The following is a 45,289-nucleotide window of genomic DNA, read 5'->3' on the forward strand; positions in this document are numbered from 1 at the left end:
CCCGCCTCGCCCGCGGCTCGTTCTGGGTGCTCTTTTTGCGGCGTGGAATGGATACGCCACAGAAAGGGGCCCCCCCCCCCCCCCCCCGCCGCCCCCCCCCCCCCCCCCCCCCCCCCACGGTCCTGTTATCGCTGTGCGCTGGTGCTTCCGCGCCCGCCCCCGGCGGGATCAAGCCGACTTTCGGCTGTCCCGGGGGTGAACCGCGATGTTCATCGCACCGGAACGCAGAACGGCGAGACGCTCCTCGAGGACCTCTTCGAGCTCCTCTCGGGTGCGCCGCTCCATCAGCATGTCCCAATGCGTACGCGCGGGCTTGGCCTTCTTCTCCTCGGGGCCGTCGCCGTCCACCAGGAGTGCCTGGGCACCGCAGACCTTGCACTCCCACTCGGGCGGGATCTCCGCCTCGACCGAGAAGGGCATCTCGAAGCGGTGCCCCTTCTCGCATGCGTACTCCACGGCCTGGCGCGGGGCCAGGTCGATGCCGCGGTCCGTCTCGTAGCTGGTCACCACGAGGCGCGTGCCGCGAAGAGCTCGCTCACTCATGAATCGTGCCTCCCGGGCTTGTCGCCCACAGGACAGGTGTCGCTGTCGTCGTCATCCGGTCAACGTCCGGTCGGCGGTAAAGATTCCCGTTCCGTGTCCCGTTCCGGGTCCTGCGTCGCCGTCGTAGCCGCAGCCTTGTCAACCATTGCAGTACCCACCGACGCCCGGTTTGTCACATCTGATAGCAGATGTCACACAGCGTTTCGGCATCTTTGACGCGCAGTAACGGTACGCCTGGCAGGCCAAACGCGTACACTACAGCCCTTTCGCGCCCAGTGCTAAATCCGTTCGGGAACCGGGTTGCCCGCGTCGGCGATCGCCCGTCGCACCGGCACCCGCGCGAGCAGTGCGAATCCCAGGACGAAGAAGCACACCAACGAGATGATCGCGTCCCGGTAACTGCCCGTGAGCTGGTAGGTGAGCCCGAACAGCAACGGGCCGAGCCAGCTCATCCCGCGGTCGCTCAACTCGTAGGCCGAGAAGTACTCGGCCTCCTTGCCCGGCGGCACGAGGTGCGAGAAGAGCGAGCGGGACAGTGCCTGACTCCCGCCGAGGACCAGGCCGATGCCGGCGGCCAGCACGAAGAACCACACGGGCGCCCCGGCCGGCAGGAAGTACCCCGCCCCCAGGGTCACCGTCCAGGCCACCAGGGAGCCCAGGATCGTGCGCTTGGCGCCGTACCGCCGGGCCAGCCGGCCCAGCGCCAGCGCGCCCGCCACCGCCAGCACCTGCACCAGCAGCACGGCGACGATCAGCGTCGACTGTCCGAGCCCCAGCTCCTTCGAGCCGTACACCGAAGCCTGTGAGATCACCGTCTGAATGCCGTCGTTGTAGACCAGGTACGCCAGCAGGAAGGCGAGCGTGAGCGGGCGCCGGCGCATGTCGCGGACGGTCGCCGCGAGCTGCCGGAAGCCCGGCAGCGCAGCCTCCCGCGCGGGAGTGCGGCGGTCGCGCAGCCGGCGCAGCGGCACCAGCGCGAAGGCGCCCCACCACAGGCCGGCCGACGCCAGACAGATGCGCACCGCCATGCTCTGGGAGACCCCGAAGCTTTCGTGACCGTTGTAGAGGACGAGGTTCAGGACGAGGACCAGCGCCCCGGCCGCGTAGCCGAAGGCCCACCCGCGCGAGGAGACCGCGTCGCGCTCCTCCGGCGAGGCGATCTGCGGAAGGTAGGAGTTGTAGAGCATCATCGCCACGGACTGCGCCGCGTTCGCCACGACCAGCAGCACACCGCCGAGCAGATACCGCTCGCCGTCGAGGAAGAACATGCCTGCCGTGGCCGCCGCCCCCGTGTAGGCCGCGGCCGCCAGCAGCGGCTTCTTCCGGCCCGTGCGGTCGGCGGCGGCCCCCACCAGCGGCATCACCAGCACGGCGAGGATCACCGACAGGGAGACCGCGTACGCGAAGAAGGATCCCGCGCGCACCGGGATGCCCAGCGGGTGGACGAAGCCCTCCGCGTCCGCCGCCGCCTCGGCGACCGACGTCAGATAGGGGCCGAGGAACACGGTGAGCACGCTCGTGGAGTACACGGAGCACGCCCAGTCGTAGACGTACCAGCCACGCTGTTCGCGTCGCCGACCGGCGACGTCGTCCCCCGCCGGTGACCGCACGGTGTCGGTGTCCACCCGCGCCTCGCTTCCCCGTGAACGCGCCGAGGCGACGGGGCGCGGGGGTCTCAGACCCAGATGCCGCGGTCCTCCATGACCTTGCGCAGTGTGTCGATGTGATCGGTCATGATGCCATCCACTCCCAGGTCCAGGAGCCGGTGCATCCGCTCGGGCTCGTTGACGGTCCAGACATGTACCTGCAGTCCGCGCGCATGGGCCGCCCGCACGAAGCGGTGGTCCACCACCCGCACCCCCGACTGCACCTCGGGCACCTGGGCGGCGACGGCCGACCGGCGCAGCGCGGCCGGCATCCCCCACGACCGCAGCCGGAGGTTCAGCACCCCCCGGGTGCCGTACGACGTGGCCAGCCGCGGCCCGGCCAGCCGCTGTGCCCGCACCACGCGGGCCTCGGAGAACGAGCCGACACAGATCCGGTCCCACGAGTCGGTGCGCTCGATCAGGTCCAGCAGGGGTGCCAGGGCCGGCTCGGCCTTCACGTCGATGTTCCAGCGCGTCTCGGGGAAGGTCTCCAGGAGCTCCTCGAACAGGGGGACCGGTTCCACGCCCGCCACGCGCGCGTGCGCCACGTCGCGCCACAGCAGGTCGGCGATCCGGCCCGCGCCGTCCGTCATCCGGTCGAGCGTCGCGTCGTGGAAGGCGACGAGCCGGCCGTCGCGCGTGGCGTGGACGTCGGTTTCGATGTACCGGTAGCCCGCCCCGACGGCGCACCGGAACTGCCGCACGGTGTTCTCCAGGCCGTCCGCCGCCCCGCCCCGGTGGGCGAAGGCGAGGGGGCCGGGATGGTCGAGATAGGGGTGGCGTATCCGCGGGGTCACGGACGCAGTATCGCGCACCGCGGCCGGCCACCGGCAACGACCTGGGTACCGTCGGATGCCGAGGGGACGGCGAAGACCCGCAGGAACAGCTGGGCGAGCGGGCCGATGGTCACCGCGTACAGCAGTGTGCCGACACCCACGGTGCCCCCGAGGACGAAGCCCGTGACCACCACCGTGATCTCGATGGCCGTACGGACCAGGCGGACCGACACCCCCGTGCGCCGGTTCAGTCCTGTCATCAGGCCGTCGCGTGGGCCGGGGCCGAAGCGCGCCGCGATGTACAGCCCGGTCGCCGCCCCGTTCAGCACGATGCCCGCCGCCATCAGGGACACCCGTACGGCCATGACGTGCGCGTCCGGCACCACGGCCAGCGTCGCGTCCATCGCCGCGCCGATCACCAGGACGTTGGAGACGGTGCCCAGGCCGGGCCGCTGACGCAGCGGGATCCACAGCAGCAGCACGGCCGCACCCGTGAGTGTCAGCACCACACCCATCGACAGCCTGGTCCGCTCGGACAGACCCTGGTGGAGCACGTTCCAGGGTTCGAGTCCGAGCCCCGACCGCACCAGCAGCGCCGAACTCGCGCCGTACAGCGCCAGCCCTGCGTACAGCTGGAACAGCCGGCGTCCGAGATGCCCGTGTTGGGACGAGTACCTGGCCAAAACGTGCCCCCCTGTGGTGGAAGTGGACCGATGCGTGACACCCTGTGGCTTGACTGGTCACGCCATCCATGGCCAATCCGGGGAAGGTGGACTGATTCTCATGGCGCAGTGGACTTCGGCGGTGGGGGCGGCGCAGCTCGCCCGGCTGCTCAACTCCCAGCAGGACCGTCCGGCCGGCCCCGGTACCCGGCGCCCGCCCGCCTACCGCGCGCTCGCCGACGGCATCCGCCTGCTGGTGCTGGAGGGGCGGGTGCCGGTCGCGGCGCGGCTGCCCGCCGAGCGGGAACTGGCGCTCGCGCTGTCCGTCAGCCGCACCACCGTCGCCGCCGCCTATGAGGCGCTGCGCGCCGAGGGCTTCCTGGAGTCACGACGCGGCGCGGGCAGCTGGACCGCGGTCCCGGCGGGCAACCCGGTTCCCGCGCGGGGACTGGAACCACTGCCGCCCGAGGCCCTCGGCTCGATGATCGACCTCGGCTGCGCCGCTCTCCCCGCCCCCGAACCCTGGCTCACCCGCGCCGTCCAGGGCGCCCTCGAGGAGCTCCCGCCGTACGCACACACGCACGGCGACTATCCCGCCGGGCTCCCCGCACTGCGGTCGATGATCGCGGACCGGTACACCGCGCGGGGCATCCCGACCATGCCCGAGCAGATCATGGTGACGACCGGTGCGATGGGCGCGATCGACGCCATCTGCCACCTTTTCGGCGGACGTGGCGAACGCATCGCCGTCGAGTCGCCGTCCTACGCCAACATCCTCCAGCTGATGCGGGAGGCCGGCGCGCGGCTCGTCCCCGTCGCCATGGCCGAGGGCCTGACCGGCTGGGACATGGATCGCTGGCGCCAGGTGCTGCGCGAGGCGGCCCCCCGCATCGCGTACGTCGTCGCCGACTTCCACAACCCGACCGGTGCGCTGGCCGACGAGGACCAGCGGCGCCGACTGGTGGACGCGGCCCGCTCGGCGGGGACGGTGCTGGTCGCCGACGAGACGATGAGCGAGCTGTGGCTCGACCCGGACGTGGAGATGCCGCGCCCGGTGTGCGCCTTCGACCCGGCCGGGTCCACGGTGATCACGGTCGGCTCGGCGAGCAAGGCCTTCTGGGCCGGGATGCGCATCGGCTGGGTCCGCGCGGCACCGGATGTGATCCGCAGCCTCGTCGCCGCCCGCGCGTACGCCGATCTGGGCACGCCCGTCCTGGAACAGCTCGCCGTGAACTGGCTGTTCGGGACGGAGGGCTGGGAGCAGGCGGTGGAGATCCGGCGGGCCCAGGCCCGGCAGAACCGGGACGAACTGGTGAGCGCGGTACGGCGGGAGCTGCCCGACTGGGAGTTCGAGGTGCCGCGGGGCGGCCTCACCCTGTGGGTGCGCACCGGCGGGCTCTCCGGCTCGCGGCTGGCCGAGGCGGGAGAGCGGGTCGGCGTGCGGGTGCCGTCCGGACCCCGCTTCGGAGTCGACGGGGCGTTCGAGGGCTACGTGCGGCTGCCGTTCACCGTGGGCGGCGCCGTGGCCGAGGAAGCGGCCGTACGTCTGGCCGCGGCAGCCCGGGTCGTGGAGTCCGGCGGCACGTCGGGCGCGGAAGCACCACGCACGTTCGTGGCGTAGTCCGAGGCGAGAGGCGCACGGCCGTCCGCCCACGGAGCGAGGCCGGAAGAACCGCCGCTCGACCGGAGCGGTCCCGCCCCGGCCCGGCACCGCAGACGTGCGCGGACCGGCGGCTCCGGCTCGCCCTGTCTGCGTCCGTCACGGCGCGCCCGGGCGCGGGCACCGCTGCCACCCGGTCGGCGCAGCCGTCGACGGGCCCCGGCCGGGCGGGCTCAGGAGGACTCGGCGACCGCCGCTTCGGCGGGCACGGCCTCGCCGGAGACCGGATCGGCGGCACCGACGTCGGACGTCGTGCGCTGAGCGGACCCTCCGGACTCGGCGGGCACCTTCTCCGTCGTCACCTTGTCCAGGCGCACGGACTCCGTGGCCAGGCGCACGGACTCCGTGGGCACCGCCCCCGGTTGCGCCGCCTCCGGCTCCAGGCGCTCCGGCTCCTCGTCCGCCGGTGTCGTCCGGGGTGGCAGCAAATCCATGACCGCCTGGCGGTGGGTGTCGCTCGTCGCGTCGTCGTACGGGTCCGGCGTCGCCGGCACCTGGAGGCGGTGCACCGGCCCCGTACCCAGGCGGGCGTACCCGCGTCCCGGCGGGACCTGGTCGACCGGGGTGGTGTGCGGAGGAGCGCCCAGGACGGCCGTCAGCTGCTCCGCCGTCGCGGGGCCGAGGACGACACGCGCGCGCGTGTGCTGCCGTACCGGATCACTGAGGGCCTCAAGGCTGTCGAACTGTTCCGCGACCACCACGGTGACGTTCGCCGGGCGGCCGTGCCGCAGCGGGACCTGGAGCAGCGACTGGGGATCCTTACGGCCGTCCGCGTCGGCCAGGTGCGTGAACGCGCTCGGCCGGTCCAGCAGCAGCCACAGCGGACGCCTGGTGTCCTCCGGCGGAGGATCGCCGGCCTGATGGGCACGGTTCGCGGCGATCAGCCGGCGCTCCGTCTCGTGCGCGGCCCACTCCAGACTCGTCAGCGCCCCGGCCAACCCGCACTCGACGGCCAGCACGCCGTCCCGGCCGGTGAGGCAGGCGTACTCGCCGGTGCCCCCGCCGTCGACGATCACCACGTCGCCGTGGTGGAGAGCCTGCAGGGCGATGGAGCGCAGCAGCGTGGAGGTGCCGCTGCCCGGCTGGCCGACGGCGAGCAGATGGGGTTCGGTGGAGCGGACGCCGGTGCGCCAGACGACGGGCGGCACGTCGCGCTGCTCCTCGCCGTGCACCCCGTGGGTGAGCGGCAGTGTCCGCTGCACCCGGATGGGGTCGGTGAAGCCGAGGACCGTCTCGCCGGGGGCCGTGACGAAGGGCTGCGCGGCGATGTCCGTGGGCAGGGGGGCGAGGACGCGGACGGTGAGCTGGTTGCCCTCCTCGTCCCACGCGAAGTGGTACTCGCGGCCCCGGCCCGACTTGGCGCCGAGCAGATGCTCGATCCGCGCGCGTGACTCCGGCTCGCCGTCGGTGAAGTAGGCGGGGTACGTGATCACCAGGTGGGTGACGCGGCCGTTGCCGTCGAACTCGTACTCGGAGAAGGCCTTCCCCCAGTCGCCGCCGTGGGCGTAGAGCGGTTCCGGGTCCTCGGCGGTCGAGAAGTACGGGACCAGAGCCTCGTAGAGCGACCTCAGACGCTGGGTCTGCGACGGGTCCGGCCCGTTGGGCGTGGCGGGGGCGCGGTCCCGGCCCTGCCAGGCGGCCGCCGCCATCAGGCCGATGACGGCGAGCAGCGGGCCGTACGGCGCGAGCGCCACGACCAGCACCACCGACGCCGTCAGGAAGAGCAGCGCGCCGCGCCGGTCCTTCGGCGTGTCGGCCCACCTGCGCCGCCCGGCCGAGGCCAGCCGGCGCAGACCGCGCGTGATGGTGATCAGCGGGTGGAGGACATCCGTGGCGCTGTCCGCCGCCGCCTTGGCCAGCTCCCGGCTCCGGGCGAGCTGTGCGCTGCCGTTGCTCAGAATGCGGGGGAGGGGGCGCCGGGCCACTGCTGTCTCCAGAGGGTCGTACGGGCGGGCGGGGCAAGATCGTGGTCGTGTTCGTGGACGGATCAGAATTTGAAGCCGCCCAGGAGGCCGGCCAGACTTTCGCCGCCCGCCTTGATGCTGGGTGCGATGGCCGTGCTGGCCAGATAGAAGCCGAACAGCATCGCCACCAGGGCGTGCGACGCCTTCAGTCCGTCCTTGCGGAAGAAGATGAAGACGACGACGCCGAGCAGCACCACGCATGAGATCGAGATGATCATGTGAGTTCTCCTGGTTCACGGGGACAGTCACCATGAGTACTTCCAGGATCACAGAATGTATCTATACGATAAAAGGTGCAACTGGGTGGATTTTTGTCGATTACCCCCGGACGGGCCTGCCGTGATCTTTACCGCCGGCGCATCAGGTCATGTGCCGCGCGAGCCAGTACGCTGGCGATTCACCCGTACGGCTCTGCACCGCTCGCAGACGTACGTCCTGTCCCCGATGCGTGAAGCACGTGCAGTGAGAGGCGGTCCGGCGATGACTGAAGCCCCCGACCCCGAGGTCGTGGAGCTGGCGACCAAGATCTTCGACCTGGCCCGGCGCGGCCGGACCGAGGAGCTCGTGGCCTACGTCGACGCGGGTGTGCCTGCCGACCTCACCAACGACCGCGGCGACTCGCTCGTGATGCTCGCCGCCTACCACGGCCACGCCGAGGCGGTGCGCGCGCTGCTCGAGCGCGGGGCCGACGCCGACCGCGTCAACGACCGGGGTCAGACACCACTCGCGGGGGCGGTCTTCAAGGGTGAGACCGAGGTGATCCGAGCCCTGCTGACGGGCGGCGCCGATCCGTCCGCCGGCACCCCCTCGGCCGTCGACACGGCCCGGATGTTCGGCCGTACGGAACTGCTCGAGCTGTTCGGCGAGCGCTGAGCGAGCCGCTCCGACCAGCGAAGACACGGAAAACGGGGGAGGCGGTACAGGGCCGCCGAAATTTCGGTCGCGGTAGATGTGACCGCCGGGTCATCATGACGACGTGATTCACGGACGCGATGGCTGGGCAGGTGTTGCCGCACCGCGCGGGCCGTGATGCGGTCCGCATGGGCCACCGACGAGAGGCAGAGAGAGATGGTCTACAGCAAGCAGGAAACGGCGGGCGCACCGACGTGTTGTCACGCGGCCAGGTAAGGCACGTCCCCGGTTGCGTCGACGCTTGATGTGAGGCTGTTTCCCATGTTCGATCCGGTCATAGCGCCCAGCAGTACGCTGCTCGGCCTGCTCCAGCGGGGCCGCGGTGACGGCACGCTGCACGCGCTCACCGCCCCGCGCTCCGAAGCGCTCGCGGCGCTGAACCACTGTGTGCTGCGCGACCCGCGCCACGACTGGCAGGTGGAGAACCGCTCCCTCTACTACGCCCGCCTCTACCTCGATCTGCACGGTGAACTGGACGCGATCGAGTCCCACCTCTTCGATCCCGAGGACATCGTCGACAGCGACGAGTCACGCACCGGACTCGCCCTCGCCGTCCTCGGCCATCTCGCCTCCTACGGCCGGCGCGACGCCCTCGCACTGTTGCGCAGGTACGCGGCCCACGGCACCAACTGGGCCTGGGCCCTCGACGAACTGGCGCTCAGGGACGACGACGCGGGCCTGCGCGCCCTGGCCGCCCCCGTCCTCGCGCGGTTCACCACCGACGCCGAGGGCGAGGCGGAGCTGGCCGCCACCGTCCGCGACGCCTTCGAACCACGGCCCTGGCGGCTATGGGCCGACGATCCGCGCGAATCCATCGCCACGCGCGTGCGTGCCGCCCAGGAGGCCGGCTGTTTCGACCGGTGGCAGCGGCAGATGCGCCCCAGCGGCCCCCGCCCCGGCTGGAGCGTGCAAGCGGTGTTCGAATGGGCTCAGCAGGGCATCGAACGCGGCGCCGCGCTCCATGTCCCGGCCGCCCGGTGTCTCGGCGCCGTGGCGGGCCCCGAGGACCGGCCCGAGATCGTCCGGGCCGCCGAGGACGGCACCGAGGGAGCCCGCTGCACCGCCCTGCGGTACCTGGCCGACACCAACGATCCCGACGCCCTGACGCTGATCGAGCGCGCCGTGGCCACCGGCTCCGCGCCCGTCGTGGAAGCCGCCGTCGACGCCTTCGAACGCATGCGCAGTCTCGCCGCCGTCGACCGCGCGCGCGGCTGGGCCCGCCGGCCCGATCCGCTGGGCGCCGCCGCCGGCCGCGTCCTCGCCTGCCGGGGCGGCCTGCAGGACCGTGACCCGGTCCTCGCCGCGCTCCGGGAGGCGGTGCGGGGCGAGGGGCCCGACGCCCCCACCCTGTGGACACTCGTCGACGGTGCCGGCCGTCTCGGCATCACCTGTGCCGCGCCCGTGCTCCGCCACATCTACCGTGAGACCGCCTCCTCCCACCTGCGCGGCAGGGCCGCCCGCGCCCTCGCCGCGACCGATCCCTCCTTCGGCACCGGCTTCGCCGTCGAGTGCCTGTGGGACTGCGAGGAGACCACCCGCGAGATCGCCGCCCGGCACGCCGAGACCGGTGACACCCGGGTCGTCGACCGTCTGCGCCGCCTCGCCGCCGACCCGGCCGAGGAGGCCGAGGTGCAGACCGCCGTACGGAGCCGCATCGGCCCCGAGGAAACCGCCGTGTAACCCCCGCGCACGCGATGGCCCACCCTGGGCGCCCGAGCCTGCCCCGCGCGGGGGCGTACCCGCCGGACGTGCCCTTGAGACCCGTGCAGGATGTCTTCCCGGCGCACGCTCCGGGCGTTCCCGTCGTCGCGTCCGCCCCGTCCGGGCGTGGTGGCCGGCGAGGCGGCCGTCCCGCCGGTGCGTCCGCGGCGCCGCGACGTCCCTCGCCCGAGCCGGCCCTGCGCGGGGGCGCACTTGCCGGTGCTGCCCTGGGGTACGTGCTGGACGGGCGCACGCGTGGTCCTGTCTCCAGGACACGTGCAGCGCCTCCGCTCTGACCCCGCCCCCGTCGTCGCGTCCGCCCCGTCCGGGCGTGGTGGCCGGCGAGGCGGCCCTCCCGCCGGCGCGTCCGCGGCCCCTCCCGCACCCGCCTGCCCCGGCCGCCGACGAAACGCCCCTCACCGCGCGGGGCACGAGCACCGGCTGCCCTGCGCGCCTGCGCGCTGCAGACTCAGCGGCGGCGTACGGCGAGGAAGCGGATCGGGGTGCCGGGGCGTGCCTGGGCGGCGGCCGGGAGGTCGGCGGGGCGGACGACGGCGATCACCGGGTAGCCCCCCGTCGTCGGATGGTCGGCCAGGAAGACCACCGGTGTGCCGTCCGGCGGTACCTGGACGGCGCCCAGCACCATGCCCTCGCTGGGAAGTTCGTCCTCCCTGGCCCGTTCCAGGGCCGGTCCGGCCGTACGCAGTCCGATGCGGTTGCTCGCGGGCGACGCGTGGTACGTGCGGGACGTCAGGAAATGCACGGCATCTGAGGTGAACCAGTCGTCGCGCGGACCTGGGGTCACGCGCAGCACGAGCTCCGCCGGGGGCGCCGGCTGCGGGGCGACGTCCACGCGCGTGTGGCCCTCGCGCGGCGTCCCGAGGGGGAGCACGGCACCGTCCGTGAGGGGGGCCGGGCCGAGACCCGAGAGCAGGTCGGTGGAGCGGCTGCCGAGCACCGGTTCGACGGCGATCCCGCCGGAGACGGCCACATAGGAACGCACCCCGCGGACCGCCGCCCCGACGTCCAGCACGGACCCCGCACGCACCCGTACGGGCGCGCCCCAGGCGACCGGACGGCCGTCCACGGCGACGGGGCATGGTGCCCCGGTGACCGCCACCGTGACCGTCGAACGGGGGCGGACGGAGCAGCCGTTGAGGGTCGTCTCCAGGACGGCCGTGTCCGGTGCGTTGCCCGCCAGCCGGTTGGCGAGCGCCGCGGCGGGCCCGTCCAGAGCCCCGGAGCGGGACACCCCGAGGTGGGCATGGCCGGGGCGGCCCCGGTCCTGCACGGTGGTCAGGGCCCCCGCGCGGACGACGGCGAGTGCACGGTCCGTCATGCCGTCGGCTCCTGAGACGCCACGGGGACGAAGCGCACACGCGTGCCGGGGGACAGCAGAGCCGCCGGCACGCGCGCGTGGTCCCACAGCACGAGGTCGGTGGTGCCGATCAGCTGCCAGCCGCCCGGTGAGGAACGCGGGTACACGCCCGTGTAGGGCCCGGCGAGGGCCACCGATCCGGCGGGGACAGCGGTGCGCGGAGTCGGCCGGCGCGGCACGTCGTAGCGCGACGGCAGGCCGGTGAGGTACCCGAAGCCGGGCGCGAATCCGCAGAACGCGACGCGGAACTCGACGCCCGCGTGGACACGGGCCACCTCCCGCGCGGGAACGCCCCAGTGCGCGGCGACATCGGCGAGGTCCGGGCCGTCGTACCGCACCGGGATCTCGACCGTCTCCGTGGCGCGCGGGGGTAGCGGCGGCAGTTCGAGGGCGGTCAGTTCGGCGGCCAGCCGGGCGGGCTCCGGCAGGCCGTCGAGCAGCACGGTGCGTGCCGCCGGGACCACCTCGCGGGCCGGCAACGAGCCCTCCGCGCGGCGCCGCAGCAGTTCCGCGTGGAGCGCCTGTGCCTCGTCCCCCGAGGAGACCTCGACGAGCAGGGCGTCCTCGCCGACGGGCAGCACCCTCATGCGAAGGCCTCCACCCTGACCCCGGACGTCTCCAGCGCGGCACGCACCCGTCGCGCCAGATCCACCGCGCCGGGCGTGTCGCCGTGCAGGCACAGCGAGCGCGCCCGCACCTCGACGCGTCGCCCCGACAGCGCGTCCACCTCCCCGTGCCGGGCCAGTCCCACCGAACGGGCCACGACGGACTCCGCGTCGGTGACCACCGCGCCCTCCTGATGACGGGGCACCAGCGTGCCCTCGTCCGTGTACGCCCGGTCGGCGAACGCCTCGGACACCATCGGAAGACCCGCCTTCCCGGCCAGCTCCAGCAGACGGGAGCCGGGCAGTCCGAGCAGGGGCAGCGTGGGATCCGCGAGGACCACCCCGTCGACGACCGCGCGAGCCTGCTCCTCGTCCCCCACCACCCGGTTGTACAGCGCCCCGTGCGGTTTGACGTAGGCCACACGGGCACCCGCGGCGCGCGCGAACACCTCCAGGGCGCCGATCTGATAGGCCACCTCGGCCGCCAGCTCGGCGGACGGCACGTCCATCGCGCGCCGTCCGAAGCCCGCCAGGTCCCGGTAGGAGACCTGGGCGCCGATCCGCACCCCCCGCTCGGCGGCGAGCTCGCAGACCCGGCGCATGGTGGCCGCGTCCCCGGCGTGGAAGCCGCAGGCCACATTGGCGCTGGTGACGACGGACAGCAGCCGCTCGTCGTCGGTGAGCCGCCAACGGCCGAAGCCCTCGCCGAGGTCGGCGTTCAGATCGATCGAGGTCATGAGTGCGTCGTTTCTCCTGATTCGTGCGCACGGTTGCGTCATGCCACGCGGAACTGTTCGTCCCGGGCGTCGCTGAGGAACATCTGTCCCGGTGCGTGTGTGATGGCGAACGGCGGGCGGGAGGCCATGACCGCGGCCTGCGGGGTCACTCCGCAGGCCCAGAACACCGGAATGTCGTCCGGCTCGAAGCCCACCGGGTCGCCGAAGTCCGGGCGGCCGAGGTCGTCGATGCCCAGCCCGAAGGGGTCGCCGCAGTGCACGGGCCCGCCGTGCACCGCCGGGAGCAGGCTGCTCTCCCGGATCGCCGCGGAGAGCAGCCCGGGCGGCACCGGCCGCATGGACACCACCATCGGCCCGCTCAGCCGCCCCGCCGGACGGCACTGCCAACTCGTCACGTACATGGGAACGTTGCGGCCCTGCTCGACGTGCCGGGCGGGAACTCCCGCCGCCGACAGCGCCCACTCGAAGGTGAAGCTGCAGCCGATCAGGAACGACACCAGATCGGCGCGCCAGTGCGCCCGGACGTCCGTCGGCTCGTCCACCAGCTCCCCGTGTTCCCACACCCGGTAGCGCGGCAGGTCGGTGCGCAGGTCGGCGCCGTCGGCAAGGATGGTGGTCACGGCTCCGGCGTCGGTGACGTCCAGGACCGGGCAGGGCTTGGGGTTGCGCTGGCAGAACAGCAGCATCTCGTACGCCCAGTCGGCGGGGACCGAGATCAGGTTGGCCTGCGTGTGTCCCGCGGCGACCCCGGCCGTGGGACCCGCCAGGCCCTCACGGAAGCGGGCGCGCGCCGCGCGGGGGCTCCACGCGTGAGCGTGCTCGTCGGTCAGGGTCACCGGTCGGTCGTCCATGGAGGTCGGCGTGGCGTCTTCGCTGTGGTTCACTCCAGCTCCTTCCCGCGCGTCTCCGGCAGCCCCAGCAGCGCCAGCGCCGCGAGGCCGTAGCCGATCGCCCCGAAGACCAGCGCCCCGCCCACGCCCCAGCTGTCGGCCAGGAAGCCGACCGTCGTGGGGAAGACGGCGCCCACGGCGCGCCCGGTGTTGTACGTGAAGCCCTGTCCCGTGCCGCGCACCGCTGTCGGGTACAGCTCGCTCAGGTAGGAGCCGAAGCCGCTGAAGATGGCCGACATGCAGAACCCGAGCGGGAAACCGAGCACCAGAACAAGGGTGTTGGCGCCGCTGGGGATGTTGGTGTACGCCAGGACGCACACCGCCGAGAGCAGGGCGAACAGCCAGATGTTGCGCCGGCGGCCCAGCCGGTCGGTGAGGTAGCCGCCGGTCAGGTAGCCGATGAAGGCACCCGAGATCAGGAACGTCAGATAGCCGCCGGTGCCCACGACCGACAGGTCGCGCTCCGTCTTCAGATACGTCGGCACCCATGTGGCCAGGGTGTAGTAGCCGCCCTGGACGCCGGTGGACAGCAGCACGGCGAACACCGTGGTGCGCAGCAGCCCGGTCGATCCGGGCCGGTCCGGCTGGAAGATCGCCGAGAACGAGCCCCTCCGGGCGCTCTTCTCCCGCGCCGCGGCCGCCTCGGGCGCGTCCTGCACACTGCGCCGTATCCACACCACGAGCAGCGCGGGCAGCGCACCGGTCCAGAACAGCACGCGCCAGGCCAGGTCGTCGTCCACCAGGGAGAAGACCATCGTGTACACGATCACGGCCAGCGCCCAGCCCACGGCCCAGGAGCTCTGGACCGCCCCGAGGGTACGGCCGCGGTGCCGGGCGCTCGCGTACTCGGCGACCAGGATCGCGCCGACCGCCCACTCACCGCCGAAGCCGAGTCCCTGAAGCGCCCGGAACACCAGCAGTGTCTCGTAGTTGGGCGCGAAGCCGCAGGCCACGGTGAACACCGCGTAGGTGATCACGGTCAGCAGCAGCGCCTTCACCCGGCCGATGCGGTCCGCCAGCACACCCGCGAGGGCGCCGCCGACCGCCGAGACCACCAGGGTGACGGTCGTCAGCAGGCCGGTCTGGCCGCTGTTCAGACCGAAGTACGCCGACAGCGCGACCATGGTCAGCGGCAGCGTGAAGTAGTCGTACGAATCCAGGGCATAGCCGCCGAAAGCGCCGCCGAAAGCGCGCCGGCCGCGCGGCCCCAGTGCGCGCAGCCAGCCCAACGCCCCGTCGTCTGCGGTGCTTTCGGGCGATACGGGGCGTGGTTTGTCGGTCAGGGCCTTGGGTGGAGGGGTCGCGCTCATGGGCACCTCGCAGAGGGAGGACGGAGGGCGCGGGAAGAAGTGAGCCGTGCCGTGCGCAGCAAGGTAGAGGATCGTTGAACGATCCTTCAATACCCGTGTTGTCTCGTCCTTCGGTGTGCGATTGAATTCCGGCATGACGGAGCAGTTGAGCGGACTGGCCGACGACCGTGCCCTGTTGGGCCGCACCAGTACCGCCGAGCGGGTCGCGGACATCCTCAGAAGCCGGATCGCCGAGGGGTACTTCCCGCCCGGGACCCGGCTGTCGGAGGACAGCATCGGCGGGGCCCTCGGCGTGTCGCGCAACACACTGCGCGAGGCGTTCCGCCTGCTCACGCACGAGCGGCTGCTCGTCCACGAACTCAACCGCGGTGTGTTCGTCCGGGTGCTGACCGTCGAGGACGTCGAGGACATCTACCGCACCCGGCGGCTCGTCGAATGCGCCGTGGTGCGCGGACTGGGCGACCCGCCCTACGCGCTCGACGCGCTCGCTGCCGTGGTGGCACAAGGACGCCGGGCCGCGCGCGAAGGTGACTGGAAAGCAGTGGGTACGGCCAATATCCACTTCCACCGGGAGCTGATCGCGCTCGCCGGGAGCGAGCGCACGGACGAACTGATGCGCAGCGTCTTCGCCGAACTGCGGCTGGCCTTCCATGTGGTGGACGAGCCCAAGCGGCTGCACGAACCGTACATCGCACGAAATGTCGCTATTCTCGAGGCCCTTCAGGCGGGCCAACGGGAGAAGGCCGAAGAGCTGCTCGCTGCGTACCTCGACGTGTCCCTGGAACGCGTGGTGGAGGTGTACCGGCGCCGGGTGGGGGAGGAGGGGCAGGGCGACTGACCCGTCCGCGGCCGGTGCGTGCGACGACGGTGTGACAACCGTGACGCCGGGGCCCATCTGCCTCGTTTGGGTTGTTGTCAGACCGAGGACCTAGTCTGTGCACCGTGACCTCGCCTTCATCGACGGACAGCGTTCCGCCCCAGCTCAGCGCGGGGCCGCGGCCCGCGCCGGGCCCGGCCGCCGACGAGGGGCTGGCGCGGCGGCTGCGCGCGCTCGCCTGCACCGCGCCGCTGCACGACCTCGACGTGCGCAAGGCCAACCTGGCCGGTGAGTACTCGGTGTACGGCATGGCGGAGATCGCCCTCGCCGCCATCGACCTGGTCACGCTCAACATGGACTTCGACACCGGCGCCGACCACGACCAGATCGTCGCCCGGCTCATCCCGCGCATCGCCGCCCAGGCCCCGCGCCGTCCCGCCGCCGAACACGAGCGGGTGGCCCGCTGGGTCCTGGAGAACCTGATCAACGTCGGCAGCGTCGACCGTGGCTTCCGCGCGGTGTACGGCGTGTTCGGGGCGGACGGCACCTATGTGCGCCGCGACTACGACTTCAAGCTGGTCGAAGAGGTCCCCGGACCCGGCGGCACGGTGTATCTGCGGACCACGGACGAGGCGGTCAACGTCCTCGTCGGTGCCCTGGACACCGACGTCACCAGCGCGCAGATCGCCGCCGAGGTCAAACTGGAGGTGCTGATCAGCCGGGGCCGCCTCGCCGACGCCCAGCTCGCCGCCGAACAGGCCCGCTACCGCACCGTCCAGTACTCCGAGATCCTGCGCCGGGCGTTGGAGGCCACCCGCCGCAATGTCCGCGCGGTGGACTGGCTGAGCGCCGTGCCCGACATGATCGCCGAAGCCCTCGACCACGTGGCGGACCGGTACCGCCACGAGAACGCGATCCTCACCAACATCCGCAAGGCCCGCGACGAGTCCGAGGAACCCGAGCACAAGCGCCGCGCGGCCGAGCTGGTGGACATCGTCAAGGACTGCATCCGGCGCCACACGCAGCTGCAGTCCCGGCTGCTGGAGGCCGGCCCGCTGTTCCGTGCCGAACAGGACCGGCAGGCGTTCGCCACCCCCATGGCCACCTCCGGGACCGATCTCTACGGCCACCTCCTCGCGCCCCTGCTCCCCCTGCCCGTCGAGCGGGCGGCCCGGGTCACCGACGCCTTCTTCGCCCACGGCACCGGACTGCGCACCCCGGTGTCCGTCCGGGTCGCCGACCTCGTCGACATACTGCTGACACCCCCCGTGGAGCGGGAACACCTCGGCGCCGAGATGCCGGAGCCCGATCTGATCGCCACGCCCGACGACAGCCGTTTCAGCGAGGAGCAGCTCGCCGCAGCCACCGAGCTGCTGGACCTGCCGGCCGACGCGCCGCGCCGGCTGTCGGGGCTGCTCGCCGAAGCCCGTCGCCAGGACCCCGAACTGCCCTACCTGGTCGCCCTGCTGGCCATCCACGCCGCCAGCCCCCCGGTCGGGACCGCCTACCGCCAGGGCGAACGCAAGCTGCTGTTCGCCGTGGACGACGGCACCGACCTCGACGACCCCGAGTTCGGCGGCGCCGACCTCATCGTGGGCACGGCCCTGCTGGACGCGGCGGGTATGGCCGCGGACCGGACGGAGGCGGCATGACCGCGCGAGCAGCAACCCGTACCGACGTTTCCCACAGCGAGGAGTCCCGACCGTGACCGAGCACGTCGAGTGGAGCGAGCCGGAGGCCCCGGCCGTACCGGCGAGCGCCGCCGTCACGCCCGCCGACGCCGCCGACGCGGCGCGGCTCGTCGCCTTCGGCCTCCAGCCAAAGCTCCAGCCCGCGCGCGACCAGGAGTACGCCGACCTGCTGCGCCGCTACCGCGAGGACCCGCCGTTCGCGAGGCTCGCCGACGCCGTGGCCACGGGCCTGGGACTGATCGTGCTGGAGGTGTCGCCGCGCGCGGGCATGGCCGTCACCGCCGCCGAGGACTCCGTCTTCGCCGTCCGCATGGGCGACTACGCGCGCCGCACCTCCGCCGACGGCGGCGACCGGTTCCTGCACGGACTCGCCCACCTCGCCGTCGCCGCCATGGCCTTCCCCCGCCCCGAGGACCTCGCCGACGACGGCTACATCGGCCGCGTCACGGTCAACGGCGTGGACGCCTTCGTCCGCCAGGCCTGCCACCGCCTGGAGGAGCGGGCCGCCGAACAGGGTGAGAACACCGACCCGGCCAGCGACGCCCCCGGCCTGGAGGCCGCCTGGCGGATCTGGGCCAGACGCAGCGCGACCGGCGCCACCAAGGACGCGCGCCGTCTCGCGGGCTCCACCACCGGTATCGTCGCCAAGGCCGTCACCTTCCTCACCGACTCCGGCTTCCTGCAGCGCACCGGCGACGACAACGGCGGCACCTACCGCACCACGGCCCGCTACCAGCTCCAGGTCCGGGACCTGGCGGGCAGCGCTGCCCTGGCCGAACTGCTGGAACTGGGCGTCGTCCCGGTCACCGACGGCACGCCCACCCTGCTGCCGCCCCAGGACGCCGACGACCTGGAACTGGTCGCCGACGCCGGCCTGCCGTTCCACTCCGCCTGACCCCCCCCACACGAAGCCTCACGAGAGTCCGCCATGTACGAGCTGTCCCGGGTCCGCCTCTACTCCATCGGGCCGGCCGGCGCGCGTTACGCCGACACGGTGCTCGACCTGCGCGGTGTCGGCGCCGCCGTGCCGGACCCCGCGCCGACGCAGGCGGAGTTCTTCGAGGAGGAGCCCGTCGGACCGCCGCGCCGCCCCGCCCCAGCAGGGGTGCTCTTCCTGGAGAACGGCGGCGGCAAATCCGTCCTGCTGAAACTGATCTTCTCCGTGATGCTCCCGGGCCACCGCAACACGCTCGGCGGTGCCAGCTCCGGAGTGCTGCGCAAGTTCCTGCTCGCCGACGACTGCGGCCACGTGGCGCTCGAGTGGCAGCACGTGCAGACCGGCGAGTGCGTCGTCGTCGGCAAGGTCAGCGAGTGGCGGGGCCGTCAGGTCTCCAACGACCCGAGGAAGTTCGCCGAGGCCTGGTACTCCCTGCGCCCCGGCCCCGGCCTCAGCCTCGACAGCCTCCCCGTCGCCGAGTCCACGGCCGTGCGCGCGCCCGTCGAGGGCCAGTCGGGCGCCCGGGGACGGCGACGCACCATGAAGGGATTCCGGGACGCCCTCACCGAGGCGGGCAAGAACTACCCGCACCTCGAGGTGCACTGGGAGGAGATCCACGAACGCTGGACCGAACACCTCGGCGACCTGGGCCTCGACCCGGAACTCTTCCGCTACCAGCGGGAGATGAACGCCGACGAGGGCGAGGCCGCCGGCCTCTTCGCGGTCAAGAAGGACTCCGACTTCACCGACCTGCTGCTGCGCGCCGTCACCGACACCCGCGACACCGACGGACTCGCCGACCTCGTCAGCGGCTTCGGCAACAAGCTGGGCCGGCGCGCCGAACTGATCGCCGAACGGGACTTCACCGCCGGGTCGGTCGACCTGCTGGGCCGGATCGTGGAGGCCGCCGAGGCCCGTACCCGCGCGCGGGAGATCCACACCGCCGCCGAGCGCCGCACCCGCACCCTGGCCCGCAGGCTCTCCGCGCGCGGCGCCCGGGAACGCGTCCGCGCCGCCGACCTCGCCGGGCGGGTCACCGCCGCCGCGTACGCCGTCACCCACGCCGAGTCGGCGCGCGATCACAGCGCACTCGTCTCCGCCGAACTCGCCTACCGCCACGCCTCCCTGGCGCTCGCCGCCGCCGAGAAGTCCGCCGCCGCCCAGAAGCGCGAACTCGCCGACGCGCGCACGCTGTACGCCGGCTGGCAGGCCGCCGAAGCCGTGCTGCGCCACCGCGCCGCCGCCGACCGCGTGGCCCGCGTCGCCGCCGCGATCCAGGAGGCCGAGCGGGACGCGGCCCCCGCGCTGGCCGCGCGCGCCAAGGCCGCCGTCGACCTGGTGCGCGCCCTGCACACGGCCGCCCAGAACGCCGAGAACCTCGCCAACGAGGAGGAGGAGCGGTCGGCCGCCCTCCAGGACGTCGGCGACGGCGCCCACCGCGACTCCACCGCCGCCGCCACCGAGGCACAGCGGGCCCGCAGCGAGATCGGCCACCTCCGGCAGCGGCTCGCCGAGGTCGAGCAGGAGACCGCCGAGGCCGTACGCGCCGGCTGGCTCGACGACAGCGCGCCCGACGCCGATCCCGCCCGGGCCGCACTCGCGGCCAGCGACGCCGAGAAGACCGCCGTCGCCGCCTGGGACACCGCCCGCGAGGCCTCCCGCCGCACCAGCGAGCAGGCGCGCGAGGCCGCCGCCGCCGAGAGCCGCGCGGAACTCACCGCGGCCCGCGCGGCCGACGCGGCCACGGCCGCCGAACGCGCCCACGAGGCCGAGCGCCGTACCGCCGAGGCCCTCGCCGCCGAGCGGCGGCTCGCAGAGCTGCTCAGCCTCCCCGGAGCCGCGGCAGGACGAGGGGCCGCCGTGCCGGGCCCGCGCACGGACGGGCAGCGCACCACAGGTGCCTCCGCCGCCGTTCCCGCCCCCGGCGAGGGCCTCCTCACCCCCGAGGAACTCGACCGTTTCGCCGACGAACTGCGCGAACTGCTCGACGACGCCGTCTCCTCCGCCGAACGGCAGCTGTTCGACCTGCGCACCGCCGCCGCGGACGACTCCCGGATCCTCGGCGCCCTCGGCGACGGCGGACTGCTGCCGCCCGGCCCGGACGTGCTGGCGACGGTCGAGTTCCTCGGCGAGCACGGCATCCCCGCCCTTCCCGGCTGGCGCTACCTCGCCCAGGCCGTCGACCCGGCCGACCACGCCCGTGTGCTCGCCGCCCGCCCCGAGCTGGTCGACGGCGTCATCATCACCGACCCCGACTCCCACGTCCGCGCCCGCGAGGCGCTGAGCGACGCGGCGCTGCTGCCCCGGTCCGCCGTCGCCGTCGGCACCGCCGCCGCACTGCTCGCCCCCACTCCGGCGCCGGACACCGACACCGGTGACGTCTTCCTCGTACCGCCGAACCCGGCCATGCACGACGAGCACGCCGCCGACGAGGAACGGCAGGCGCTGCGCGCCCGGGCGACCGAACGGGACGAGACGATCCGCGCCCTCGCCGCCCGGCTCGGCAAGGACCGCGAGCTGGCCGCCCGGCTCGCCTCCTGGCGCACCGGCTGCCCGGCCGGACGCCTCGCGGAGCTGGCTGCGACGGCGCACCACGCGCGGCTCTTCGCCGAGGAGGCCGAGGCCGAACTGGCCGAGGCGCGCACCGCACGCGCCGAGGCCGAAGAGGCCGCCGCCGAGGCCGCCCGGGTCCGTGACGAGCGGCAGGAGGCCGCACAGAAGGCCCGGCGGGCGGCCGACGCGCTGGCGGGTCTCGCCTTCCGGCTGCGGGAACGGGCCGGCTGGCAGGTCAAACTGCGCGAACTGGCCGACGACGCGGCCGAGGCGGAGGCACGCGCCCAGACCTGCCTGCAGCGGGCACGCGCCGCCGACGAGGACCGCCGCGCCGCCCAGCGCGCCGCAGACGACGCCCGGCGCACCGCCCGGGCGCTGCGCGCCGAGCGCTCGGAGATCGCCGGCGCCCCCGACGACGTGCCCGAGGACGGCGGCGGCGCGCCACAGGCGTCCCTGCCGGCCCTGCGCGAGGCGTACCGGGCCGCGTCCCAGGTGTACGAGAAGGTCGGCGTCGGCACCGATCTGCGCGCCGAACAGGCCCGCGCCGAGAGCGACGAGAGCGCCGCCCGCGCGGAGCTGGACCGGCTCAGCAACAAGGTCCGCACCCGCGCCGAGCAACTGCTCCAGTCACCCGACGGCTCCGACGGGCCCAGCCGGCAGGCCGCCGCCGCACGCGCCGAGGAGCTGGTGCAGCTCCTGGAGACCAGGATGTCCGGCGCGAGCGAGCAGCTCGGACGGCTGCGCGGCGAGGCCGAGCGGCTCGCGCCCGAGGACGGCGGGGCGCACACCGGACTCCCCGAGGAGCTGGTCCCCGGCGACGCCGAGCACGCACAGGCGCTGCTGCGTACCGCCACCACGGAACTCGCCTCCCGCAACGAGGCGTTGAGCCAGGCCCGGGAGGCGCACGCCGAGCTGCTCGACGCGCACCGCGGCGCCGAGGACGCCGCGGGCGGTTTCGACGAGATCGCCGCCATGCTCCGCGACCTGCTGCGTGAGCACGCCACCGAGGAGGAGCAGGAGGAGACCGAGCCCTACCCGGGCAGTCCGGAAGAGGCCCGCCAGGCCGCCGCCGAGGCCCGCCGCTCGTTGCGCGGCTGCGCCGCCGATCTGTCCGCCGCCGAGTCCGCCGTGCGCGAGGCGAGCGACGTCCTCGTCCGCCATGCCAACTCCACGCGCTACGAGCAGGTCCGCACCCCTGCCCGCCAGCAGATCCGTGAACTGCCCGCCTCCGCGCTGCCCGAGCACGCCCAGAAGTGGGCGGACGCCTTCGCGCCCCGGCTCCGGGTCCTCACCGACGAGCTGGAACAGCTCGAACGCAACCGCGACTCGATCGTCGACCGGCTGCGGGGCCTGGTCGAGTCCGCCCTCGCCACCCTGCGCTCGGCGCAGCGGCTGTCCCGGCTGCCGGAAGGCCTCGGCGAGTGGTCCGGGCAGGAGTTCCTGCGGATCCGTTTCGAGGAACCCGACCAGGCCACCCTCACCGAGCGTCTCGGTGACGTCATCGACGAGGCCACCCGGGCGGCCGTCAGGAAGAACTCCGATCTGCGGCGCGACGGCATGTCGCTGCTCCTGCGCGGGGTCGCCGCGGCCCTTCAGCCGAAGGGTGTCGCCGTCGAGATCCTCAAGCCCGACGCGGTACTGCGTGCCGAGCGGGTGCCCGTCGGCCAGATGGGCGACGTGTTCTCCGGAGGCCAGCTGCTCACCGCCGCCATCGCCCTGTACTGCACGATGGCCGCACTGCGCTCCAACGACCGGGGCCGGGACAAGCACCGGCACGCCGGCACGCTGTTCCTGGACAACCCCATCGGCCGCGCCAACGCCACCTACCTGCTGGAACTCCAGCGGGCCGTGGCGGACGCGCTCGGCGTCCAGCTGCTGTACACCACCGGTCTCTTCGACACGACGGCGCTCGCCGAGTTCCCGCTGGTGATCCGGCTGCGCAACGACGCCGACCTGCGGGCGGGCCTGAAGTACATCAGCGTGGAGGAGCATCTGAGGCCGGGGCTTCCCCAGCAGGACCCGGCCGAGGAGGCGCACAGTGAGATCACCGCGACCCGGATGTTCAAGCGGCCCGCCGCGGCGAGCGGCTGATCGGACGTCAGCCGGGGCAGGGGCGGCTCAGAAGCCGTAGCCCATACGGCGGGACAGGTCGGCCGCCGCCTTCGCCGTCCGGCTGCCCAGCCGGGGCAGCCGGTCCGCGGTCAGCCGGTAGACCGGACCCGAGACGCTGATCGCCGCGATGACCGTGCCGTCGTGCGAGCGGACGGGCGCCGCGACAGCCGCCAGCCCCAGTTCCAGCTCCTCCAGCGTCGTCGCGTAGCCCTGCTCGAGCACCTGCTCCAGCTCCCCGCGCAGCACCGCCGACTCGGTGACCGTGTGCTCCGTGAACCGGTGGAGCGGGCGGGACAGGCGGTCCTCGCGCACGGCGGGCGGCATATGGGCCAGAAACACCTTGCCGCTGGCGGTCGCGTGCAGCGGGGTGCGCCTGCCGAGCCAGTTCTGCGCCGTGACCGACGCCGTGCCGCGAGCCTGCATGATGTTGACGGCCGCGTCCTCGTCCGGCACGGCCGTGTTCACCGTCTCGCCCAGCTCGTCCGCCAGCTCCCGGCACACCGGGACACCCTCCTGCGAGATGTCGAGCCGCAGGGCGGCCGCGCCGGCGAGGCGCAGCACTCCCGCCCCCAGGCGGTACTTGCCGTGGTGCTCGGCCTGGGCCACCAGCCCCCGGTTCTCCAGCACACCGAGCAGCCGGAACGCCGTGGACTTGTGCACCCCGAGTTCGTCGGCGATCTCCGTGACACCCGCCTCACCCCGCCGGGCGAGGATCTCCAGCACGCTCACGGCGCGGTCCACCGACTGCACGGCGCTCGTCGCGCTCCTGCCGTTCCTCCCGGACTGGTTCTGCGCGCGGGTCACGGTTCGGCTCTCACCCTCTGTCGGAGCGGTTGCGCAGGCCACTCACCGGTGCGCCGTACGAAACCTCAGGGTACCGAGAGCCGGCGTTCCGGCGATATCGGTGAGGCCGGTCGGTGTCAGGAGTGGGAGAGCTGGCCCGCCCCACCGCGCCTGCCTATGCGTGCCTGCTCGCGCTGGGCGGAGCGCTGCTGACGGCGGGCGCGACGCCGCTCGCGACGCAGGGCGCGCGCAGTGCTGCTCGGCATGGAGACCACACCATGGCGCTGGTTCCAGACCTGCCGGGTCACCCATACGTCCAGCGCCGCCCAGGTGGCCAGGATCGTACTGACGACGCTGCTGATGACCATGGGAAATGCCAGCCAGGACCCGGCCAGTGTGCACAGGAAGGCCACCATGGCCTGAATCAGTGTCACCGCGACCACGATCACCGCGCGCACGGCCGCCGTGCGCACCGGATCCGGCAGTCGGCGCCGTCGTGCCGGCTCCTCGACCCACAGCGGCCGGTGGCGCACCCGTTCGCGGGCATCGCCTGACCCCTCGGTGTTCCGCGGGACCTGCCGCTGTGCGGTGCCGGGCGGGACCTCGCGCGCCGGGCGCTGCCCGGTCGTCGAGGTGCCGTGCCCCCCGGCTGCCCCGCGCTCGGCTGCGGGTGTACCGCGACCGGGTGCCCCGACGTCCGGCCGCGCCGTCATCTGCGCCGCCGCATCGTCCTCGGGCGCCTCGCGCCGCTCCGCCGTGCCCATCAACGTGTCACTCCCCACCGCCAGCAGACCGCTTGCCCGTGTCCGAAGACCCGACTCTTCAGTGGCTGCCCGGCTTGCGCTGTTCTACGCCGCCCAGGTGCGGGACACGGCTCCTGTGGCCGATTCCGCCCCCATTTCCCACAGAGAAGGACGAACGGCACGTCGTGAAGATTCCCGATGGGGAAAGAAATCGGCCAACTGCCCCAGCTTGTGCGGGAGATCGGCCCAGGGAGCGCACCCCGGATTCCGGGAGGCAATCTCCCGCAATGGCCGGACAACTCACCATCTCCCGCCACCGGCGCGGAACTACAGCTTCCGGACGGGTCTTCGAGTTGACCCCGGCGCGGTAGTAGGCTCGCGCCGTTTGTTGACGCACATGTGTACCCCCCGGGTCTCTCGGGGGCCGAGCTGGGGGAGGCCATGCGCTTTCGCGGGAAGTCCATCCGCCGGAAGATCGTGGCGCTGCTTCTCGTGCCGCTGGTGTCCCTGACGACGATCTGGGCCTTCACCACGGTGATCACGGGCCGCGAGGCAAGCCACCTCTTCGACGTGTCGTCCGTGATGGAGGAGGTCGGCTACCCCGTCGAGGACACCGTGCGCGTCCTCCAGCAGGAGCGCAGACAGACCCTCGTCTATCTCGCCGACCCCCGCGCCTCCGACGGACTCGCCGCACTCCGGCGCAGCCGCGCCGCCACCGACAAGGCCGTCGAGGGCGTCCGCGCAAGCGCGGCCGACGCCGAGGTGCGCGAGGCCATGCACGGCGGCTCCGACGAGCTCAGCGCGGTGCTGGAATCGTTCAACGGCATCGAGTCCCTCAGGCGCAGCGTCGAGGACGGCACCGTCAACCGCTCCCAGGCCCTCGACCTCTACAACCGGCTGGTCGACCCGTGCTATGTGCTGCTGGCCAATCTTCACGTGGTCGACGACGTCGAGCTCGACAAGCAGTACCGCGCCCTCGTCAGTCTCGCCCGCGCCCGCGAACTGCTCTCCCGCGAGGACGCCCTGCTCGGCTCCGCCCTGATCGTCGGCAAACTGTCCCGTTCCGAAGCGCGGGACATCTCCGACCTCATGGCCCAGCGCACGCTGCTGTACGACGCCGGACTGCCGCAGCTGCCCGCGGCCGAGCGCGACCGCTACGAGACCTTCTGGAAGAACGCCGCGTCCGCCCCGCTGCGCGTGGGTGAGGAGGCCGCCGTCTCCTCCGGCACCGGGCCGCCCCGCGGGATCACCGCCAAGAGCTGGGACACCGCCGCCGGCAATGTGCTCGCCGAACTCGGCACGCTCAACGACCAGGCCACCGACCGCTACCAGGACCGCGTCCGCCCCGTCGCCATGGGCGTCATCGCCCAGGCCGTCATCGCCGGTGTCCTCGGACTGATCGCCCTTCTGGTCTCCCTCTTCCTCTCCGTACGCGTCGGCCGCGGACTCATCCGTGACCTCCGGCAGCTGCGCCTGGAGGCCCACGAGGCGTCCGGCGTACGGCTGCCCAGCGTGATGCGCCGCCTCTCGGCCGGTGAACAGGTCGACATCGAGACCGAGGTCCCGCGCCTGGAGTACGACAAGAACGAGATGGGCGAGGTCGGCCAGGCCCTCAACACGCTCCAGCGCGCCGCCGTGGAGGCCGCCGTCAAGCAGGCGGAGCTGCGCGCAGGCGTCTCCGAGGTGTTCGTCAACCTCGCCCGCCGCAGCCAGGTCCTGCTGCACAAGCAGCTCACCCTGCTGGACACCATGGAACGCAGGACCGAGGACACCGAGGAACTCGCCGACCTGTTCCGCCTCGACCACCTCACCACCCGCATGCGCCGGCACGCCGAGGGTCTGGTGATCCTCTCCGGCGCCGCACCCTCCCGGCAGTGGCGCAAACCCGTCCAGCTCATGGACGTCGTACGTGCCGCCGTCGCCGAGGTCGAGGACTACGAACGCATAGAGGTGCGCCGGCTGCCGAGGGTCGCCGTCACCGGACCGGCCGTCGCCGACCTCACCCATCTCGTCGCCGAACTGCTCGAGAACGCAACGGTGTTCTCCCCGCCGCACACCGCCGTCCAGGTCCTCGGCGACCGGGTGGGCAACGGCTTCACCCTGGAGATCCACGACCGCGGTCTCGGCATGGCGGCCGATGCGCTCCTGGACGCCAACCTCCGACTGGCCGAGACGCCGGAGTTCGAGCTCTCCGACACCGACCGGCTCGGCCTGTTCGTGGTCAGCCGTCTCGCACAGCGCCAGAACGTCCGGGTCTCCCTGCAGCCCTCCCCGTACGGAGGTACCACGGCGGTCGTCTTCATCCCCGACGCCCTGCTGACGGACGACATCCCGGACACCAACGGCGTCGGTTTCCGTCTCGACCGCCCCCAGCGCGCCCAGGACCGGGAGCCGGAGGAGAGCCGCCGCGCCGCGCTCTCCCAGGTGCCCGTGCAGCTGCCCCGGCTGCCCGCCTCGCTGTTGGACGGGCCGGTGGAACTGGAGGCCCCCGTCGACCTGGACGTCCTGGAGGAGGGTTTCCCCGGCGTCCTGGGCGACGCGGACAGCGAGCACGGCGGTCTCTTCCGCCCCCGCCGCTCCGTCGGCGGCACCGCCGACGAGCGGCCGGGCCGCGGCCATGAGCCCGAGCCGCAGGGGCCCGACACCCCGAAGGTGCCCGAAGCGGGCGACCGGACGGACGCCCCGGTACCGCTCACCCGCAGGGCGGCCCCCAAGCTGGTCAGCTCCCACGGCCGTCCGGTCCGCGACCGGCGTGCCCGCGGAGAGCGTGCGGAGGAGGAGACCACCGGCCCGTCCGCCCGCACCGAGCTCGAGGCAGCGCCGCCTGCGCTGCCCGCCCGGCGCCGCGGTGAGGAAGCCACAGCACGCCGGGGAACCGGCCGCCCGGGCTCGGACGCCCTCGCCCCCCTGCCCGCCCGGCGCCGCACCGACCGGCTCTCCTCCGACCGCGAGCGCGAAGAACCCGACGCGGAGACACCGCCGCCGCTGCCCGCCCGCCGACGCTCCGCCGAGGCCTCCCGGCCCGGCATCGGCGACGCGGGACGCCGCGGCGCCACTCCGGCGGCCGCCGGCACGTCGCGCGAGGCCCGGCCGGAACCGCCGGCCGGCCTTCCCCGGCGCACCCGCAGCCCCGGGGTCAGCGCGGGCGGACCCGACGACGCGCCGCCGGCCCCCGGCGCACCGGACGCCGGCCCCCCGCCGCCCGGCGGTGGATCGCTGCCCCGGCGGGTACGGCAGGCCAGCCTGGCCCCCCAGCTCAAGCGCAGTGCCGAGCCTCGGAACGAGGACAGGGCCCTGCCCGTTGAACGGGACGCGGACGAAGTACGCAGCCGTATGGCCTCGCTCCAGCGCGGCTGGCAGCGCGGCCGCGAGGAGAACGCCGCGGGCGACGAGGCCGACAGCGGCACAGCAACACGACGAACGACAAAGGGGGACGGTCGATGACCGCACCGAGGGCCACCGGCCACACCGAGACCGACAAGGGGGAGCTGAACTGGCTCCTCGACGACCTGGTGGACCGTGTCGCCAGCATCCGCAAGGCGATCGTGCTCTCCGGCGACGGCCTGCCCACCGGGGCCTCGAAGGACCTGACCCGGGAGGACAGCGAGCATCTGGCCGCCGTCGCCTCCGGCTTCCACAGCCTCGCCAAGGGCGTGGGCCGCCACTTCGAGGCCGGTGACGTCCGCCAGACGGTCGTCGAACTCGACGAGGCGTTCCTGTTCGTCACAGCCGCCGGTGACGGCAGCTGTCTCGCCGTCCTCGCGGACGCCGACTCCGACGTGGGACAGGTCGCCTACGAGATGACGCTCCTCGTGAAGCGGGTCGGCGTACATCTGGGTGCCGCTCCGCGCACCGATCTGCCCTCGGGCGGGTAGTGGGATGTCATGAGCGCTGACGGTCAGGGTAGTAGCCACTGGTTCGACGACGAGGCCGGACCGGTCGTCCGTCCGTACGCGATGACGCGGGGCCGCACCACCAGTGCGGCCCAGCACCGCCTCGACCTGATCGCGGTGGTCGTCACCGAGCCGCACGCGGACGATCCGGAGGACGATCCGACCCTCTCCCCGGAGCACGTGGACATCGTGGGACTGTGCCGCGACAGCTCGCAGACCGTCGCCGAACTCGCCGCCGAGCTCGATCTGCCGATCGGAGTGGTCCGGGTCCTCGTCGGAGATCTCGTGGACTCCGAATTGGTCCATGTGAACCGGCCCGTACCCCCGGCGGAACTGCCGGACGAGAGTATTCTGCGCGACGTGATCAACGGCCTCCGGGCGCTGTGACCGGCGCGGAAGCGGGGTACTGACGTGACAGGCTGGCAGTTCTGGGTCGACCGAGGCGGCACCTTCACCGACATCGTCGCGCGGCGCCCCGACGGCCGGCTGCTCACCCACAAGGTGCTGTCCGACCGCCCGGCTCCGGATTCGGCGCCCGGCACCGGCGGCCGAGCGACGGCCGGTACCGACGCGGCGGTCGTGGGCGTTCGCGCGTTGCTGGCCGGGTCCGGCGACCCCGTCGACGCCGTGCGCATGGGGACCACGGTCGCCACCAACGCCCTTCTCGAACGCAAGGGCGAACGAACGCTGCTCGTCATCACCCGCGGCTTCCGCGACGCCCTGCGCATCGCCTATCAGAACCGCCCCAGCATCTTCGCCCGCCGCATCGACCTGCCCGAGCTGCTGTACGAACGGGTCGTCGAGGTGGACGAACGCATCGCCGCCGACGGCACCGTCCTGCGCGAACCGGACCTGGACGCCCTCAGCGGTCCGCTGCGCCAGGCCTACGACGACGGGATCCGGGCCGTCGCCGTGGTCTGCATGCACAGCCACCTCCACCCCGCCCACGAACAGGGCATCGGGGAGCTCGCCGGCCGCATCGGTTTCCCGCAGATCTCGCTGTCCAGCGAGGTCAGCCCCCTGATGAAGCTCGTCCCGCGCGGGGACACCGCCGTCGTCGACGCCTACCTCTCGCCCGTGCTGCGCCGCTACGTCCGCCACGTCGCCGACGAACTCGAGGGCGTACGGCTGATGTTCATGCAGTCCAACGGCGGGCTCACCGAGGCCGGCCAGTTCCGCGGCAAGGACGCCGTCCTCTCCGGGCCGGCCGGCGGCATCGTCGGCATGGCGCGCATGTCCCAGCTCGCCGGCCACGACCGCGTCATCGGCTTCGACATGGGCGGTACCTCCACCGACGTCTCGCACTTCGCGGGCGAGTACGAACGCGTCTTCACCACACAGATCGCCGGAGTCAGGCTCCGCGCTCCCATGCTGGACATCCACACCGTCGCCGCCGGCGGCGGCTCCGTCCTCCACTTCGACGGCTCCCGCTACCGCGTGGGCCCGGACTCGGCGGGCGCGGACCCGGGCCCCGTCTGCTACCGGCGCGGCGGCCCGCTGGCCGTCACCGACGCCAACGTCATGCTCGGCCGTATCCAGCCCGCCCACTTCCCCGCGGTCTTCGGCCCGGACGGCGACCAGCCCCTCGACGACACGCTCGTCCGCGACCGCTTCACCGCCCTCGCCCACGAGATCCGAGAACGGACCGGCGACGACCGCACCCCTGAACAGGTCGCGGAGGGTTACCTTCAGATCGCCGTCGCCAACATCGCCGGCGCGGTGAAGCGGATCTCCGTCCAGAAGGGCCACGACGTCACCCGGTACGCCCTCACCACCTTCGGCGGGGCGGGCGGACAGCACGCGTGCATGGTCGCCGACTCCCTCGGCATCCGCACCGTTCTGGTCCCGCCCATGGCGGGAGTGCTGTCGGCACTCGGCATCGGCCTCGCCGACACCACGGCCATGCGGGAGCAGTCCGTCGAGGCACCCCTGGAGCCCGGCGCGATGCCCGCCGTCCACAAGACCGCAGACGACCTGGAGAGCGCGGCCCGCGCCGAACTCATCGCCGAGGACGTCCCCGAGGAGCGGATCGAGGTCACCCGCCGCGCCCAGCTCCGCTACGACGGCACGGACACCACCCTCACCGTCGAACTGACCGAGCCGGACGCGATGCGGCGCGCCTTCGAGGAACGTCATCGCGCCACGTACTCCTTCACGCTCGACCGCCCGATCGTCGTCGAAGCCCTCTCCGTCGAAGCCACCGGCATCACGCAACCCCCCGATCTGTCCGCCCTCGCTCCCTACGAGGGCACCCCCGAACACGGCGCCGTGGCCCCGCGGACCGTCCGCCTCCACACCGGCGGCACCTGGCGCGACGTACCCCTCCACCGCCGCGAGGACCTTCCCCCCGGCGAGACCGTCACCGGTCCGGCGATCATCACCGAATCCGGTGCGACGACCGTCGTCGACGACGGATGGCGGGCCGCCGCGACCGACCACGGGCATCTGGTCATGGAACGCGCCGCGGTCACGCAGAGTTCCGACATCGACACGGCAGCCGATCCCGTGCTGCTCGAGGTCTTCAACAACCTCTTCATGTCCATCGCCGAACAGATGGGTGCCCGACTGGAGTCCACCGCTCAGTCCGTCAACATCAAGGAGCGTCTGGACTTCTCCTGCGCCCTCTTCGACCCCGACGGAAACCTGGTGGCCAACGCCCCGCACATCCCCGTCCACCTGGGCTCGATGGGCACCAGCGTCAAGGAGGTCATCAGACGCCGCGGTTCCGGCATGCGCCCCGGGGACACCTATGCCGTCAACGATCCGTACCACGGCGGCACCCATCTGCCCGACGTCACCGTGATCACCCCGGTCTTCGGCACGGAGCCTTCGGCCGACACGCAGAGTGACCGGGAGATCCTCTTCTACGTCGCCTCACGCGGCCACCACGCCGAGATCGGCGGCATCGCCCCGGGCTCCATGCCGGCCGACAGCCGCACCATCGACGAGGAGGGCGTCCTCTTCGACAACTGGCTGCTGTCCGAGAACGGCCGCTTCCGGGAGGAGGAGACCCTCCGCCTCCTCACCGAGGCACCCCACCCCTCCCGCAACCCGACGACCAACCTCGCCGACCTGCGCGCCCAGATCGCCGCCAACCACAAGGGCGTCGACGAGGTCGGCCGCATGATCGAGAACTTCGGCCTCGACGTCGTCCAGGCCTACATGAAGCACGTCCAGGACAATGCCGAGGAAGCGGTACGCCGCGTCATCGACGCCCTCGACGACGGTGACTGCGCCTACGAGACCGACTCGGGCGCCGTCATCCGGGTGAGTGTCCGGGTGGACCGTGAGAACCGGTCCGCGACCATCGACTTCACCGGGACGTCGGCGCAGCTGGCCACCAACTTCAACGCCCCCTTCTCGGTCGTCAACGCGGCCGTCCTGTACGTCTTCCGCACCCTGGTCGCCGCCGACATCCCGCTGAACGACGGCTGCCTGCGCCCGCTGGACATCGTCGTCCCGCCCGGCTCCATGCTCGCGCCCGAGCCGCCTGCCGCCGTCGTCGCGGGCAACGTGGAGACCTCCCAGGCCATCACGGGCGCGCTCTATGCCGCCCTGGGCGTCCAGGCGGAGGGCTCCGGCACCATGAACAACGTCACCTTCGGCAACGCGCGCCACCAGTACTACGAGACGGTCGCGTCCGGATCCGGTGCCGGGGACGGCTTCCCCGGCGCGTCCGTCGTCCAGACCCACATGACCAACTCCCGGCTCACCGACCCCGAGATCCTGGAGTGGCGGCTGCCCGTCAGGCTCGAGGAGTTCGCGGTGCGCCACGGCAGCGGCGGCGCCGGCCGGTGGCGCGGCGGGGACGGGGCCGTGCGCCGGATCCACTTCCTGGAGCCGATGACCGTCTCCACGCTGTCCCAGCACCGCAGGGTGCCCCCGTACGGCATGGCGGGAGGCGCGCCAGGAGCACCGGGCGCCAACCGGGTCGAGCGGGCGGACGGCACGGTCACCCCGCTCGCCGGCAGCGACTCGGCGGACGTCGGCCCCGGCGACGTACTCGTCATCGAAACCCCCGGCGGCGGGGGATACGGCCCGCCGTCCGAACCCCATCAAGCAGGAGAAGAGATCGATGATCTTCGGGCGTTCTGAGCGCGGCAAGCCCCCGGTCGAGCCCGTCACGCTCAAGATCCTGGTGGCCGGCGGCTTCGGCGTGGGCAAGACCACGCTTGTCGGCGCGGTCAGCGAGATCAGGCCGCTGCGCACCGAGGAGCTCCTCACCGAGGCCGGCCGCCCGGTCGACGACACCAGCGGTGTGGAGGCCAAGAACACCACCACCGTGGCCATGGACTTCGGCCGCATCACGCTCCGCGAGGACCTGGTGCTGTATCTCTTCGGGACACCCGGACAGGAGCGGTTCTGGTTCATGTGGGACGAGCTGTCCGAAGGCGCCCTCGGAGCCGTGGTCCTCGCCGACACCCGGCGGCTGGAGGACTGCTTCGCGGCCGTCGACTACTTCGAGCGGCGCTCCATACCGTTCCTGGTCGGCGTCAACTGCTTCGACGAGGCGGCCCGTTACCCGGCCGAGGACGTCCGCCGGGCCCTCGACCTCGACGACCACGTACCACTGGTGATGTGCGACGCGCGGGACCGCGAGTCGGTCAAGGAGGTGCTCATCGGCGTCGTCCAGCACGCCATGGCGCAGGCCTCGCAGCGACGGGCGGCCGTCACCACCTGACGCGGCCGCGGAGATGCGGCCCGTGCTCCCGCCGACCGGAGCACGGGCCGCCGCGCGGAGGACGGGGCGACCGCGCGTGGTCAGTCGTCGCCCTCCTCCATCCAGCCGAAGCTCTTCTCCACCGCCTTGCGCCAGTTGTGGTACTCGCGGTCGCGCACCGACGCCTCCATGGCGGGCGTCCATGCGGCGTCCTTCTGCCAATGCGACTTCAGCTCGTCCAGGCCGTGCCACACGCCCGTGGCGAGCCCTGCCGCGTAGGCGGCTCCCAGACAGGTCGTCTCCGACACGCGGGGCCGGATCAGGAACCCCGAGGACATCCGCCTGGTGCTGCATGAGCAGGTTGTTCTTCGTCATGCCGCCGTCGACCTTCAGGGTGGTGATCTGCACCCCCGAGTCCTGGTACATGGCGTCCACGACCTCGCGGGTCTGCCAGCTCGTCGCCTCCAGCACAGCACGCGCGAGGTGCCCCTTCGTCACGTACCGGGTGAGCCCTGTGACCACACCGCGCGCGTCGGAACGCCAGTACGGGGCGAAGAGGCCGGAGAACGCGGGCACGATGTAGGCCCCGCCGTTGTCGTCCACGCTCCTCGCGAGCGGTTCGATTTCGTCGGCGGTGCGGATGATGCCGAGCTGGTCACGGAACCACTGCACCAGCGCGCCCGTGATGGCGATCGAACCCTCCAGGCAGTAGACGGGTGCCTCGTCACCGATCTTGTACCCCATCGTCGTGAGGAGCCCGCTCTTCGACGGCACCGGCCGGTTCCCGGTGTTGAGAAGCAGGAAGCTGCCTGTGCCGTACGTGTTCTTCGCCGTGCCCACGTCGTAGCAGGCCTGTCCGAAGACGGCCGCCTGCTGGTCACCCAGCGCCGAGGCGACGGGGACGCCGGAGAGCTGGCCCACCGCGGTGCCGTACACCTCGGAGGAGGACCTGATCTCCGGGAGCACCGCCTCGGGCACGTTCATCGCGGACAGGATGGACGCGTCCCACTGGAGCGTCTCCAGGTTCATCAGCATGGTCCGACCGGCGTTGGTCACATCGGTGACGTGCCGGCCGCCGTCCGTGCCGCCCGTGAGGTTCCAGATCAGCCAGGAGTCGATGGTGCCGAACGCGATCTCGCCGTTCTCCGCGCGCGCCCTGAGACCGGGCACGTTGTCCAGCAGCCAGGCGGCCTTCGGCCCGGAGAAGTAGCTGGCCAGCGGCAGCCCGGTCTGCTCGCGGAAACGGTCCTGCCCGTCCGATCCGCCCAACTGGCTGCAGAGTGCGGCGGTCCGGGTGTCCTGCCACACGATGGCGTTGTGGACGGGCTTGCCCGTGGCCCGGTCCCACAGGACGGTCGTCTCCCGCTGGTTGGTGATGCCCAGCGCGCTCAGCTGGTCCGCACGCAGGCCGGCCTTGGCAATCGCCCCCGCGACCACGGCCTGCACCTTGGACCAGATCTCGGTGGCGTCGTGCTCGACCCAGCCCGGCTTCGGGAAGATCTGGCGGTGCTCGCGCTGGTCGACGGCGACGATGGCGCCGTGCTGGTTGAAGACGATGCAGCGACTGGAGGTGGTGCCCTGATCGATCGCGGCGACGAACTTGTCCGTCATGACGTCCCCTTCGTCGGTTCGTGCGGAGGTTCGTTCAGAAGGCTGCGTTGAAGACGAGCCCGGCCAGCGCCGCGCCGATGAGCGGTCCCACCACGGGAACCCACGCGTACCCCCAGTCGGAGGTGCCCTTGTTGGGGATCGGAAGCAGCGCGTGGACGATGCGCGGTCCGAGGTCACGGGCCGGGTTGATGGCATATCCGGTCGGACCGCCGAGCGAGAGGCCGATGCCGACCACCAGGAACGAGACGATGAGGATCGCGGTGCCCGACTCGCCGAGTCCCTTGGTCAGGCCGAACGCGAGGATCGGCAGCACCAGCGCCATGGTCGCGATGATCTCGGTGATGAGGTTCGCGACGGGGTTGCGGATCGTCGGCGATGTCGAGAAGACGCCGAGCGTCGGCTGGGCGATGTCCTCCTCGGAGTTGGCCTGGAACTGCGCGTAGTAGACCAGCCAGCACAGCACGGCGCCGAGCATGGCGCCGACCATCTCCCCGGCGATGTAGACGGGTACCTTGTCCCATTCCCCCGTGTCGATGGCGATCCCGAGGGTGACCGCCGGGTTGAGGTGCCCGCCGGACAGCGGGGCGGCGGTGTACGCCCCGGCCATCACGCCGAAACCCCAGCCCAGCGCGATGACGACCCAGCCGGCGTCCTTCGCCTTCGAGTAGTTCAGCACGACGGCCGCGACCACCCCGGCGCCGAACAGGATGAGGATCGCTGTGCCGATGACTTCCCCGACGAATATGTCTCCGTTGCTCATGGCGGCTCCTAGGCCCTGGCCCAGGACGATCCGCCCCGGACCTCACGTGCAGGGTGCGTTTCCCATGGCGACTTCAGCCGAAGGCAGGGGAAACCGCGCCCCGCCCGGCGTCCGTGACGAGCGTGCCGTCGCAGTCGAATCGCCCGTGGGGAGTGGGCCTTGTGGCAGGAGGACCCCAGAAGTGGCGTGCCGGAAAGCACCGAGATGTACGGCGATGTCGACTGACACCGGAAGTGTTCACCGGCACTCTGGGGGCGTCAAGGTCGCCGACCGGAACGGTTTTCGGCCACCTGCTTCCCGAGCGAGCCGACTCCTGATAGATGCAGGGGACATGACACGACTCTCCACCGTGGTACGCGGTCTGGCCACCGCCATCGCCGCCCTGCTCACCGCGACCGCCACCGCCGCGCCCGCCCGGGCGGAACCCGAACCCCGGGCACCGCGGGACTTCGTGGCGCTGAACAGCGTGGACCCGACGATCATGCAGGAGATCCGCTACGTCACCCCGCACAACTTCGTCGGCGAGCCCGTCGACGGCTACCGCCAGCCCCTGTGCATCCTCACGCGGCCCGCCGCCCAAGCCCTCCACACGGCCCAGCGCAAGCTCCTGCGCCGCGGCTACTCCCTCAAGGTGTACGACTGTTACCGGCCGCAACGCGCGGTGGACCACTTCGTCCGCTGGGCCAAGGACCTCGACGACCAGAGGATGAAGGCCGAGTTCTACCCGAACGTCGACAAGACCAGGCTGTTCGCCGACGGTTACATCGCGGAGAAGTCCGGCCACAGCCGCGGCTCGACGGTGGACCTCACCCTCGTGAAGCTCCCCGCCCGGCCCACCCGGCCCTACCACCCCGGGCAACCCCTCATCCCCTGCTTCGCACCCCAGGACCAGAGGTTCCCCGACAGCTCCGTGGACATGGGCACCGGCTACGACTGCTTCGACACCCTCAGCCACACCCTCGCCCCGCGCATCCGGGGCGAACAGCGCGCCAACCGGCTGTTGCTGAAGAGCACCCTGGAGGAGCTCGGATTCGTGAACCTCCCCGAGGAGTGGTGGCACTACACCTTCACGCCGGAAACCCACCCGGACACCTACTTCGACTTCCCGGTGTCCCGCAGGTCCCTCCACGGCCGCCACTGACCGACCCCCCGGAGACGCCCCCACCGTGATCGGATACAGTCCCGCGCGTGTCCGAAACTCCCATGGTTCCCAACTCCGCGCCGGACTCCCACTGTTCGAGCTGCGGCACGCCCTTCGGAGAGGGCGTCTCCGGCTGGCCCCGCACCTGCCCGGCCTGCGGCACCGTCGCCTATCGCAACCCCCTCCCGGTCGCGGTGGCCCTCCAGCCGGTGTACGACACACAGGGCACCGCCCTGGTCGTCGTCACCCGGGCCATCGCTCCCGCACGCGGGCGCACAGCCCTGCCCGGCGGCTACATCGACGACCGGGAGGACTGGCGCCACGCCGTCGTCCGTGAACTCAAGGAGGAGACCGGCATCGACGCGGCGAGCCGCGACGTACGGCTCGCCGACGCCATGAGCTCGCCCGACGGACACCTGCTGCTGTTCGGGCTCCTGCCCGAACGCCCCGCAAAGGACCTGCCGCCCTTCGCCCCCACCGACGAGACCGAGGCCCGGGGCCTGCTCCGCCACCCCGAGGAACTCGCCTTCCCCCTGCACACCCTGGCCGTACGGGCGTGGTTCGAGGGCCGCTACATCTGATCCCCGGCCGGGCCCAGCCCGCGGACGCGTACCGGACAGGCCGGCACCCTCACCCCGTCCTCGCCCTCCCGCTCGACGACGATCCGCGGGCCCGACCACCTCACCGTGTACCGCTCGATCTCCGGCTCCTCCCACCCGTCACCGGAATCAGGCACGGCCAGCCCACCCCCGCTCCGCCCCCGGGCCGGTGCCCACACCTCGAGCTCCGTACCGCCGTCCTCACCCAGGACCGGCAGCACCGAGCCCCCGCGCGCGAACACCGGTATCCGTCCCAGGGGCGCGTCGACCACCACCCGGGCGGGCCCCTCGTACACCCGTTCCGTCGCCGTGTCGTACCACCGCCCGCGCGGGAGCACGACGGCCCGCCGGTCCGCACCCGGGTCGAGCACCGGAGCCACCAACAGACAGTCACCGAGCAGGAAGGCGTCCTCACAGTCGCGCAACGAGCGCTCCTCCGGCGCCGCCCACCACAACGGCCGCACATAGGGCGCCCCGGTGCGCCGCGCGAGATGCGCCAGCGTCATGAAGTACGGCAGCAGCCGCCGGCGCTCGAGGAGCACCCCGCGCGCGTGCTCCAGGACCTCGGCACCGAACCCCCACGGCTCCCCGCTCCCGGCACGCGGACCGGTGCGCGTACGGAACACGGGCAGATAGGCACCCAGCTGGAGCCGGCGCAGATACAGCTCCGGCGACCGCTCCCGGTCCGAGCCGCCGATGTCCGGACCCGCACAGGGAACCCCGCACAGGCCCAGCCCCAGCACCAGAGCCAGCGATGCCCGCAACCCGGACCAGCCCGACCCCGCCAGACTCCACCACACCCCGCCGTAGCGCTGCACACCGGCCCACCCGGAACGCGACAACACCAGCGGCCGATCCTGCGGTGCCTGCTGGCGCAGCCCTTCGTACGCCGCCCGGGCCATGCACAGCCCGTACAGATTGTGCGCCTCGCGATGATCGCCGTCCCGGCCGTCCAGGGCGTGCCGGGCCGAACGCGGCAGCGTCGGCTCCCCGAACGCCGTGAACGAAGTCGGCTCGTCCAGCGTGTGCCAGAAGCCGGCGAACCCCTGTGCCAGCCGCTCCGCGTACAACGCGCCCCACCACTCCCGCACGCGCGCGTGCGTGAAGTCCGGGAAGACCGCGTCCCCCGTCCACGACACTCCCCGTACGACCTTCCCGTCGGCGCCCCGCACGAAGGCGCCTTGACCCACCCCCTCGTCGTACACGGCGTTCCCTGGCATCGCCCCGACGGCGGGGGCCACGACCGACACCAGCCTGACGCCCTTGCGCAGCAGCTCGTCCGCGAGGACCGGCAGCTTCGGGAACCGCTCCCGGTCGACGGTGAACACCTGCCGCGAGTCGAAGTGGCCGACACCGAGGTGCACGGCGTCCAGCGGCACCTCGTGCGCCACGTGGTCGTCGACGATCCGCCGCACCTCCTCCTCACCGCCACCGCCCGACCACACGTGCTGGTGACCGAGCGCCCACGCGGGCGGCAGCGCCGGCGCACCGGTGAGCGACGCCCAGGCGAGCAGCACGCGCGCAGGAGTCCCGACCATCACCCAGCAGCGCAGCGGGCCGCCGTCCATCCGCAGCTCGCTCGTACCGGCCCGGTCGTGCCCGGAGCCGGCGCCCTCCGCACCCTCGCGCACCGTCACCGTGCCGTCCCACGCACTGTCGTGGAACACCAGATGCGTGCCCGCGTCGGCCACCACCATCTGCGCCGGCATTGTGACGGACGGCGGACCGCCGCCCGGCCCGACGGCACGACGGGGAGCGGTGTTCCACAAACGGTACGCACCGTCCCGCAGCCGGGGCCCCGACGCACGGCCCCCGAGGCCGAAGAAGCGGGCGTCCGCCGGAACCTCCGACCGCTGCTTCCAGCGCGCGGCGCCGCCCCCGACCGGCTCCCACCACAGCGGCGGCAGGTCCCGCCGCAGCGGCACACCCCCCGGAGTCAGCACCTCCACCGCGCCGTGCCGCGAGACGACGACCGTCACCCGCTCGGCCACCACGCGCCAGCCACCATCCTTGTCCGGCTCCAGCGCCGCCCGCGGATCCGGATCGGGACAGCGCCCGGCCAGCGCGTAGGACGGCTCCGGAGCCGCTCCGTCCCAGCCCCAGAAGACGGCCCCGTTCACCGCAACGAAGATCCGCAGTTCCGAGCGGGTGAACCGGAGCACACCCCCGCCCGGCCCCGGCTCCACGTCCCGCACGCTTCCGGGCACCCTCGCCCGCACCGGCCCGCGCCCCGGCAGCCCAGCGGCGTCCGCCCGCCTCCTCCGCCACGCCGCTCGTACGGTACGCAACCCCTGAGCCGCCCCCGCCGAACCGACCGATTTCACCGAACGCACCAGGTCACGACCGTTCATAGTGCCCACCCTGTCACCGATCGAGCCCGGCCAGGGTGCCGTTCAACTCCCGTTCACCCGTGATCGGACCACATCTTCACGACACGGACTATGTGCGGGGCACCCTGGTGCAGAAGTCGATCACGTGGCATCGTCCCTGTCAGCCGCGTCACGCGCACACCCCAGCCCGTGCGCGGAGGACGCACACGACGCGCACAGTCCGGGAGCCGCCCCATGTCGACCGAGAACCCCCAGCCGCTCTGGCAGCCGGATCCGGAACGTATCGCCCGGGCACGGATCACCTCGTTCCAGGCATGGGCCGCCGAGCACCACGGCGCCCCCGCCGAGGGCGGCTACGCGGCGCTCCACCGCTGGTCCGTGGAGGAACTGGACACCTTCTGGAAAGCGGTCACGGAGTGGTTCGACGTCCGCTTCACGACCCCCTACGAGCGCGTACTGGGCGACCGCTCGATGCCCGGCGCCCAGTGGTTCCCCGGAGCGACCCTCAACTACGCCGAGCACGCCCTGCGGGCGACCGAGTCCCGCGCGGACGAACCGGCCCTGCTGTACGTGGACGAAACCCATGATCCGCGACCCGTCACCTGGGCCGAGCTGCGCCGTCAGGTCGGCTCCCTCGCCGCCGAGCTCCGCACCCTCGGAGTACGTCCCGGCGACCGCGTCAGCGGCTACCTGCCGAACATCCCGCAGGCCGTCGTCGCCCTCCTCGCCACGGCGGCCGTGGGCGGCGTATGGACCTCCTGCGCCCCCGACTTCGGCGCCCGCAGCGTCCTCGACCGCTTCCAGCAGGTCGAACCCGTCGTCCTGTTCACCGTCGACGGCTACCGCTACGGCGGCAAGGAGCACGACCGCCGTGACGTCGTCGCCGAACTCCGCCGCGAGCTGCCCACCCTGCGCGCCGTCGTGCACATCCCCCTGCTCGGTACCGACGCCCCGGACGGTGCGCTCGACTGGGCCGCCCTCATCTCGGCGGACACCGAGCCGGTCTTCGAGCAGGTGCCCTTCGACCACCCGCTGTGGGTGCTCTACTCCTCCGGCACCACCGGACTGCCCAAGGCGATCGTCCAGTCCCAGGGCGGCATCCTCGTCGAACACCTCAAGCAGCTCGGACTCCACTGCGACCTGGGCCCCGAGGACCGCTTCTTCTGGTACACGTCGACCGGCTGGATGATGTGGAACTTCCTCGTCTCCGGCCTCCTGACCGGAACGACGATCGTCCTGTACGACGGCAGCCCCGGCCACCCCGACACCGGCGCCCAGTGGCGGATCGCCGAACGCACCGGAGCCACCCTCTACGGCACCTCCGCCGCCTACGTCATGGCCTGCCGCAAGGCCGGCGTGCACCCCTCACACGACTACGACCTCTCCGCCGTCACATGCGTGGCCACCACCGGCTCCCCCCTGCCCCCCGACGGCTTCCGCTGGCTGCACGACGAGGTCCGCGACGACCTGTGGATCGCCTCCGTCAGCGGCGGCACGGACGTCTGCTCCTGCTTCGCCGGAGCCGTACCGACCCTCCCCGTCCACGTCGGAGAGCTCCAGGCCCCCGGCCTGGGCACCGACCTGCAGTCATGGGACCCCAGCGGCAAGCCCCTGACCGACGAGGTCGGCGAACTCGTCGTCACCAACCCCATGCCGTCCATGCCGATCCGCTTCTGGAACGACCCCGACGGCAGCCGGTACCACGACAGCTACTTCGACACCTACCCCGGCGTCTGGCGGCACGGCGACTGGATCACCATCACCTCGAGGGGCTCCGTCGTCATCCACGGCCGCTCCGACTCCACCCTCAACCGCCAGGGCGTCCGCATGGGCTCGGCCGACATCTACGAAGCCGTGGAACGCCTCCCCGAGATCAGGGAATCCCTCGTCATCGGCATCGAACAGCCCGACGGCGGCTACTGGATGCCCCTGTTCGTCCACCTGGCACCCGGTGCCACCCTGGACGAGGACCTGCTGAACCGCATCAAGCGGACCATCCGCGAGCAGCTCTCACCCCGCCACGTCCCCGATGAGATCATCGAGGTGCCCGGAGTCCCGCACACCCTTACCGGCAAGCGCATCGAGGTCCCGGTCAAGCGCCTCCTCCAGGGCACCCCGCTGGAAAAGGCGGTCAACCCGGGCTCCATCGACAACCTCGACCTCCTCGCCTTCTACGAGGACCTCGCCCGCAAGCGCGCCTGAGCCGACTCCGGACCTTCCGGGTACGCCATTGTCTCCCCCGACCCTCACTGTCAGTGCCGCCGATTACTGTGAGTGAGCATTGATCGACTGTGCAGAGGGGGAGACATGGCGTACACCGACCACCGAACCATGCGACGCGTCCTGCGCCGCGAGATCGTCGGCACCATCGGCCTGCTGACCGACGAGCACGACTTCCGCGCCATGCGGCGCTACGACAGCTTCGTCTTCGACGACCACACCACCTACCTCAAACACGTCGAAGCCGTCCTCAGGACACGCGCACTGCAGGGCAGCCACACCACCGTGGCCCTCTTCGACCCCGCGGACTACGCCGAGTTCTGCGCGAAAACCGGCCTCGACCCCGACAGCCACACCAGCCGCTCCCGGTTCACGGCCGAACTGGCGTCGACCGGACCCACCGTCCCCTACGACGGCCGGCCGCTGGCCGGCCTCCTGCCCACGCTCGTCGACGAGGCCGTCCGCCAGGCGACCTGGGAGTACGCGACCACACTCCTCGCCCGCCTGGGCCCCTGCGTCTCCTGCGGCGAGGATCTCGGCCGCGCCGCCTTCGCCCGCGCCTCACACCTGCTCGTGCGCATCCTCGACACCGCCCCGCCCGGCGACCGGCACCTCGTCTGCAGCGTCTCCGGCCCCCCGGACACCCTCGTGGCCGTCCTGCACGCGGACGACCTCGCGGGCCGCCTGGACATCGACGAGACAGAGGCACTCGAATTCACCACCGTCCTGGCCGTCGGCCTCGCCACCGCGAGCCCGGGCGGACTGGTCATGCGGACCAGCAAACCCGGCACCCACGACCGCGTCCACGGCTGGCGCCTGCGCGCCTACGGCCTCGAGCCCCTCACCGCCGGAGAGGTGTTCGACGCCTACTGCACCGACGCCGAATCCGGAGACCTCATCGGCCCGGAGTCCGGCGTCGACTACTGCGAGCCGCCCGACCTCGGAGAGGAGGGCCCGAACCCGGCCCACCACCACTGACCCCGGCAACGCCGAAGGGGGCACCCCACCTCCGGTGGAGCGCCCCCTTGCGGAAGCCGTTCGGAATCCGGCTACTCGCCCGACAGCACCGCATGAGCGGCGGCACGGGCGTCCTCGGCACTGTCCGCCGCCCGTGCGGCCGCCGCGGCCCGCTCACACTGCGCCAGCGTGAACTTAGCCAGCGACGCCCGTACGTACGGGATCGACGCCGCACCCATGGAGAGAGAGGTGACACCGAGACCGGTCAGCACACACGCCAGGAGCGGATCGGAGGCCGCCTCACCGCATACACCACAGCTCTTGCCCTCGGCCTTCGCCGCCTCCGCGGACAGCGCCACCAGATCGAGCAGCGCGGGCTGCCACGGGTCCTGCAGCCGGGACACCGCACCCACCTGACGGTCCGCAGCGAACGTGTACTGCGCGAGGTCGTTCGTCCCCAGCGACAGGAACTCCACCTCCTGCAGCACCGAGCGCGCCCGCAGCGCGGCCGACGGAATCTCCACCATCGCGCCGAACTTTGCCTGCAGGCCGGCCTCCCGGCACGCGTCCGCGAAGGCCTTGGCATCGGCCCGGTCCGCCACCATCGGGGCCATGACCTCGAGGTACACGGGCAGTCCCTCCGCGGCCTTGGCCAGCGCCGTCAGCTGGGTACGCAGCACGGCGGGATGGTCCAGCAGCGTCCGCAGGCCGCGCACGCCCAGCGCCGGGTTCGGCTCGTCCGCCGGGGTGAGGAAGTCCAGCGGCTTGTCCGCGCCCGCGTCCAGCACGCGCACCACGACCCGGCCCTCGGGAAACGCCTCGAGTACCTGCCGGTACGCCGTGACCTGCTTCTCCTCGGAAGGAGCGCTCGTGCTGTCGTCCAGGAACAGGAACTCGGTGCGGAAGAGACCAACACCCTCCGCCCCCGCCTCGACGGCGGCCGCCACGTCCGCCGGACCACCGATGTTGGCCAGCAGCGGCACCTTGTGACCGTCCGCGGTCGCCCCCGGGCCGGTCGACGCGGCCAGTGCGGCCTTGCGCTCGGCCGCTGCCGTCTCGAGCTGTGCCCGCTTCTCGTCGCTCGGGTTCAGGAAGATCTCGCCGGTGCTGCCGTCGACCGCTATCAGCGTGCCCTCGGCGAGCTCGCCGGCACCCGGCAGGGCGACCACGGCCGGGACACCGAGTGCGCGGGCCAGGATCGCGCTGTGACTGGTCGGCCCGCCCTCCTCGGTCACGAAACCGAGCACCAGCGTCGGGTCGAGCAGCGCCGTGTCCGCCGGCGCGAGGTCCCGGGCCACCAGGACGTACGGCTCGTCGCTGTCCGGCACACCGGGCATGGGCACTCCGAGCAGCCGCGCGACGATACGGTTCCGCACGTCGTCGAGGTCGGCCACCCGGCCGGCCAGGTACTCACCGGCGTTCGCCAGCAGCTCGCGGTACGCGGCGAACGCGTCGTACACCGCCCGCTCAGCCGTGCTGCCGACGGCGATGCGCCGCTCCACGTCGGCCTGCAGCTCAGGGTCCTGGGCCATCATGGCCTGCGCCTCGAGCACCGCCTGGGCCTCGCCGCCGGCGAGATTTCCGCGTGCCATCAGATCGGCCGCGACAGCCTCCACGGCCTTGCGGGCGCGTCCCTGCTCACGCTCCGCGTCCTCCGCCGGAATCTGCTTGGCGGGCGGCTCGAGCACCGCCGTACCCATGTGCCGGACCTCGCCGATCGCCACACCGTGGCTGACACCGACGCCTCGCAGCTTTGTCTCCATCTCACCCGTCTCCGCTAGTCCGGCGGCCGCAGCCGCCGTGGTGTTTTGTCCTGGGGGCCGTCGGGGGACGGCGTGGTGTCACTTCCAGAGGAAGAGACTGTCGCCGGCCTTCACCTCACCGTCGTCGCGAAGCTCGGAAAGAGCGTCCGCAGTGGCCTCCAGGGCCACGACCGGGCAGACCGGGGACTTGCCGGCGGCCTCCACGGCGGCCGGGTCCCAGCGCACGATGCTCTGACCTCGGGTCACCGTGTCGCCCTTGTTGACGAGCAGCTCGAAGCCCTCGCCGTTGAGCTGCACCGTGTCGATACCGAGGTGGGTGAGCACGCCATGGCCGCTCTCGTCCACCACGACGAACGCGTGCGGATGCAGGGAGACGATCACGCCGTCGACGGGGGAGACGGCCTCGGAGGGCTCCCGCGCGGGGTCGATCGCCGTCCCCGGGCCGACCATGGCCCCGGAGAAGACGGGATCGGGCACGGACGCCAGTCCGATGGCACGTCCGGCAAGCGGGGACGTCACGGTGGTCATGGGAAGCCTCCCAAGGCGTGGAGATCTGTACGAGCGCCGTCACTGCCTGTCTCCGGCGTGCTGTTCAGCAGGGTATGTCATGTGACGTACCGGTTCCGGGGACAGGCTCGTAGGTGGTCTAGACGAGAGGTCTAGACCACCTACTCTAATCGATTTGCACGCGGTCCGCGACCGCTGTAGAGTCGTACTTCCTGTTCGGGGATGAGGGACACGTCGAGTGCCCGTGCCCGGCAGGCAACCAACTCATCAGATCCTATCTTCGGATCACTTTCTGCATGCCTGCAGGACAGTGGTCAGGGAGTCGGAAAAACACTGATAGAGTCGGAAACACCGAAGGGAAGCGCCCGGAGGAAAGCCCGAGAGGGTGAGTACGAAGGAAGCGTCCGTTCCTTGAGAACTCAACAGCG

The 45,289-nt window shown here is 72.3% G+C and carries 33 protein-coding genes and 1 pseudogene; 16 read left to right on the top strand and 18 right to left on the bottom strand.

What is annotated here, in order from left to right:
• Positions 1–168 precede the first annotated feature (168 nt).
• The 4 genes from ACZ44S_RS37120 to yczE form a co-directional block, all read right to left on the bottom strand.
• Entirely contained in the window at positions 169–543 is a 375-nt protein-coding gene (locus ACZ44S_RS37120; protein WP_003977404.1) for an RNA polymerase-binding protein RbpA, read from the bottom strand.
• 278 nt (positions 544–821) lie between these two features.
• Positions 822–2,168 (bottom strand): MFS transporter, encoded by a 1,347-nt coding sequence (locus tag ACZ44S_RS37125; protein ID WP_466937480.1) that lies wholly within the window; start codon positions 2,166–2,168, stop codon positions 822–824.
• Between the two features lie 50 nt (positions 2,169–2,218).
• Complete coding sequence (locus ACZ44S_RS37130; protein ID WP_466937483.1) at positions 2,219–2,986, bottom strand: glycerophosphodiester phosphodiesterase; 768 nt, start codon at positions 2,984–2,986, stop codon at positions 2,219–2,221.
• Entirely contained in the window at positions 2,983–3,648 is a 666-nt protein-coding gene (yczE, locus tag ACZ44S_RS37135) for a membrane protein YczE (RefSeq protein WP_466937485.1), read from the bottom strand. Before yczE ends, ACZ44S_RS37130 begins: the two co-directional genes overlap by 4 nt.
• 100 nt (positions 3,649–3,748) lie before the next feature.
• Between yczE and ACZ44S_RS37140 the strand changes: the two genes are divergently transcribed.
• On the top strand, positions 3,749–5,248 hold the full coding sequence (locus ACZ44S_RS37140; protein ID WP_466937488.1) for an SCO1417 family PLP biosynthesis transcription factor: 1,500 nt from the start codon (positions 3,749–3,751) through the stop codon (positions 5,246–5,248).
• A 212-nt stretch (positions 5,249–5,460) separates the two neighbouring features.
• Here ACZ44S_RS37140 and ACZ44S_RS37145 read toward each other — a convergent pair whose 3' ends face one another.
• Entirely contained in the window at positions 5,461–7,212 is a 1,752-nt protein-coding gene (locus ACZ44S_RS37145) for a P-loop NTPase family protein (protein WP_466937491.1), read from the bottom strand.
• Between the two features lie 62 nt (positions 7,213–7,274).
• A complete protein-coding gene (locus ACZ44S_RS37150; protein ID WP_030832645.1) occupies positions 7,275–7,469 on the bottom strand; it encodes a hypothetical protein in 195 nt (64 codons plus the stop codon).
• 262 nt (positions 7,470–7,731) lie between these two features.
• Here ACZ44S_RS37150 and ACZ44S_RS37155 point away from each other — a divergent pair, with 262 nt between their 5' ends.
• A complete protein-coding gene (locus ACZ44S_RS37155) occupies positions 7,732–8,124 on the top strand; it encodes an ankyrin repeat domain-containing protein (protein WP_466937494.1) in 393 nt (130 codons plus the stop codon).
• Positions 8,125–8,424: 300 nt separating this feature from the next.
• A complete protein-coding gene (locus tag ACZ44S_RS37160; protein ID WP_466937497.1) occupies positions 8,425–9,843 on the top strand; it encodes a HEAT repeat domain-containing protein in 1,419 nt (472 codons plus the stop codon).
• A gap of 490 nt (positions 9,844–10,333) precedes the next feature.
• Here the strand turns inward: ACZ44S_RS37160 and ACZ44S_RS37165 are convergent, their stop codons facing one another.
• Genes ACZ44S_RS37165 through ACZ44S_RS37185 form a run of 5 tightly spaced genes read right to left on the bottom strand, consistent with a single transcriptional unit; the run spans position 10,334 to position 14,784 of the window.
• Positions 10,334–11,203 (bottom strand): 5-oxoprolinase subunit C family protein, encoded by an 870-nt coding sequence (locus tag ACZ44S_RS37165; protein WP_466937499.1) that lies wholly within the window; start codon positions 11,201–11,203, stop codon positions 10,334–10,336.
• Positions 11,200–11,829, bottom strand: a complete 630-nt coding sequence (locus tag ACZ44S_RS37170; protein ID WP_466937502.1) for a 5-oxoprolinase subunit B family protein — start codon at positions 11,827–11,829, stop codon at positions 11,200–11,202. Before ACZ44S_RS37170 ends, ACZ44S_RS37165 begins: the two co-directional genes overlap by 4 nt.
• On the bottom strand, positions 11,826–12,584 hold the full coding sequence (locus ACZ44S_RS37175; protein WP_466937505.1) for a LamB/YcsF family protein: 759 nt from the start codon (positions 12,582–12,584) through the stop codon (positions 11,826–11,828). The genes ACZ44S_RS37170 and ACZ44S_RS37175 overlap by 4 nt, the downstream gene beginning before the upstream one ends.
• 38 nt (positions 12,585–12,622) lie before the next feature.
• Entirely contained in the window at positions 12,623–13,435 is an 813-nt protein-coding gene (locus ACZ44S_RS37180) for a putative hydro-lyase (protein ID WP_466937551.1), read from the bottom strand.
• Between the two features lie 29 nt (positions 13,436–13,464).
• The gene (locus ACZ44S_RS37185; RefSeq protein ID WP_466937509.1) at positions 13,465–14,784 is read right to left on the bottom strand and encodes an MFS transporter; all 1,320 of its coding nucleotides are present in this window, start codon (positions 14,782–14,784) and stop codon (positions 13,465–13,467) included.
• A 133-nt stretch (positions 14,785–14,917) separates the two neighbouring features.
• Here ACZ44S_RS37185 and ACZ44S_RS37190 point away from each other — a divergent pair, with 133 nt between their 5' ends.
• From ACZ44S_RS37190 to ACZ44S_RS37205, 4 genes are all read left to right on the top strand, one after another.
• Positions 14,918–15,622, top strand: a complete 705-nt coding sequence (locus tag ACZ44S_RS37190) for a GntR family transcriptional regulator (RefSeq protein ID WP_466937512.1) — start codon at positions 14,918–14,920, stop codon at positions 15,620–15,622.
• Between the two features lie 104 nt (positions 15,623–15,726).
• The gene (locus ACZ44S_RS37195; RefSeq protein WP_466937515.1) at positions 15,727–17,253 is read left to right on the top strand and encodes a hypothetical protein; all 1,527 of its coding nucleotides are present in this window, start codon (positions 15,727–15,729) and stop codon (positions 17,251–17,253) included.
• A 52-nt stretch (positions 17,254–17,305) separates the two neighbouring features.
• On the top strand, positions 17,306–18,187 hold the full coding sequence (locus tag ACZ44S_RS37200; protein WP_466937518.1) for a hypothetical protein: 882 nt from the start codon (positions 17,306–17,308) through the stop codon (positions 18,185–18,187).
• A gap of 33 nt (positions 18,188–18,220) precedes the next feature.
• Positions 18,221–22,873: a hypothetical protein gene (locus ACZ44S_RS37205; protein WP_466937521.1), complete on the top strand. Its 4,653-nt coding sequence runs from the start codon at positions 18,221–18,223 to the stop codon at positions 22,871–22,873.
• 27 nt (positions 22,874–22,900) lie between these two features.
• On the opposite strand, the gene ACZ44S_RS37210 is transcribed toward ACZ44S_RS37205, so the two are convergent.
• Positions 22,901–23,644 (bottom strand): IclR family transcriptional regulator, encoded by a 744-nt coding sequence (locus ACZ44S_RS37210; protein WP_466937553.1) that lies wholly within the window; start codon positions 23,642–23,644, stop codon positions 22,901–22,903.
• A gap of 170 nt (positions 23,645–23,814) precedes the next feature.
• Positions 23,815–24,441: a hypothetical protein gene (locus tag ACZ44S_RS37215; RefSeq protein WP_466937524.1), complete on the bottom strand. Its 627-nt coding sequence runs from the start codon at positions 24,439–24,441 to the stop codon at positions 23,815–23,817.
• A 420-nt stretch (positions 24,442–24,861) separates the two neighbouring features.
• On the opposite strand from ACZ44S_RS37215, the gene ACZ44S_RS37220 reads away from it, so the two are divergent.
• From ACZ44S_RS37220 to ACZ44S_RS37240, 5 genes are read left to right on the top strand one after another with little or no spacing between them, the layout of a single operon-like run.
• A complete protein-coding gene (locus tag ACZ44S_RS37220; protein WP_466937527.1) occupies positions 24,862–27,864 on the top strand; it encodes a sensor histidine kinase in 3,003 nt (1,000 codons plus the stop codon).
• The gene (locus tag ACZ44S_RS37225; RefSeq protein ID WP_189560163.1) at positions 27,861–28,295 is read left to right on the top strand and encodes a roadblock/LC7 domain-containing protein; all 435 of its coding nucleotides are present in this window, start codon (positions 27,861–27,863) and stop codon (positions 28,293–28,295) included. Before ACZ44S_RS37220 ends, ACZ44S_RS37225 begins: the two co-directional genes overlap by 4 nt.
• Before the next feature lie 9 nt (positions 28,296–28,304).
• Positions 28,305–28,700 (top strand): DUF742 domain-containing protein, encoded by a 396-nt coding sequence (locus ACZ44S_RS37230; RefSeq protein WP_466937529.1) that lies wholly within the window; start codon positions 28,305–28,307, stop codon positions 28,698–28,700.
• A 24-nt stretch (positions 28,701–28,724) separates the two neighbouring features.
• Positions 28,725–32,408, top strand: a complete 3,684-nt coding sequence (locus ACZ44S_RS37235; protein WP_466937532.1) for a hydantoinase B/oxoprolinase family protein — start codon at positions 28,725–28,727, stop codon at positions 32,406–32,408.
• A complete protein-coding gene (locus ACZ44S_RS37240) occupies positions 32,389–32,994 on the top strand; it encodes a GTP-binding protein (protein WP_466937534.1) in 606 nt (201 codons plus the stop codon). The genes ACZ44S_RS37235 and ACZ44S_RS37240 overlap by 20 nt, the downstream gene beginning before the upstream one ends.
• Before the next feature lie 80 nt (positions 32,995–33,074).
• Here the strand turns inward: ACZ44S_RS37240 and glpK are convergent.
• Positions 33,075–34,584: pseudogene (glpK, locus tag ACZ44S_RS37245) on the bottom strand (glycerol kinase GlpK).
• 34 nt (positions 34,585–34,618) lie between these two features.
• On the bottom strand, positions 34,619–35,344 hold the full coding sequence (locus ACZ44S_RS37250; protein WP_466937536.1) for an MIP/aquaporin family protein: 726 nt from the start codon (positions 35,342–35,344) through the stop codon (positions 34,619–34,621).
• Positions 35,345–35,675: 331 nt separating this feature from the next.
• Here ACZ44S_RS37250 and ACZ44S_RS37255 point away from each other — a divergent pair, with 331 nt between their 5' ends.
• Together ACZ44S_RS37255 and ACZ44S_RS37260 are read left to right on the top strand one after the other, a co-directional pair.
• Positions 35,676–36,485, top strand: a complete 810-nt coding sequence (locus ACZ44S_RS37255) for a M15 family metallopeptidase (protein ID WP_466937538.1) — start codon at positions 35,676–35,678, stop codon at positions 36,483–36,485.
• A gap of 47 nt (positions 36,486–36,532) precedes the next feature.
• On the top strand, positions 36,533–37,066 hold the full coding sequence (locus ACZ44S_RS37260) for an NUDIX domain-containing protein (RefSeq protein WP_466937539.1): 534 nt from the start codon (positions 36,533–36,535) through the stop codon (positions 37,064–37,066).
• Here ACZ44S_RS37260 and ACZ44S_RS37265 read toward each other — a convergent pair.
• Positions 37,057–39,435 carry a glycoside hydrolase family 31 protein gene (locus ACZ44S_RS37265; RefSeq protein ID WP_466937541.1) on the bottom strand — a complete coding sequence of 793 codons (2,379 nt, stop codon included), beginning with the start codon at positions 39,433–39,435 and terminating at the stop codon, positions 37,057–37,059. The genes ACZ44S_RS37260 and ACZ44S_RS37265 overlap by 10 nt on opposite strands.
• Positions 39,436–39,648: 213 nt before the next feature.
• On the opposite strand from ACZ44S_RS37265, the gene ACZ44S_RS37270 reads away from it, so the two are divergent.
• Together ACZ44S_RS37270 and ACZ44S_RS37275 are read left to right on the top strand one after the other, a co-directional pair.
• Positions 39,649–41,616 carry an acetoacetate--CoA ligase gene (locus ACZ44S_RS37270; protein WP_466937543.1) on the top strand — a complete coding sequence of 656 codons (1,968 nt, stop codon included), beginning with the start codon at positions 39,649–39,651 and terminating at the stop codon, positions 41,614–41,616.
• A 105-nt stretch (positions 41,617–41,721) separates the two neighbouring features.
• Entirely contained in the window at positions 41,722–42,612 is an 891-nt protein-coding gene (locus tag ACZ44S_RS37275) for a hypothetical protein (protein WP_466937545.1), read from the top strand.
• Positions 42,613–42,683: 71 nt separating this feature from the next.
• Here ACZ44S_RS37275 and ptsP read toward each other — a convergent pair whose 3' ends face one another.
• Both ptsP and ACZ44S_RS37285 read right to left on the bottom strand, forming a co-directional pair.
• On the bottom strand, positions 42,684–44,354 hold the full coding sequence (gene ptsP / locus ACZ44S_RS37280; RefSeq protein WP_466937548.1) for a phosphoenolpyruvate--protein phosphotransferase: 1,671 nt from the start codon (positions 44,352–44,354) through the stop codon (positions 42,684–42,686).
• 78 nt (positions 44,355–44,432) lie between these two features.
• On the bottom strand, positions 44,433–44,882 hold the full coding sequence (locus tag ACZ44S_RS37285; RefSeq protein ID WP_190167045.1) for a PTS sugar transporter subunit IIA: 450 nt from the start codon (positions 44,880–44,882) through the stop codon (positions 44,433–44,435).
• Between the last annotated feature and the right edge of the window lie 407 nt (positions 44,883–45,289).

Source organism: Streptomyces malachitofuscus, from assembly GCF_055571035.1.

Excerpts from the sequence above, each read along its gene's own strand:
- ACZ44S_RS37255 (WP_466937538.1), top strand. The coding sequence starts at position 35,676 with ATGACACGACTCTCCACCGTGGTACGCGGTCTGGCCACCGCCATCGCC.
- ACZ44S_RS37155 (WP_466937494.1), top strand. The coding sequence starts at position 7,732 with ATGACTGAAGCCCCCGACCCCGAGGTCGTGGAGCTGGCGACCAAGATC.
- ACZ44S_RS37205 (WP_466937521.1), top strand. The coding sequence starts at position 18,221 with ATGTACGAGCTGTCCCGGGTCCGCCTCTACTCCATCGGGCCGGCCGGC.
- ACZ44S_RS37230 (WP_466937529.1), top strand. The coding sequence starts at position 28,305 with ATGAGCGCTGACGGTCAGGGTAGTAGCCACTGGTTCGACGACGAGGCC.
- ACZ44S_RS37285 (WP_190167045.1), bottom strand. The coding sequence starts at position 44,882 with ATGACCACCGTGACGTCCCCGCTTGCCGGACGTGCCATCGGACTGGCG.
- ACZ44S_RS37265 (WP_466937541.1), bottom strand. The coding sequence starts at position 39,435 with ATGAACGGTCGTGACCTGGTGCGTTCGGTGAAATCGGTCGGTTCGGCG.
- ACZ44S_RS37175 (WP_466937505.1), bottom strand. The coding sequence starts at position 12,584 with ATGACCTCGATCGATCTGAACGCCGACCTCGGCGAGGGCTTCGGCCGT.
- ACZ44S_RS37240 (WP_466937534.1), top strand. The coding sequence starts at position 32,389 with ATGATCTTCGGGCGTTCTGAGCGCGGCAAGCCCCCGGTCGAGCCCGTC.
- ACZ44S_RS37170 (WP_466937502.1), bottom strand. The coding sequence starts at position 11,829 with ATGAGGGTGCTGCCCGTCGGCGAGGACGCCCTGCTCGTCGAGGTCTCC.
- ACZ44S_RS37220 (WP_466937527.1), top strand. The coding sequence starts at position 24,862 with ATGCGCTTTCGCGGGAAGTCCATCCGCCGGAAGATCGTGGCGCTGCTT.
- ACZ44S_RS37270 (WP_466937543.1), top strand. The coding sequence starts at position 39,649 with ATGTCGACCGAGAACCCCCAGCCGCTCTGGCAGCCGGATCCGGAACGT.
- ACZ44S_RS37140 (WP_466937488.1), top strand. The coding sequence starts at position 3,749 with ATGGCGCAGTGGACTTCGGCGGTGGGGGCGGCGCAGCTCGCCCGGCTG.
- ACZ44S_RS37215 (WP_466937524.1), bottom strand. The coding sequence starts at position 24,441 with ATGGGCACGGCGGAGCGGCGCGAGGCGCCCGAGGACGATGCGGCGGCG.
- ACZ44S_RS37275 (WP_466937545.1), top strand. The coding sequence starts at position 41,722 with ATGGCGTACACCGACCACCGAACCATGCGACGCGTCCTGCGCCGCGAG.
- ptsP (WP_466937548.1), bottom strand. The coding sequence starts at position 44,354 with ATGGAGACAAAGCTGCGAGGCGTCGGTGTCAGCCACGGTGTGGCGATC.
- ACZ44S_RS37120 (WP_003977404.1), bottom strand. The coding sequence starts at position 543 with ATGAGTGAGCGAGCTCTTCGCGGCACGCGCCTCGTGGTGACCAGCTAC.
- ACZ44S_RS37150 (WP_030832645.1), bottom strand. The coding sequence starts at position 7,469 with ATGATCATCTCGATCTCATGCGTGGTGCTGCTCGGCGTCGTCGTCTTC.
- ACZ44S_RS37165 (WP_466937499.1), bottom strand. The coding sequence starts at position 11,203 with ATGACGGACCGTGCACTCGCCGTCGTCCGCGCGGGGGCCCTGACCACC.
- ACZ44S_RS37160 (WP_466937497.1), top strand. The coding sequence starts at position 8,425 with ATGTTCGATCCGGTCATAGCGCCCAGCAGTACGCTGCTCGGCCTGCTC.
- ACZ44S_RS37250 (WP_466937536.1), bottom strand. The coding sequence starts at position 35,344 with ATGAGCAACGGAGACATATTCGTCGGGGAAGTCATCGGCACAGCGATC.
- ACZ44S_RS37190 (WP_466937512.1), top strand. The coding sequence starts at position 14,918 with ATGACGGAGCAGTTGAGCGGACTGGCCGACGACCGTGCCCTGTTGGGC.
- ACZ44S_RS37185 (WP_466937509.1), bottom strand. The coding sequence starts at position 14,784 with ATGAGCGCGACCCCTCCACCCAAGGCCCTGACCGACAAACCACGCCCC.
- ACZ44S_RS37225 (WP_189560163.1), top strand. The coding sequence starts at position 27,861 with ATGACCGCACCGAGGGCCACCGGCCACACCGAGACCGACAAGGGGGAG.
- ACZ44S_RS37180 (WP_466937551.1), bottom strand. The coding sequence starts at position 13,435 with ATGGACGACCGACCGGTGACCCTGACCGACGAGCACGCTCACGCGTGG.